The 57,671-nt window shown below is 36.8% G+C and carries 46 protein-coding genes and 1 pseudogene (1 of these 47 running past the window's edge); 32 read left to right on the top strand and 15 right to left on the bottom strand.

Annotated elements, in window-relative coordinates:
- A protein-coding gene (locus ABD792_RS13845; protein ID WP_345006930.1) for an ABC transporter substrate-binding protein crosses the window boundary here: on the bottom strand, positions 1-1,085 show its 5' portion. Its footprint begins 490 nt before the window's first position; 1,085 of the gene's 1,575 nt are visible here — the first part of the coding sequence; the start codon lies at positions 1,083-1,085; the stop codon falls past the left edge of the window.
- A gap of 205 nt (positions 1,086-1,290) precedes the next feature.
- On the opposite strand from ABD792_RS13845, the gene ABD792_RS13840 reads away from it, so the two are divergent.
- Positions 1,291-1,866, top strand: coding sequence for a T9SS type A sorting domain-containing protein (locus ABD792_RS13840; RefSeq protein WP_345006846.1), 576 nt, complete (start codon positions 1,291-1,293; stop codon positions 1,864-1,866).
- A gap of 93 nt (positions 1,867-1,959) precedes the next feature.
- Here ABD792_RS13840 and ABD792_RS13835 read toward each other — a convergent pair whose 3' ends face one another.
- From ABD792_RS13835 to ABD792_RS13820, 4 genes are all read right to left on the bottom strand, one after another.
- Entirely contained in the window at positions 1,960-2,688 is a 729-nt protein-coding gene (locus ABD792_RS13835) for a head GIN domain-containing protein (RefSeq protein WP_345006845.1), read from the bottom strand.
- A 124-nt stretch (positions 2,689-2,812) separates the two neighbouring features.
- Positions 2,813-4,654, bottom strand: coding sequence for a PspC domain-containing protein (locus ABD792_RS13830; RefSeq protein ID WP_345006843.1), 1,842 nt, complete (start codon positions 4,652-4,654; stop codon positions 2,813-2,815).
- On the bottom strand, positions 4,647-4,991 hold the full coding sequence (locus ABD792_RS13825) for a PadR family transcriptional regulator (protein ID WP_345006842.1): 345 nt from the start codon (positions 4,989-4,991) through the stop codon (positions 4,647-4,649). Before ABD792_RS13825 ends, ABD792_RS13830 begins: the two co-directional genes overlap by 8 nt.
- A 93-nt stretch (positions 4,992-5,084) precedes the next feature.
- The gene (locus tag ABD792_RS13820; protein WP_345006841.1) at positions 5,085-5,531 is read right to left on the bottom strand and encodes a DUF4870 domain-containing protein; all 447 of its coding nucleotides are present in this window, start codon (positions 5,529-5,531) and stop codon (positions 5,085-5,087) included.
- 144 nt (positions 5,532-5,675) lie between these two features.
- Between ABD792_RS13820 and ABD792_RS13815 the strand changes: the two genes are divergently transcribed.
- The 3 genes from ABD792_RS13815 to ABD792_RS13805 all read left to right on the top strand — a co-directional run bounded on the left by ABD792_RS13815 (position 5,676) and on the right by ABD792_RS13805 (position 7,322).
- Positions 5,676-6,131, top strand: a complete 456-nt coding sequence (locus ABD792_RS13815) for a DUF4442 domain-containing protein (RefSeq protein WP_345006840.1) — start codon at positions 5,676-5,678, stop codon at positions 6,129-6,131.
- 67 nt (positions 6,132-6,198) lie between these two features.
- A complete protein-coding gene (locus ABD792_RS13810; RefSeq protein WP_345006839.1) occupies positions 6,199-6,999 on the top strand; it encodes a TIGR00266 family protein in 801 nt (266 codons plus the stop codon).
- 125 nt (positions 7,000-7,124) lie between these two features.
- A complete protein-coding gene (locus tag ABD792_RS13805) occupies positions 7,125-7,322 on the top strand; it encodes a hypothetical protein (protein ID WP_345006838.1) in 198 nt (65 codons plus the stop codon).
- Positions 7,323-7,357: 35 nt separating this feature from the next.
- Here the strand turns inward: ABD792_RS13805 and ABD792_RS13800 are convergent, their stop codons facing one another.
- A complete protein-coding gene (locus tag ABD792_RS13800; RefSeq protein ID WP_345006837.1) occupies positions 7,358-8,299 on the bottom strand; it encodes a hydrogen peroxide-inducible genes activator in 942 nt (313 codons plus the stop codon).
- Between the two features lie 104 nt (positions 8,300-8,403).
- On the opposite strand from ABD792_RS13800, the gene ABD792_RS13795 reads away from it, so the two are divergent.
- Positions 8,404-8,883: a Dps family protein gene (locus tag ABD792_RS13795; RefSeq protein WP_345006836.1), complete on the top strand. Its 480-nt coding sequence runs from the start codon at positions 8,404-8,406 to the stop codon at positions 8,881-8,883.
- Positions 8,884-8,941: 58 nt separating this feature from the next.
- Here ABD792_RS13795 and ABD792_RS13790 read toward each other — a convergent pair whose 3' ends face one another.
- From ABD792_RS13790 to ABD792_RS13765, 6 genes are read right to left on the bottom strand one after another with little or no spacing between them, the layout of a single operon-like run.
- Positions 8,942-10,273: a DUF58 domain-containing protein gene (locus ABD792_RS13790; RefSeq protein ID WP_345006835.1), complete on the bottom strand. Its 1,332-nt coding sequence runs from the start codon at positions 10,271-10,273 to the stop codon at positions 8,942-8,944.
- A 35-nt stretch (positions 10,274-10,308) separates the two neighbouring features.
- Complete coding sequence (locus ABD792_RS13785; RefSeq protein WP_345006833.1) at positions 10,309-11,292, bottom strand: AAA family ATPase; 984 nt, start codon at positions 11,290-11,292, stop codon at positions 10,309-10,311.
- Complete coding sequence (locus ABD792_RS13780) at positions 11,274-12,497, bottom strand: DUF4350 domain-containing protein (RefSeq protein WP_345006832.1); 1,224 nt, start codon at positions 12,495-12,497, stop codon at positions 11,274-11,276. Before ABD792_RS13780 ends, ABD792_RS13785 begins: the two co-directional genes overlap by 19 nt.
- 3 nt (positions 12,498-12,500) lie before the next feature.
- Complete coding sequence (locus ABD792_RS13775; RefSeq protein ID WP_345006831.1) at positions 12,501-13,226, bottom strand: DUF4129 domain-containing protein; 726 nt, start codon at positions 13,224-13,226, stop codon at positions 12,501-12,503.
- The gene (locus ABD792_RS13770; protein ID WP_345006830.1) at positions 13,227-14,099 is read right to left on the bottom strand and encodes a hypothetical protein; all 873 of its coding nucleotides are present in this window, start codon (positions 14,097-14,099) and stop codon (positions 13,227-13,229) included.
- Positions 14,083-15,069: a stage II sporulation protein M gene (locus tag ABD792_RS13765; protein WP_345006829.1), complete on the bottom strand. Its 987-nt coding sequence runs from the start codon at positions 15,067-15,069 to the stop codon at positions 14,083-14,085. The genes ABD792_RS13770 and ABD792_RS13765 overlap by 17 nt, the downstream gene beginning before the upstream one ends.
- Before the next feature lie 34 nt (positions 15,070-15,103).
- Here ABD792_RS13765 and ABD792_RS13760 point away from each other — a divergent pair, with 34 nt between their 5' ends.
- Both ABD792_RS13760 and ABD792_RS13755 read left to right on the top strand, forming a co-directional pair.
- Positions 15,104-15,820 (top strand): RDD family protein, encoded by a 717-nt coding sequence (locus ABD792_RS13760; RefSeq protein WP_345006828.1) that lies wholly within the window; start codon positions 15,104-15,106, stop codon positions 15,818-15,820.
- Positions 15,820-16,437, top strand: coding sequence for a trimeric intracellular cation channel family protein (locus ABD792_RS13755; RefSeq protein ID WP_345006827.1), 618 nt, complete (start codon positions 15,820-15,822; stop codon positions 16,435-16,437). Before ABD792_RS13760 ends, ABD792_RS13755 begins: the two co-directional genes overlap by 1 nt.
- Positions 16,438-16,686: 249 nt before the next feature.
- Here ABD792_RS13755 and ABD792_RS13750 read toward each other — a convergent pair whose 3' ends face one another.
- Positions 16,687-17,400, bottom strand: a complete 714-nt coding sequence (locus tag ABD792_RS13750; RefSeq protein WP_345006826.1) for a peptidylprolyl isomerase — start codon at positions 17,398-17,400, stop codon at positions 16,687-16,689.
- 47 nt (positions 17,401-17,447) lie between these two features.
- Here ABD792_RS13750 and ABD792_RS13745 point away from each other — a divergent pair, with 47 nt between their 5' ends.
- The 25 genes and pseudogenes from ABD792_RS13745 (at position 17,448) to ABD792_RS13620 (ending at position 56,716) form a co-directional block, all read left to right on the top strand.
- Positions 17,448-18,089 (top strand): NUDIX hydrolase, encoded by a 642-nt coding sequence (locus tag ABD792_RS13745; protein ID WP_345006825.1) that lies wholly within the window; start codon positions 17,448-17,450, stop codon positions 18,087-18,089.
- Between the two features lie 51 nt (positions 18,090-18,140).
- Positions 18,141-18,938, top strand: a complete 798-nt coding sequence (locus ABD792_RS13740) for a lysophospholipid acyltransferase family protein (protein ID WP_345006824.1) — start codon at positions 18,141-18,143, stop codon at positions 18,936-18,938.
- Positions 18,939-18,965: 27 nt separating this feature from the next.
- The gene (gene recQ, locus ABD792_RS13735; protein WP_345006823.1) at positions 18,966-21,080 is read left to right on the top strand and encodes a DNA helicase RecQ; all 2,115 of its coding nucleotides are present in this window, start codon (positions 18,966-18,968) and stop codon (positions 21,078-21,080) included.
- A 105-nt stretch (positions 21,081-21,185) separates the two neighbouring features.
- The gene (locus ABD792_RS13730; RefSeq protein WP_345006822.1) at positions 21,186-22,082 is read left to right on the top strand and encodes an endonuclease/exonuclease/phosphatase family protein; all 897 of its coding nucleotides are present in this window, start codon (positions 21,186-21,188) and stop codon (positions 22,080-22,082) included.
- Between the two features lie 134 nt (positions 22,083-22,216).
- Positions 22,217-23,607 (top strand): annotated as a pseudogene (locus tag ABD792_RS19215) (DUF1800 domain-containing protein).
- A gap of 10 nt (positions 23,608-23,617) precedes the next feature.
- Entirely contained in the window at positions 23,618-24,808 is a 1,191-nt protein-coding gene (locus ABD792_RS13715) for a DUF1501 domain-containing protein (RefSeq protein ID WP_345006820.1), read from the top strand.
- A gap of 279 nt (positions 24,809-25,087) precedes the next feature.
- Positions 25,088-29,005: a hybrid sensor histidine kinase/response regulator transcription factor gene (locus ABD792_RS13710; RefSeq protein WP_345006819.1), complete on the top strand. Its 3,918-nt coding sequence runs from the start codon at positions 25,088-25,090 to the stop codon at positions 29,003-29,005.
- A gap of 214 nt (positions 29,006-29,219) precedes the next feature.
- On the top strand, positions 29,220-32,387 hold the full coding sequence (locus ABD792_RS13705) for a SusC/RagA family TonB-linked outer membrane protein (RefSeq protein ID WP_345006818.1): 3,168 nt from the start codon (positions 29,220-29,222) through the stop codon (positions 32,385-32,387).
- A gap of 12 nt (positions 32,388-32,399) precedes the next feature.
- Positions 32,400-34,082: a RagB/SusD family nutrient uptake outer membrane protein gene (locus tag ABD792_RS13700; protein ID WP_345006817.1), complete on the top strand. Its 1,683-nt coding sequence runs from the start codon at positions 32,400-32,402 to the stop codon at positions 34,080-34,082.
- An 8-nt stretch (positions 34,083-34,090) separates the two neighbouring features.
- Positions 34,091-36,463 (top strand): glycoside hydrolase family 3 N-terminal domain-containing protein, encoded by a 2,373-nt coding sequence (locus ABD792_RS13695; RefSeq protein WP_345006816.1) that lies wholly within the window; start codon positions 34,091-34,093, stop codon positions 36,461-36,463.
- Between the two features lie 4 nt (positions 36,464-36,467).
- Positions 36,468-38,123, top strand: coding sequence for a sulfatase family protein (locus ABD792_RS13690; protein WP_345006814.1), 1,656 nt, complete (start codon positions 36,468-36,470; stop codon positions 38,121-38,123).
- Positions 38,110-39,681 (top strand): sulfatase, encoded by a 1,572-nt coding sequence (locus ABD792_RS13685; protein ID WP_345006813.1) that lies wholly within the window; start codon positions 38,110-38,112, stop codon positions 39,679-39,681. The genes ABD792_RS13690 and ABD792_RS13685 overlap by 14 nt, the downstream gene beginning before the upstream one ends.
- Positions 39,682-39,724: 43 nt before the next feature.
- Positions 39,725-41,155, top strand: coding sequence for a sulfatase (locus ABD792_RS13680; protein WP_345006812.1), 1,431 nt, complete (start codon positions 39,725-39,727; stop codon positions 41,153-41,155).
- A gap of 1 nt (position 41,156) precedes the next feature.
- Complete coding sequence (locus ABD792_RS13675) at positions 41,157-42,257, top strand: endo-1,4-beta-xylanase (RefSeq protein ID WP_345006811.1); 1,101 nt, start codon at positions 41,157-41,159, stop codon at positions 42,255-42,257.
- Positions 42,254-43,678 (top strand): sulfatase, encoded by a 1,425-nt coding sequence (locus tag ABD792_RS13670; protein WP_345006810.1) that lies wholly within the window; start codon positions 42,254-42,256, stop codon positions 43,676-43,678. The genes ABD792_RS13675 and ABD792_RS13670 overlap by 4 nt, the downstream gene beginning before the upstream one ends.
- Positions 43,679-43,696: 18 nt before the next feature.
- On the top strand, positions 43,697-44,533 hold the full coding sequence (locus ABD792_RS13665) for an alpha/beta hydrolase (RefSeq protein WP_345006809.1): 837 nt from the start codon (positions 43,697-43,699) through the stop codon (positions 44,531-44,533).
- Between the two features lie 9 nt (positions 44,534-44,542).
- Positions 44,543-46,222 carry a sulfatase family protein gene (locus ABD792_RS13660; protein WP_345006808.1) on the top strand — a complete coding sequence of 560 codons (1,680 nt, stop codon included), beginning with the start codon at positions 44,543-44,545 and terminating at the stop codon, positions 46,220-46,222.
- Between the two features lie 27 nt (positions 46,223-46,249).
- Positions 46,250-47,719: a sulfatase gene (locus ABD792_RS13655; protein ID WP_345006807.1), complete on the top strand. Its 1,470-nt coding sequence runs from the start codon at positions 46,250-46,252 to the stop codon at positions 47,717-47,719.
- 84 nt (positions 47,720-47,803) lie between these two features.
- Positions 47,804-49,600 carry an alpha-L-fucosidase gene (locus tag ABD792_RS13650; RefSeq protein ID WP_345006805.1) on the top strand — a complete coding sequence of 599 codons (1,797 nt, stop codon included), beginning with the start codon at positions 47,804-47,806 and terminating at the stop codon, positions 49,598-49,600.
- Complete coding sequence (locus ABD792_RS13645) at positions 49,587-51,185, top strand: sulfatase family protein (RefSeq protein WP_345006804.1); 1,599 nt, start codon at positions 49,587-49,589, stop codon at positions 51,183-51,185. The genes ABD792_RS13650 and ABD792_RS13645 overlap by 14 nt, the downstream gene beginning before the upstream one ends.
- Complete coding sequence (locus tag ABD792_RS13640) at positions 51,182-52,615, top strand: sulfatase (RefSeq protein ID WP_345006803.1); 1,434 nt, start codon at positions 51,182-51,184, stop codon at positions 52,613-52,615. The genes ABD792_RS13645 and ABD792_RS13640 overlap by 4 nt, the downstream gene beginning before the upstream one ends.
- On the top strand, positions 52,602-53,495 hold the full coding sequence (locus tag ABD792_RS13635) for a sugar phosphate isomerase/epimerase family protein (RefSeq protein ID WP_345006801.1): 894 nt from the start codon (positions 52,602-52,604) through the stop codon (positions 53,493-53,495). The genes ABD792_RS13640 and ABD792_RS13635 overlap by 14 nt, the downstream gene beginning before the upstream one ends.
- A gap of 151 nt (positions 53,496-53,646) precedes the next feature.
- On the top strand, positions 53,647-53,991 hold the full coding sequence (locus ABD792_RS13630) for a hypothetical protein (protein ID WP_345006800.1): 345 nt from the start codon (positions 53,647-53,649) through the stop codon (positions 53,989-53,991).
- A gap of 15 nt (positions 53,992-54,006) precedes the next feature.
- Positions 54,007-55,440 (top strand): cellulase family glycosylhydrolase, encoded by a 1,434-nt coding sequence (locus ABD792_RS13625; protein ID WP_345006799.1) that lies wholly within the window; start codon positions 54,007-54,009, stop codon positions 55,438-55,440.
- A 10-nt stretch (positions 55,441-55,450) separates the two neighbouring features.
- A complete protein-coding gene (locus ABD792_RS13620; protein ID WP_345006797.1) occupies positions 55,451-56,716 on the top strand; it encodes a T9SS type A sorting domain-containing protein in 1,266 nt (421 codons plus the stop codon).
- 177 nt (positions 56,717-56,893) lie between these two features.
- Here the strand turns inward: ABD792_RS13620 and ABD792_RS13615 are convergent, their stop codons facing one another.
- Both ABD792_RS13615 and ABD792_RS13610 read right to left on the bottom strand, forming a co-directional pair.
- Positions 56,894-57,205, bottom strand: a complete 312-nt coding sequence (locus ABD792_RS13615) for a monooxygenase (RefSeq protein ID WP_345006796.1) — start codon at positions 57,203-57,205, stop codon at positions 56,894-56,896.
- 6 nt (positions 57,206-57,211) lie between these two features.
- Complete coding sequence (locus ABD792_RS13610) at positions 57,212-57,589, bottom strand: hypothetical protein (protein ID WP_345006795.1); 378 nt, start codon at positions 57,587-57,589, stop codon at positions 57,212-57,214.
- Between the last annotated feature and the right edge of the window lie 82 nt (positions 57,590-57,671).

The raw sequence follows: 57,671 nt of genomic DNA, 5'->3' as shown, positions 1-57,671 counted from the left end.
TCATTTTTAAATTGTTTCACCAGTTGCCTTGCTTTTTCAGGTTGGTACGTAAAACCAATGGATGCATTATACCCAGGTAAGCCTTTGGGTATAAAACCACCATTGGCAGGAATGCCTACACCATTACGTAAATAAATCATCATTTTTTTGCGATCAAAACCATAGTTTGTGGCCTTTCTCAATAATTCAGATTGAATTTCAGGGACTTCAGAATCCATATAAAAGGCTAGGTATTCGGTATTTAAATACGGACCACGCGTCATATTAACATTATCTTTGTAGCGTTTCTGAAGGTTGCCGTCTGCAGTTAATATTTCGTCTTTGTAGGAGGCGTCCAGAGCACAAACAAAATCAATGTTTCCTTGCGTAAATTGCAAAAACTCACTTTGCTTATCGGGTAAAAAAGTTATTGCGATAGCCTCTAGATAAGGAAGAGGAATACCTTTGCTATCCGTTTCAAAATAATTGTGATGTTTTCTAAAAACCAATTTAATATTTTCTTCCCATCGTTTAAATTTAAAGGGACCTGTGCCAATTGGGTGCGATCTAAAATCGTTACCGTAGTGTTCAACAACTTCTTTAGGTACTACCGAACAGTATTTCATGGTTAGAAGCCCCAAAAAAGCAGGGAATGGTTGTTTAAGTGTGATTTTAAAGACGGAGTCGTTTATGGCATTAAATGAATGGACCTTGTTTAAAACCCAACCTCCAGGTGAGGCTACCTGTTTATCTCGCAATCTGTTAAAGCTATATTCAAAGTCGGCAGGTTTTACTGTCCGGGTCGAATCGCTTCCAAATAATTTGTGTTTATGAAAATATACATCGTCTCGGAGCACAAAAGCATAGGTGAGTGCGTCTTCAGATATTGTCCAAGATTTGGCAATACAAGGTAGTACATTTAAATTTTCGTCCATTTGTACCAGGCCATTGAACAATTGGTTTGTGGCCCATATATCTGCTATGTCTTTAGAAAACGCTGGGTCAAGTGAGCCAATGTTTTTATGCTCGTTATATCTAAAAACTGATGAGTTGGATAACTTGTTTTTGGAATTGTCGCATGACAATATCGAGAGGGCAAGGAGCATATAAACTACTTTGTTAGAAAGTAAAGCGTAGGTTTTTCGAGAGGTTTTTATGTTCAATTTAAGCGTTTTGTTGTCCTTTTTTCAAAAATAGGGTTTATTAAACAATTTAAGGGGTAAAGATTTAAAATTAAATTTTTTGTGACCAGTTGGTGCCTTATGTGTCCTATTATATAATTGCTATTAACTACATAAATCTCTCAAATCAATGAAAACTTACTTGTCAGCAACTCTCATGCTGCTATGTGTGTGTTTGCACGCTCAAATTTGCCCATCCTTTATTAAAGTATCTGGACGAAGTACCACTTCTACACCAATTTTTGGTTTGCCTAATGGACATAATAGTTGTTTAGAACCTTGGCCAGATACTATCGTGATCAATGATGAAATCATTTATGATTTTTTAAGTTGTAATGGAGGTAATTTACAATACACCATTCGTTCTGGGCAAACACCTCCAGACAGCTTTGAAATGACTGTGAATTTTGGTGATGAATTTGAATGCTTCTACGATAAGAATGGGAATTTAAAAACCTTATCCTCTAAAAGAACCCCTGTTTCTAAAGCTTTAGTGTATCCCAATCCAACTCATGGAAAGTTGACGATTGATTTAAAATCGCTTGAGCATGTAATTCATGTTGCAATCTATACCTTATCTGGAAGGTTAGTATTTATGGCGAACAATGTCAAAACACTACATATAGGTCATTTTAGATCTGGAGTTTATGCGTTGAAGATTAAAACCAACAGCGGCATACTAAACCATAGGATAGTTAAGCTTTAGGTACCTTTTGTTTACATGCTATTGAGAAAAGTTAAGCCGAAGAAATTTATCTTCGGCTTAAAGGTATAGGCCAGGTACAATAATGGCTGATGCTTAGTACTTCTTTATATCGCCAGATACACTGTTGTTTTTGTCAACTTTTTCAGGATTGCCATAATATTTAATGCTCCCACCACTAGTAGCCTTTGCAACTAACTCTTTGGATGTATTTACAGAAACATCAGCTCCGCTAGATGCTTTAACCTGACAGGAAATTGCAATAAGGTTTTTCCCTTTTACAGTGCTACCACTATTTGCTTCAGCAATAAGCTTATTAGTTTTTCCTGATATTTTAAGACTACTGCCACTGGTTGATTTACAGTTTAAATGAGACGTGTTTACCTCTATTTTCATATTGCTACCACTACTGGTTTTTATGGTTAGCTCTTCGGATTTCACAATATTGGTGGCAAAAACAGAGGAGCCACTAGTAGATGAGATGCTAGAAACGTTAGTAAAGTTTACTTTTACTTTTTTTGAAGTGGCACTGCCTATATTCTGTTTACAATGAATATGTAAAGCTCCATCGACAACTTCGGTTATGATAAGGTCGTGCAGGTTTTCATCTGCTTCAACCGTTATCCCTACATTGTCATCTTGTGTTAGGTAAACTTGTAAACCTTCGGATGCTTTAATGGCAGTAAAGTCTTTATCTAAAGTGCGTTTTTCAGTCGATACGTTTCCATTTCCAGAAACACCAGAGTTGAAATTAAGGTCAAAATTGCATGAAAACAAGCTCATGCTTAAAAGGGTAGATACAATAATTTTTACTAGAGTTGTCATAATAACTGTTCGTTTTTTGATACTGAAATAAATCCATGTCTCATGGTTGAATTCCGATATTAGTTGATGATTTTTTAGTTTGTTTTTAGGTTAGTGATTAAGTAACCTCAGCCATACGATAGAATTAGGTTTCGGATTTTATTTCAATTCCATCGGAATCAATGTTTACTTTTATGTCTTCATTTTTAGCGTTTACGCCCGTATTGTTTATTTTTAAACTGGAACTATCCACTTTTACTTCAACACCTTTATTGTTGATCTTTAAGGAGCCTTCTTCGCCTTTCACGTCTACATCTATTTTTACTTCTTTTTTAGGCTCTTCAACTGGACAATCTAAGCATTCAACACTGTCCTCCTTTACTTTTAAATAGTGATTTACATCATTATAAGTAATAATGGTCCCATCATAATTACTGTAGTAAAAGAATGTCTTAGTGTTATCGTGGCAGTTAACTATTGTACCTTCGGGTAAGTATAGTACAAGTACTATTTCTTGGTCGCTAAACTTATTTATAGGATCTGTTGTAAGGTATGAATCCAGAAGCAAGTTGCCATTTTTAAGTTCATAGTTATAGTTAATGTTTTGTGCACGTTCTCTGGCCTTTTCGTAACTCCTGCCATCTGCACTTTTTTCAATACTTAAAGAAGCTAAAGAATCAGAGGTTGATTTTACAAGAATGATGATATCAGATGAGTATATGTTTTTTTCACCGTTATCATTATGTAAAACTTTAAAATTACCGTTATTTCTAAATATATTTCTCTGAAAGGCATCATAGCCCACCATTTTTAGATTTAAAGTATCTCCGGCTGTAATGTTTAGTTCATGTTTTTCAATTATGCTTTCGTCGTATGCATGTTCACTGGCTTGTCGTATGCCAACAATTATTAATCCGATGATGGATATTAACCAAACTCCCAATAAGGTGAACTTAGCGATACTTCCTATTGATTTTAAGTTGTTTACAAGTATTTTTAAGCCTAAGTAAAAAACAAAAAAGAAAGGAATCCCAATAGCAAAGAAAACAAGTAGTGACACAAGCCATACAGGTGTGTTTCCTGCATTAACAACATCAACTAGATCGAGGCCGGGGATAATACCACCAACGCCAACTGAGATTAATGCAACTATTAATGCTATGAGTGTTGAAGCCCCAATGAAAATCAAGAAAATACCTATGAACTTGGCGAAGATTTTAAAGAAAAACATAAAAATATCGCCTATGGCATCAAAAAAGGTTTTTGAGGATGATTTTATGGAGTTAGTTTGCTTCTTAAAATCTACATTTTTGGTAGCTTTTGAAACAGAATCAGATACGTTTTTGGCTGCATTGCCGACTGAATCTGATACATTTTTGGCAACATCGGTTACAGTCTCCGAAACATTTTCGAATCCGTCCTTTATTTTTTTCTCGATATTGCTAATGTTAACTGGGGCTCCAGTCATCATTAATTTCTCTGCCGTTGTTTTCGCTTCAGGTACTAATATCCAGAGTAGGATATATAATAAGATACCAGTTCCAGCTCCTAATATTAATATCACCCAGGCTAAGCGAATCCAAATGGCATCGATACCAAAATAGTGACCTAATCCAGACGAAACGCCTCCTATATAGGAATTGTCGGTGTCCCTAAATAATTTTTTGGACGTTTTTGATTTGCTTTTATATGAAGGTTGTGGTTCGTCTTCAAAAATTTCATCATCAACTAGATAGTCTTCGGGTTGCCCCATAATTGAAATGATTTCATCAACCTCTTTAATTCGTATAACTTGTTTGTTATTTTGTATGCGTTCATTGAAAAGCTCTGCAATACGAGCTTCAATATCAGCTATAATTTCTGATCGCCCTTGAGAATCTGTAAACGAACGTTTTATAGCCTCAAGATATCGTTGTAGCTTTAAGTAGGCATCTTCATCGATATGAAAAAATAAACCTGCTAAATTTATGTTGACTGTTTTATTCATTTTTGTTGTTTTTTTGGCTTGTTACTATGTTTACTGCGTTTTGTAATTCGTTCCAAGTGGTATTTAATTCGTTTAAAAAGAGCTTGCCTGTTTCGGTCAAACCATAATATTTTCTTGGAGGACCAGAAGTAGATTCTTCCCATCTGTAATTTAAAAGTCCTGCATTTTTAAGCCTTGTAAGAAGTGGGTAAATTGTACCTTCTACTACAAGTAACTTAGCGTCTTTTAGTGTTTCTAAAATTTCTGCAACATAAGCGTCGTCATCTTTTAAGACCGAAAGTATACAGTATTCTAAAACACCTTTGCGCATTTGTGCTTTTGTGTTTTCTATCTTCATGTTCTAAAGCTTTTTAATATTATGAAACTGTTCATTTTTTGATTGATGATTGATGATGAAAATTTTATTTATTTTAATTAGGTTACATATAGATTATTTTAAAAAATCAATGGTTAATGGATAGTGATATAGTTCTCCCTCTTTTGCTTTTAGGCTTGCTCTTATAATTAGAGCTAATTCAATAATAAAGGCAACGATCATAAAACCTCCAAGGGCACCTCCTATATATAAGAGAGGGGAGGGCTTACCAATGTTTATATGAAAATTATGAAAACCATTAAAGTCAATAAAGTCTATCATGTGAAAGAGTTTGAAAATGAACAACGGAACGGTTAAAATTCCCAAAATAACGACATATAAGAGGATGCTAAATTGAAAATTAATTACTTGTTTGCCATGTTGATCTATAAAATCTGATTTGTCCTTGTTTGCTATCCATAAAACAAAAGGGCCAATTAGGTTTCCAAATGGTATAAAAAAACGGCAAAAGGTCGATAAATGGATAAATGTTGCGATGTTTTTTTGATGATTGTCAAGCATGATTTTAAAACGTATAATAGTTTCTTATGCAAATATATGTCTAAAAGAAGGTATTATGTTATGCATAGTACTTAAAATTAACATTTTTTTAACATATTTAGTTTTAGAATATTTTCTATACTTTAGAGAAAATAAAGTAATGTTATGAATATAACACCAAGGAAACTTAACATCTTTACACTCTTTAAGTTACCGTCGGCATATCTTTGTGGCGTTCGCACCAAATATATAGATGGTGATAAGAGTATTATCATTGTGAGGCATCGATGGATCAATCAAAATCCTTTTAAATCTATGTTTTGGGCAGTGCAGGGTATGGCAGCAGAATTTGCTACTGGAGCATTAATGATGTTAAAGATTAAAGCATCAGGTAGGCGGGTGTCCATGTTAGTAACCAGCAATAATGCAACATTTACAAAAAAGGCTACAGGTATCATTACATTTGAGTGTAAGGATGGTATGTTAATAGATAAAGTTGTAGAGAAGGCTATTACTACTGGAGAAGGGCAAACAGTTTGGATGCAGTCCGTAGGAAAGGATAAAACTGGAGATATTGTATCTACTTTCAATTTTGAATGGTCAATAAAACTAAAAAGTTAATTATACCTGTAACAAATAAATGTTTGAGACAACATATAGCCGAATTAACGATTAAACTTATATTGAAATGACAGCACACGAAATAGATTATAGCATTTATGGTGAAGAAATGCAGTATGTAGAAATAGAACTGGATCCACAAGAAGGTGTTATTGCAGAGGCTGGAAGTTTTATGATGATGGATGATGGTATTAAAATGGAAACCATTTTTGGGGATGGCTCACAAAAAGACTCGGGGTTTTTGGGAAAAATATGGGGTGCTGGTAAGCGTATTCTAACAGGAGAAAGTTTATTTATGACTGCTTTTTACAATAATTTGGTTGGAAAACGTAGCGTATCGTTTGCGTCCCCATACCCTGGTAAAATTTTACCAATAGATTTAGGTGCGTTTGGAGGTAAGTTTATTTGTCAGAAAGATGCCTTTCTCTGTGCAGCTAAGGGGGTTAGTGTTGGTATTGAGTTTTCTAAAAGATTAGGTCGAGGCCTTTTTGGAGGAGAAGGGTTTATTATGCAAAAATTGGAAGGTGATGGTATGGCGTTTGTGCATGCAGGGGGCACTATGGCTAAGAAAGAACTTTTGGCAGGAGAAGTGTTACGTGTAGACACAGGGTGTATAGTTGGGTTTACCCAAGATGTAGATTATGATATAGAGTTTGTTGGAGGTATTAAAAATACCATTTTTGGTGGCGAGGGATTATTTTTTGCAAAATTACAAGGTCCGGGAACCGTTTATGTCCAATCATTACCTTTTAGCCGTTTAGCTGGTCGCGTCTTGGCGTCTGCCCCAAGAGCAGGTGGTAAAGACAAGGGAGAAGGGAGTATACTAGGAGGTTTAGGAGATCTGTTGGATGGTGATAATAGGTTTTAAAAATGTTAAAATTTAGTATATTTTGTATTGAGCATTTATTTTTTTACTAAATTTAGATGTTCAATATTAAAACTACATAAGCCTATAAAACAAATCTACTTTAACCAAAACCTTAACATAACATTATGGCAAGAGCAATGCTTGAGTATACAAAGACTGTACTTAAAAAAGTAAGTTTTGATGCTAACTTGTTTTGCAGAGAAGTACAAAAGGCATTAGAACGTTTGTTGCCTTATGAGATTGAAGAATTAAAAGGGTTCATTCATTCTCTAGTACAGCAAAACCCAGAATTAAATCAATGTTTGATTTATTTAAAAACCTAATAATAAAAAGAGCGACCAATATTCGGTCGCTCTTTTTATTTTTTAGTTAATGGACTAATTATATTAACGTTTTGAAAGGCTATAGCCCCTCTAATAATGCCAGATATAATATCTTGCAGAGCTTCAATAATCTGCATTTTTAATTCGCTTTTGTGATAAATAATGCTGACTTCCCTGGCAGGGCTGGGTTCATTAAAGTAATGTAAGCTCTCTTTCTCATTTTCATTAATATCCAATGTATGCAAAAAAGGTAATAAGGTCATGCCTAAACCTTCATTAGATAATTTTATAAGTGTTTCTATACTGCCACTTTCCAGTTGAAATGTTTCATCGGTATTGTTCTTAAGAGCTTTGCACAGATTAATGACACCATCCCTAAAGCAATGACCATCTTCTAAAAGTAGCATATCGTTAATATCCAAATCGGAAACATTTATTTTGTTATTTGAGTAAAGTCTATGGTTTTTGGGGATGTAACAAACAAAAGGTTCGTAGTAGAGTACGCGCTCTTTTATATTTTCATCTTCAAGAGGTGTTGCAGCAATAGCAGCATCGAGATGCCCTTCCTTAATTCTGGAAATAATCTCTTCAGTTGTCAGTTCTTCTATTTTTAATTTTACTTTAGGATGCTTCTTTATGAAGGTCTTCAAAAACATAGGCAGTAGAGTAGGCATAACAGTAGGAATGATTCCTAGTTTAAACTCGCCTCCTATAAAACCTTTTTGTTGGTCAACGATATCTTGTATTCTGTACGATTCGTTAACAATATTTCTGGCTTGTGTTACAATCTTTTTACCTACATCCGTAAGTTCTATGGGTTTTTTGGTTCTATCAAAAATTTGGACGTCCAATTGTTCTTCAAGCTTTTGAATTTGCATACTTAAAGTAGGTTGTGTAACAAAACATTTTTCGGCTGCCTTTGTGAAATTTTTATTTTCTGCTACTGCCAAAACATAATATAACTGTGTGATTGTCATGTGTCATCAATTTAGGCTATAAAAATATAAAAACTATCAATAAAACTTATAGTTTAAGCCGCTAATTATAAATTAAATTTGTAAGAAATAAAAACAATTGTAATATGACATTAAATAGTATTGGCTTAGATGCCCAAAAAGCAAAAGAATTGGCTAACGACTTAAATCATCTTTTAGCAAATTTTCAAATATATTATCAGAATTTAAGAGGTATTCATTGGAACATTAAAGGGAAACGGTTCTTTGATTTGCACGTAAAGTTTGAAGAATTGTATACTGATGCCAATATGAAGGTTGATGAAATAGCCGAGCGTATTTTAACATTAGGACTAACACCTTTACATACTTTTGAAGATTATATTGAAAAGGGGCAAGTACCCGTTGGAAAAGAAATTTCGCAAGATGAAAAGGCTGTAAGGTTGATTGTGGATTCGTTAACAGAATTATTAAAGATAGAAAGAGTGATTTTGGATAAATCTGGAGATGCAAACGACGAAGGAACCAATGCAATGATGAGTGATTTTATAACCGAACAGGAAAAAACTGTTTGGATGATGAAAGCTTGGTTGGGCGAAACAGTGTAAAGGTTGGTTAATAGCAACGAAAAAAGGTCTTTAAATCTAGGTTTAAAGGCCTTTTTGGTTATAATATGCCTCTTGATTTTATTTCGAGGTATTTATTAATAACATTAATCGTGAGGTTTTCGGGAGCGGTAATAATACTTTGGATGCCATAATTTTTAAGTTCTTTTACCATTAAACGCTTTTCGAATGCAAATTTTTCTGCGATCGTTTGGTGATATATACTCTGTAAGTCTTCAGCATTTGTATTTATAAGCTTGTCTAACTCTGTGTTTTCAAAGAAAATAATAACCAACATATGCTTTTTAGAAATAGCCTGTAAATATGGAAGTTGTCTCTTTAGGGCGCTAATATGCTCAAAATTGGTGTAAAGAAGTAGTAAGCTTCGGTGCGTTACCTTTCTTTTTAATTGGCCGTATAATAAGTTGTAATCACTATCATGAAATTGGGTAGAAATGTTATACAAACGTTCCAAAATGATATTTAATTGACTTAGCTTTTGGGTTGCGGGTATGAGACTTTCAATTGATTTTGAAAATGTTATTAAGCCAACCTTATCGTGCTTCTTTAAGCCCACATTACTAAAAGCAAGGGATGCATTGATGGCATAGTCCAATAACTTTAAACCGTTAAAGGGCATTTTCATAACACGTCCTGTGTCAATAATGGAATAAATAGGTTGCGATTTTTCATCTTGGTATTGGTTAACCATTAAATGACCGGTTTTGGCCGTAGCCTTCCAATTTATGGTTCTAAAATCATCACCCAGAACATAATCCTTTATTTGCTCAAATTCGGATGTATGTCCTATTCTGCGAATTTTCTTAACACCCAATTCGGTTAAATGGTTTCCAATGGCCAGAAAATCGTATTTCTGCATTTGAATAAACGAAGGGTATACAGCAACCATTTGCTTATTTTGAAATTGGTATTTGCGTTTTATGATTTTGATCTTGGTAGAAACAAAAATATTTAGATGCCCAAAAAAATATTCACCGCGTTCAACTGGCCTAACCTCATAACTAAAATCATGTATTTCATTTGGTTTTAAAGTGGTCGTATATAAAAAATCACGTTTTTGGAATTGAACGGGTAGCTCGTCAATTACATCCAACACTACCCGAAACGGATAGTTGTTTGTTATGGTTATGGGAACAGGGTTATTATCACTGTTAGAAAGCTTGTCGGGCAGTAAACGCCTTGCATCTATGGTATATTTAGACTTGTAAAGAAGTATTAAATCGGCACAGCATAGCATGAAGATAATGAGAATGCATATCCATGCAAATGAATATAACAAAGGTATCCAGTACGACAGTAAAAAACATGCCGATATGGTTGCCATATAAGAATAGAATCCTTTGTTTATGTATAATGATTTTATAAACTTCATTTTTAATGAGGTCTGTTAGGTGGTGTTTTTATTCATTATCTTGGTACTTCCACCGATTGCACTACCATGTTAATAACCGTAGCAGTATTCATGCCCTCCATTTCCCGTTCTGGAGTTAAAATAAGGCGGTGGTTTAGTACTGGGTATAATGCTTTTTTTACATCTTCAGGAATTACAAAGTCCCGTCCGTTAATAGCAGCGAAAGCCTTAGCGGCATTTAAAATAGCTATCGAGGCTCTGGGCGAAGCCCCTAGATATAAATGAGGATGGTTTCTTGTTTTTGAAACGATTTCCGCTATGTATTTGATGATTTTTTCTTCAACAGTAATGTCCTGTACTTTACTACGGTAATCACTAAGGTTTTCAGGGCTCAGTAACGGATTGATATAGGATTGTGGTGCTTCTCCTTTTCGTTTATGGTGGGTTTCAATAATTTTTATTTCATCTTCCAAAGCGGGGTAGTCAACCTTAATCTTAAATATAAAACGATCAAGTTGGGCCTCGGGCAAAGCGTACGTGCCTTCTTGTTCTATAGGGTTTTGAGTGGCCAGAACCATAAAGGGCGATTCAAATTCATAGGTAATACCGTCAATGGTAGCTTGGCGTTCTTCCATAGTTTCAAATAAGGCAGCCTGCGTTTTGGCGGGTGCTCTGTTTATTTCATCAATTAGAATGATATTTGAAAAAATAGGGCCTTTTTTGAATTCGAAATCAGAGGTTTTCATATTTAAAACCGAAGTGCCCAAGATATCACTAGGCATAAGATCTGGAGTAAATTGTATACGACTAAAATCGGTCTTTAATACTCTGGAAAATAGTTTAGCTGTAATAGTTTTTGCAATTCCAGGTACGCCTTCAATAAGCACATGTCCATCTGCTAAAAGTGCTACAATAAGTAACTCAACAAATTGTTCCTGACCAACAATTATTTTGCTTAATTCGGCTTTAATAGCTTCGGTTGTAAGCTTTAGGTCTTCCAAATGAATTCTATTGTTAAAATCTAAAATGTCTTCTTCCATGAGTTATTGGATTTAAATGATTCAATGAGTGTATTGAGGGCTTCTAATTCGCTTTTGGTTAGTGTTGTTTTATTGTTAATTTTTTCGATGTTGTTAAAAAGTTGCTGTGTGTCTTTTACGCTATTGTTGGTTCTGTTTGCCAGCTTTTTTATAAAAGAAGCGTCAACAACGTTGGTATCTAAATACAGTTGTGTACGAATATAGTCTAAAAACAACTGAATTTTATGCTGCGCTATCTCATAATGATTTTGCTTTTCATAATACATATTAGCTATGGTTCTTGTAAAATCCAGCGTTTGATTTTTTAAAGGTTTAATAATAGGAATGGCACGTTGTTTACGTTTGCCTTCAAAAACAATATATACTAAAACACTAACAAGCATTATGTAATAAGCCCATTTTAGTTCCTTAGCATTTAAGAAAACGTGCATAGGGGAACTATAAAATGTTTTTCCCGATTTGTAATAAGCGTCTACATAAATGGATTGGGCATGCGGGATATAAGATAGTAGGCCAGCAGTGTAATTTTGGTTTGGATTTGTAAGTAAAAAATAGTTGGTAAATGCTTGTGGTAACGTACTTAAAATAATATGTCCGTTTCCAAAAGGATGTTTTATTGTATTAATATGTTCTTTGGTATTTTGTGAATTCTTACTATCTACTACACTTATTATAGATGTATTTAAGGTGTCAATTTTATTAAAATAACTAATAATGTCAGCCTTATCGAAAGTATATGAATCATTTTTTATTAAAATGTTATTTTTAAGTTTAAACCGGTAGACATTGTCAAAATTATTCAAATTACTTATTACGGCATTATCGGCATTAATAGTATCTAATAAGGTTTTATTGATAGATTCTGAAGCGATAAAAAGTGTATTTCCCCTGGCTGTCCAATCTAATAATTGGTCAAGCTCAGCTTTATCGAAAGTAATACGGTTGTTAATAAAGAGGTAAGTTCCGGTAATGGAATCATTAGAGTTTAAGTATTCGTAAGGTGGACGATCTACATCTACTATGTTATTTTTGGAAAACAAACGTTCTAATTGCTCGTGCAAAATAAAAGTGCCAAACGGAATTTTATGATGTTTGGTGTAGCTAGGATACCAATTTAATGCCTGAGGCTTTGTGCTTTCAAATACCACAATACTTAATAAAGCGATTATGGTGAGTACGATGTATATTTTACCCTTCTTGTCCAATGCTTAAATGGATTTAATTAGGTTGGTGAATGCAGGTTGTAGTGTGCCAAACTTTAAGGCATCAACATTAAATTCTCCATACCACACATAATCATATATACGTGTAACAGTTATGAAATGATCTTTAACAATGGGCGCTTTTATTTCTTTTATGTAGTCTTCGTTGGTTTTTTGTTGTTCCCAAGATATTCGTTCACTTTCGTCAAGGTGTTTTAAAGCCAGTAAATATAAATAGCGAATGGCCAGGCGATAGTTGTTTTGTGCTATTGCTTGGTCTATAAGTGTTTGTATGTTGTTATGCTTTATGATGATTTCTTCTTCCGTAAATTGAATGTTTGCCTTTTTTGGGGTATTATGTACGATTCTCTTATAATTAACTTTTAAAAAGAATTTGATAAGAATAAAAATAAGTATGCCCAATAATAAGTAAGGTATAAGTTTAAGGATGAATTTAGCAATACCTGTAGCAGGTCCAACACCAAAAATGGCTTCCAGTATCTTAAGAAGCATATTATATAACCAATTATATAATTTATCGAGTACAGCCCCTCTGTTTTCAGTTTCGGTATAGTTAAAGGCCTTTTTACTTTTATAATCCTCTAGGTCTTTTGTACTTATTTCCTGTACTTTTAAATTTGAATCATCATATTTTAAAGCAAGAGAATCCTGTTGCGCAAAGCTACAAACGCTAAAAACAAAAAAGACTAAAAGAAAATAAAAGTTGCGCATTTAGTCTTCAGATTTTCCAATAGATTGTATGCGCTCCAAGGTGCCCGTAAAGTTTTTCCGTTCGTTTAGATTGAAATAAATAAAAGCTGCTCCTACAACCGAAATAAAGTTTAATATAAACTGAAATAAATAGCTAATCATGTTTAAAAGAATTAAAACGGGGTCTACAAAAGAGGAGGTCATTGTAGTAGGATCCATTTCTCCAGAAAACACGCCAAGTTTTATAAAACTGTAAATACTCGCAGGTAAACTAAAGGCGTAACCAGCAACCATAACAATTAATCCTAAGACAAAAATTGTCGCAAAAGTTATCCAGAATTCATCTTTTATGAGCTTAAAGCTATCGCTAAAAGAGCTGCCAATGTCCTTTTTTTCAAAGACAAACAGGCATAAAACCACGGTCATGGGTACCATAAAATAAAAGATAGGAAAGATGCAAATGAAAGCAGAACCTATCAATGTTAACCATTTTAAAACATTTAATCCAAGAAAACTCCAGATAGTATCATTTGTATTGTGCTTTACCTCTTCTTTATTAACATTACCATTATTGTTAATATAAGATTCAATATAATGTAACACAGCCGAAGTCGCAAACGTATATGCCAACATAGCTGAAACTATAAACAATATGATAACAAAAAAGAGCAGTAGAAGGTTATTGGTTTGGCCGTTAAAATTACTTAAGTTAAATATATCGCCAACAGTATAGGTGTAAGCGGCCATAGCCAGTAAAAAAATAGCAAGATAGGGACCAGATATTTTTAAAACTGTTTTTAAAAAAGGTTTCAGCTCCACTCTAATAAAACCAAATGTATCGGTAATAATATCAGCTAGTTCACGTTGTTTTTTAAATTCAATAAATGATTTCATCTGTTGGGGTGTTAAGTGTTTTTCTTTTATGTAGTTGAATTGGATAGATTACGTAATAAAACAGAATTAATACCAACGAGCCAACTATAATGAAAATAGCCAGCCAATCGGGCATTTCGGTATGTCTTGTAACAAAGCCTTCTAAAAAACCAGCGATTATAAAAAAGGGAATGGTACTCATTAAAATTTTTAACCCATTTTTTACACCGCGCTTAAACGCTTCCATTCGCGTATACGTACCCGTAAACAACAAACCGTTACCAAGCACTAACCCTGCGCATCCAGCAATAATGATAACCGATATTTCAATGGTTCCATGGATCCAAATGGTTCGGGCCGATTCCCAAAGCAAACCTTTTTCAAAGAAAAAATACTGGAAACTACCTAGCATAATGCCATTTTGAAGCATAATGTACAGTGAACCAACTCCCAGTAATATACCATAAGCAAAGGCCATTAGAGCCACTTTTATATTGTTAAGGGTTATACCCAAAAACATATTAAAGGCTCCTTGTTCTTTATAAACAGCCATAGGATCTCCCTTTTTAATGTTTTCAAGTGTCATATTTACATAACCATCTCCTAAAAAAGAGCGTACAAAATCGCCTTCGTTTGCTGCCGAAAACACACCTACAATTACAAAAAGAGAGAAAACTAAGAAGGCAATAAGCAATTCCCTATGATGGTGGTAAAACATGTTGGGAAACTCAAACTTAAAAAACGATAGTATTCTGTTTTTTGATTCTTTTTGGGTCTTATATATACTTTGATGTGCTTGCGATGCCAGTTGGTTTAGGTAAACCTGGGTATTACTGTTAGGGTAAAAGGTTTTGGCATAGCTTAAATGATCGGTTATTTCTATATATAAACTAGATAATTCGTCAGGAGTAACCTGTGTTTTATTTGAAAGAACATTTTCAAATATTAACCATTTGTCTTTATTTTGTTTCACGAAAGCTGCCTCACGCATCCAGAGTAGTATTTGCTTTCAAAGAAAAGAAAATATGAAAGAATTTCAAATAGAAACAGCGCAAAATGTAAGCATTCATCAAAACATAGCAAGTCTTGGTGATAGGATATTGGCATACATTATAGATAGCTTTGTTATTTATGCTTATTGGATAGGAATTATTATGCTGTTAATATTTATGGATCTGGACATGCGGGATGCATGGGCTATTTATTTGTTAGTGTCGTTGCCAGGTTTTTTATATTATGTTTTGTTGGAAACCTTTTTTAACGGACAGACTATTGGAAAAAAGCTAATGCAGTTAAGGGTTGTAAAACTCGACGGATCAAAACCCTCGTTTGCAAGTTATTTTGTAAGATGGATTATGCGTATTGTAGATGTAACCTTAACCAGTGGAGGAGTTGCTGTACTAACAATTTTAATTAGGGGCAATGGGCAGCGTGTTGGAGATATGGCAGCAGGTACTTCGGTAATAACCGAAAAGAAAAGACTAACTATTAACGATACTATTTTAAAGGAAATCCCAATTGATTATACCCCAACCTATAGTCAAGTAACCTTGTTAAAGGATTCTGAAATGCAAACCGTAAAATCCTTATACAGAACAGCAGTATTTAAAGGTCAGCACCATATTATACTATCTTTACACAAAAGACTTTTGGAGGTTATGCAGATTGAAACCCAAGAAAAGCCAATAGATTTTGTTAACACAGTAATTAAAGACTACAATTACTATACCCAACACATGTAATGCTATATACGATTGATATTTTAGGAACCATTGCTTTTGCTATTTCAGGTGTGTTGGTAGCATTTGACAAAAGAATGGATTTATTCGGAATTTTAATTATTGCCTTTGTTACATCGGTAGGAGGTGGTACCCTGCGGGATTTACTTATTGGTAATACACCGGTTAGCTGGATGAAGGATATCACATATACCTACGTGATAATCGTGTCGGCTGTTTTTGCTATTCTTTTTAGAAGTAAGCTGGATTATTTACGAACGTCTTTGCTCTTATTTGATACGATTGGAATTGGGCTGTATACCTTAATAGGTGTGGAGAAAGGAGTTAGTGTGGGGTTGCATCCTTTAATCTGTATCGCACTGGGAACTATGACTGCCAGTTTTGGAGGTGTTATACGTGATATTTTATGTAATGAAATCCCCGTCATTTTTAGAAGGGAAACCATTTACGCAACGGCCTGTATACTTGGAGGCGCTTCTTATTTCTTGCTTGGAGCATTACCGATAGAGCAAAATGTGGTTTTTGTGATTTCAGGATTGGTAACGATCATAATAAGGTTGTTGGCTGTTAGGTTTAAAATAGCCTTGCCCAATATATATAGAGAGATAGGGCGTAAGTAGGGATTGAGAATTTATTTGATATAAGAGCTATTAAATTTTTTACTATGAGAATTCTCATTTAGTGCTTCCAAACTCTTGCCTTAGTTTCTAAGAATTTTATATGCGTCATGAATACATCAATCAAAGCGGTCTGAATTAGAAAACTATTTGTGTATTCGTGGTAAAGCAAACTTTCAATTTGCGCCCAATCTATGACACTTTAATGCAAGGGAGTGATTTTTATAAGAAATAGATCGTTTGAAGAAATCCCTATTCTATGATCTCAACAGTTTTTATATAGACATTCTTTAAGGGCCAGTCGGCATCGTCTGTTTTAACAGCAGCTATCTTATCAACCACGTCCATGCCTCTGGTTACTTTCCCAAAAATAGTGTAGTCGCCATCTAAAAAGTGTGCGCCGCCTTTTTGTTGTACAATAAAAAACTCATAAGGCGATGCCAATTTATGGGGATTATCAATTTCACTACTAGGCATCGAAAGAACGCCTCGATCGTGTTTAAACCCTCTGTTAGTATCTGTTGGGAGTAAGTATTTTCCAATATGCGTGCGTTTAACCGAAGTCTTTTTATCGTCGCCATTACCAGCCTGAACAACAAAGTTGTTAATAACCCTGTAAAACTGTGTGCCGTTAAAGTACTTTTGCTTTGTTAAAAAGATAAAATTGGCACGGTGAAACTTTGTTTCGTTAAATAAAAGTATTTCTATAATACCAAAATCGGTGGTAAGGCGTACTTTGTTTTCTTTATTGTGTTTTTCATATTCCAAAAAGAACTCCATGGCATTTTTAGAGTCAAGGCGCGGAAACTCCCTGTTTGGCTCAGTAATAGAGTCATGAATAGGCTCTTTTTTTACAACTGTTGTTTTTGTTGGTGTTTTAGATTTTAGGTTTTTCTTTTTATTGGATTGTTTATCTTCACAGTTTAAAAACAGTATACAAAGGAAAAAAATGTATTTGAGTTGCATTAATTCAATAGTTTAATGATTAAAAGCCATAAAGAGTACTCACAAATATGGACTTCAATGAATTTTTAAAATCGTTACCAAAAATAAAAAATATACAGCTTCCCGGCGAAGTATCACACTATAAAATGGTTCCTCCGTTTCGAAGAGAGCTGCTTAAACATCATCAAAAGGAGACTCATAAAGCAAGGAGAGCAGGTGTTTTAGCGTTGTTTTATCCCGATTCTAATAAACAAACCAGATTTGTTCTGATACTTCGTAAAACTTATGAAGGCGTTCATTCTGCCCAAATTGGTTTTCCGGGAGGAAAATTGGAGGAACAGGATATTTCTATACAGGCAACAGCAGTTAGGGAAACGTATGAAGAAGTAGGTGTTCCAGAAAATCAAATTATGGTAATTAAGGAGCTTACAGAAGTTTATATCCCTCCAAGTAATTTTTTTGTATATCCATTTATGGGCATCTTAAAGGATGTCCCCCGATTTTTTAGACAAGAGGACGAAGTAGAAGCGGTTTTAGAAATACCATTAGAACATTTTTTGGAGCACGAACGCTTAATTACCAAACGTGTAAAAACTTCGTATAGTGTTGATGTAGAGGTGCCTGCATTTCATTTAAATGGACATGTGGTTTGGGGGGCGACAGCAATGATACTAAGTGAAATTAAAGACTTGTTAAAACAAGCCTTCTAGATTTTTCATATTTATTACATTTGTGGAACTAACCAAACAGCGGCGAGATTTATGGGATTATTTAAGAGAAATCCATTTGGGCATATACTATTCATTAAAAAATGGCTGATCAGAATTTTAGGAGGACTTACGCATCAGCGTTTTAGAGGATTTAATGAATTGCAAATTGATGGCTCGGAAATAATAAAAGATTTGCCAGATACCAATGTGCTTTTTATATCCAATCATCAAACCTATTTCGCAGATGTAGTGGCCATGTTTCATGTGTTCAATGCGAGTTTAAGTGGTCGTGTAGATTCTATTAAGAATGTTGGGTATTTATGGCATCCGAAGTTGAATATTTATTATGTAGCGGCAAAGGAAACCATGAAAGCCGGTTTGTTGCCAAAAATATTGGCTTATGTAGGATCTGTTAGTATTGAGCGCACTTGGCGATCCGATGGAAAAGACGTTAATAGACAGGTGCGAATGAGTGACATCTCCAATATAGGTAAAGCTCTTGACGACGGTTGGGTTATTACATTTCCACAAGGAACCACAACTCCTTTTAAACCAATCAGGAAAGGAACAGCGCATATTATTAAACGTTATAAGCCGATAGTTGTACCTATCGTTATTGATGGTTTTAGACGGTCGTTCGATAAAAAAGGGTTGCGAATTAAGAAAAAGAATATCCTGCAATCTTTTGAAATTAAAGAACCTTTGCAGATTGATTACGATAACGAGACTACGGAAGAGATCGTAAAAAAGATAGAGTTTGCCATAGAACAACACCCGTCCTTTTTAAAGGTTATTTCACAAAAAGAGCTTGAAGAACAAGAAGCCCTTAACAAGAAAAGGGAATGGTAGTTAGCATAATAGGTAACCAATAGTTTTATGACTCTAAAGCCCCATCAATCCTACTTAACTACCTTAAAAAAATATTTCGGTTACGATAGTTTTCGTGGCGATCAGCAGGACATCGTAGAAGCGGTTGTAAACAAGAACGACTGTTTGGTTGTCATGCCGACTGGTGGTGGTAAATCCATTTGCTACCAATTACCATCCTTATTGTTAGAAGGGGTAACTTTAGTTGTTTCTCCTCTTATAGCCTTAATGAAGGATCAGGTAGATGGTTTAAAAGCAAATGGGATCGCGGCAGCCTTTTTTAACAGCAGTCAAAGCAGTGGTACGCAACAAGACATTATCGAACAAGTTGCCACGGGCAAATTAAAGTTGCTATACGTAGCACCAGAAAGTTTACAAGGAGTACACTATGTTTTAAATGAAAAGAACATTAGCTGCATCGCCATCGACGAAGCACACTGTATTTCTTCCTGGGGACATGATTTTAGACCATCGTACCAACAATTGGGGTTTCTTAAAGCCTCTTTACCCAATACACCCGTAATAGCCTTGACTGCTACTGCAGATAAAGCAACACGAGAAGATATTCTACAGCAATTAAAAATACCACGGGCCAAGCAGTTTATAGCTTCTTTCGATAGAAAGAATATAGAGTTGGAAGTACGTCCGGCAAATAACAGGTTAACGCAAATAATAAGATTTATCAACAAAAGGCCTAACGAATCTGGTATCATTTATTGCTTAAGTAGAAAGGCTACGGAGCAAGTAGCAAAAAAGTTAAAGACCAACGGCGTTAATGCCGCTTCTTACCATGCAGGGTTAAATTACGAAGAGCGTAGCAAGGTACAAGAGGATTTTATTTTTGACAAAACACAAATTGTATGTGCGACTGTTGCGTTTGGAATGGGAATCGATAAGTCTAATGTGCGTTGGGTAATTCACTATAATTTACCCAAGAACATCGAAGGCTATTATCAGGAAATAGGGCGTTCTGGACGGGATGGTTTAAAGGCCAATGCCTTATTGTTTCATAGTTACGCCGATGTAATCCAACTGCGTAATTTTGCCAGAGGAGCCTCCAATGAAGCGGTTCAAATTGCCAAGTTGGAACGCATGCAGCAATTTACAGAAGCTACTACCTGTCGTCGTAAAATTTTGTTGGGCTACTTTGGCGAACTATTAGAAGCAAACTGTGGTAATTGTGATGTTTGTAAAAACCCGCCACAGTTCTTTGATGGTACCATTATCGCTCAAAAGATACTCTCGGCTATTTATCGCTTAAAAGGTTCTGAAGCTTCAGGGATGGTAATTGACGTATTAAGAGGCGCCCATAATGCTGCTGTTATGGAAAAAGGTTATACAGATTTAAAGACTTTTGGTATTGGAAGCGATATTGCTTGGAAAGATTGGCAGCAATACATTATTCAGCTTATAAACCAAGGCTATTGTGAAATTGCTTTTCATAAGCATAATGCCTTGCAGTTAACCGAATTTTCAAAAAAAGTCCTGTTCGAAGGGGCTAAAGTAGCTTTAACCAAACCAGTGGATTACAATGAGATCAAGAAAATAGCAGAAAAAGAAAAACAGCCAAAACGCACAAAAGTAAATACCCTGTTCGAGCGTTTGCGTCAGTTGCGCTATAATATAGCTTTAGAAGAAGGAATCCCTGCTTACTTGGTGTTTAGTGATGCAACCCTCAAGGAAATTGAGCGGGAGCGGCCAATGAGTGAAGCAGACTTTTTAAATATTAATGGAGTAGGGCAACGAAAGTTAGAGGTGTACGGCGATGTATTTATTGCCGAGATTTTAGATTTCATAGGGGCTAAGGTAAAGAAGCCTAAAAAAACAGATACCCACTTGGTCACTTACGAGCTTTATAAGCAGGGATTGAGTATCGATGAGATTTCATCCCAACGAAAATTAAAATCCCAAACCATCTATTCTCATATATCCAAATTATACAGTGATGGTAAAGCTATTAACATCTTCGATTTTATTTCCAAAAGTGAGGTAGAAGCCGTTAGAAAGGCAAAAATAGCTTTGGGATCACCTAATGCTTTGCGACCGTATTTCGAATATTTTAATGAATCGGTAGATTATTTTAAAATCCGTCTGGCTTTAGGGGTGATCGATAAAGAACAATAGATGCCCAATTCGTTAAACTTTTTCGTTTAGCTCTGTTCAAATTATATATAAATAGCTAACTTCGTTGGCAGGGACTTTTTATGAATCAATAACACCTTTGTATTAATGAATCACAAGTTTTATAGTTTATTGCTTGTTTTAATTTTTAATGTGTCATTTGGGTATTCCCAGAAAGACGTATCGACCTTAAAAGTAATGACCTATAATATTTGGAATGGATTTGATTGGGGGAAGGATACGGAACGAAAAGCGGCATGGACTGCTTGGATAAATGAAAAAGATCCAGATGTACTGGCCTTACAGGAGTTATGTGGATATGATGAAGAAAAACTTAAGGCCGATGCGAAAACATGGGGGCATCCGTATGTGAAAATATTGAAGTCGAAGGGATATCCAGTTGGGATTACCTCAAAGCAGCCAATTACCCTTAAACAGAGTATACTTGAAGGGTTTTGGCATGGCATGTTACATTGTGAAACCTTTGGTACAGACTTTTTTGTGGTGCATCTATCCCCAGCCGATAGTGACTTTAGACTCAAAGAGGCTTATAACATAGCCGATAGGATAACATTACATGGTGGCGATAATTATGTTATTCTAGGTGATTTTAACGCACATTCACCATTTGATGAATCATTATTAAAGCAAAATAAAACGTTATTGGAGCAATACCAGGATAGTAAAGATGCTAAGTATTCTAATTTACGTTTAGGAGCTTACGACTATGCAGTTATCTCACATTTTATTTCCTTACCAGCCATAGATGTGACCAAAGACTTTGTATCTATTGATGAACGATATACGTTCCCTACGCCTATTCTTGTAAGTCCCGATCGTAGTAGGGAGAAAATCGATCAGCAAAAACAACGCATCGATTATATTTTTACAAGTCCTATTTTATCAAAGTCATGCGTAAAGGTTGAGGTATTTAATTCCGGGGCTCCTGAGAAACTTTCAGATCACTATCCATTGATGGCTACGTTCCAAATGGAAAATCCATGATACTTTAAAATTCTAGAAGAAAAGAAAAATAATGCATCAAGTAGAGTTTGAGGGCCTTAATATCCTAAGGGTAGATTAAACTTTTATTACATTTTGAAGTCTCTATACTATAATTCGGTGGTAAACTGTAAAAGATGGAGGCAAGACACATTCAGCACCTTTATTTAAGAGTAGGGTTCGGAGCAGATGCTCAAACCCTGAAAAACCTATCTTTAAAATCAAAGGAAGAGGTAGTGAGTCAATTGATCGCTCATAGTAGTAATGTCAAGCCGTTAACGATCGATCTTTCTGAGTTTGAATCGCTGATGAATTTAGAATACCGTCAGCTTAAAAAGAAAGAAACAGCTGAATCGATAAAGGGGCTGGTATCCAAAAGTCGAAAGAAATTAGTTGACTTTAACGTAGCGTGGATACAAAGGCTAACCAAAACGAATACCTTACTAGCTGAAAAAATGACGCTGTTTTGGGCTAATGTCTTTGTTTGCAGAGATAACAACATATGGCATATGCAGCTCTATAACAATCTCTTGAGAGACAATGCCCTTGGAAACTTTAGGGATTTGGTAAAAGAGGTAGCGCAATCGGCTTCAATGAGTAAATATTTAAATAACAGGCAGAATGTAAAGGAAAGTCCTAATGAAAATTTTGCTCGTGAGTTAATGGAGTTGTTTACTCTGGGAGTGGGGAACTATACAGAAAAGGATATTAAGGAAGCTGCAAGAGCCTTTACCGGCTGGTCGTTTAGATTGAATGGTGATTTTTTCCTCCGACCATTTAAGCATGATAATGGAGAGAAAGTGTTTTTGGTAAGCGGGGAAACTTTAATGGCGATGATATTATAGATATTATTTTAGAGCAAAAACAATGTGCCCGATTTATTTGTGAAAAACTGTATAGGTATTTTGTAAACCCCGAAATCGATAAATCCCATGTTGAGGAGCTGGCCAATAGATTCTATGGGGACTATGATATTAAGAACCTTATGGAATACCTTTTTACTAGAGATTGGTTTTATGAAGAAAAGCACATCGGATCCAAGATCAAGTCTCCTGTAGAATTATTGGTAGGTATCCAAAGAGTAGTACCCGTTACCTATCTTCAAAATCGACAGCTTATCTATTTACAGAAACTTATGGGACAGGTATTACTGTACCCTCCAAATGTTGCGGGATGGAAAGGGAATAAGAGTTGGATCGACCCCAATACATTGATGTTAAGACTCAAATTAGCCTCCATCCTTTTGAATGATGCCATTATTGATATGGACATAAAAGGAGAGTTTGAAGATGATTTTGAAGCCTTTTATAAAGAAAAGTCAAATAGAAAGAGATTTATCAAGACTACAAAGTCCTGGGATGTTTTCGATTCCAAATGTGAGGAAGTTTCTTTTGAGGCATTAAAGGAGCTTTTAATTATAGCTCAAGTAGATAAAGATACGGAGCACTTCATGTCAGGTCTGGAAATTACGGATAAACGAGACTATTGTATCCAACTCATGTCTATACCTGAATATCAACTTTGTTAAATGTACAGTTATGAAAAGACGTGATTTTATTAAACATGGCACACTGGCAAGTAGTTTATGTTTAGTACCAAGTTTTGTTAAGGCTTTTGAGTCGGTAACAAATATGGCGATGGGGCATAAAAAGTTGGTTATTATTCAGTTGGCAGGAGGTAACGACGGATTAAATACCATTATTCCATACACCAATGATATCTATTATAAAAACCGACCACAAATAGCGATTCCCAAGCAACAGCTTATAAAAGTCACTGATGACTTGGGATTTCATAATAAACTATTGCCATTAAAAAAAATATACGATAAAGGCTTTCTTGCGGTTATAAATAATGTTGGATATCCTAACCCAAACCGTTCGCATTTTAGGTCGACAGATATTTGGCAAACTGCAAGCGATCATAATGAATACCTTTCTACAGGGTGGTTGGGACGCTATTTGGATCTTTACGCGAAGCATAGTTATGGAGGTGTTGAGATAGACGATAGCCTTTCATTTATTCTAAAAGGAGAAAAGCTTAACGGAATAGCCACTAAGAACCCAGCTATTTTATATAATAATACGAGAACCCCGTATTTCGAAAAAATACTGGCATCTCAAACAGATACCCATTTAAGCGAGCATAATCTGGGGTATTTGTACAAGACCATGATTGCGGCTAAATCCTCAGCCAAATATATCTATGAGACCTCAAAAACATATAACACCCATCAGGAATATCCCAATAACCCCTTTGGGAATCAGTTAAAAACAACTGCAGAGTTTATTAATTCAGGCTTGGAAAGTAAAGTCTATTATATTTCTATGGGAGGCTTTGATACCCATGCCGGTCAATTGAATAAGCAAAGCAGGTTGTTAGATGTGTTTAGCTCTGGTATAGAAGTATTCATAAAAGATCTGGAACAGGGCAATACTTTTAAGGACACTTTAATTTTAACCTTTTCGGAGTTTGGTCGCCGATTAAAACAAAATGCAGCTATTGGCACCGATCACGGTGCTGCCAATAATGTTTTTGTTATTGGGAAACACCTTAACAAGCCGGGATTCTATAATGAAGATCCCGACCTCTTACATTTGGATACTAACGGCGATTTACAGTATAGTGTTGATTTTAGATCCGTTTATGCCACCATTTTGGATAGGTGGTTGGAAGTTAACGACCGAAGCATACTTAACAAATCCTTCAGCAGGTTAGAATTCATTTAAAATACTGTTCCATTCTCCTATTTGACGATTTTTTACCCCAGAACAAACTATTAGCAAACCTTTTCTTCGATATTACAGCCTAGTTTTGTGTAAATGACCCTTTGGAGCTCAAATAACAAATTAAATTGAAAAGAAAGTAATTTAACTTATTTGTCGGATTTGTTATTACTGACAGACATACTGCATTTACTCAAATTCAAAAGTGAAAATTTAAAATTAGTGGGTAAGTGTATGCTGTTTTTATTAAATTTAACTTAAATCAAATTAATAATAGCAATATTGAAAGCTAGAATTTTTATATGGAGCTTCATTAGCGTCCTGATTTTTAAGGTCTCTTTTTCACAGACTAATGTTGTTTTTCAGCAACTAAAAGGTGAAAATGTGTCAACGCAAAGCATTACCTATGCAGTGGCTCAGGATACTATTGGTAATCTGTGGATTGCCTCCGAAGAAGGTGTCTTAAAGCACAATTCAAAGTTCTATAGAATTTATAATACTTACAACGGTTTACCGGAATTGTTCAATAATCGGACAACCGAAATATTTGTTGATTCAAAGCAGCAGGTTTGGATAGGACTTGAAAAGGGGGTATGTGTGTATGATGCCAACCTCGATGTGTTCAAATCCGTTAAAAGCGATGGAGACATAAACCCTTCTTTAATTAGTAGTATAGCAGAGGATAACCAAGGCAATATCTGGGTAGGAGGCTATAATGGGGTATGGAAATGTAAGGCAGATGGTGTTTCAAAAGAGCTGGTTAGAGTAATAAGTGTTACTAATATTCAGGCGGTAAAACCTTACGACGATAAGATCATTTTTGGAACCAACAAGGGACTGTTTGTGCATAGCCCTGATGAGGATACGTTACAGGAGATCAGTACTGATAAGGATCAGAGTAATATAAGTTTGATAACCAGTATAGACAACGAAGTTATTGTAGGAACCAAATCAGGTGGGCTATTTAAGTTGGACACGGATCTGAAAGAAGCTATCCCTTTACATTTAAACGTCAAGATCCAGTATCCTATAACAGATGTTATTAAAAATAAATCTCAAGGTATTTATATGGCTACCGATGGGAGTGGTTTGTATCAGATGGATAGATCTTATTCGGTTATTGGTCATTTTAAAGAAGATGCTAACAATCAGAATGCCTTATCAAGTAATGGGATTTATGATATTTTACTGGGAAAAGAAAATATTTTATGGATTGCAACCTATGGAGGAGGGATCAACTACTTTGATTCAAATCGGTTACCTTTTTTTAATATTCAACATCGCTTTAATGATAAGAATAGTATTGTTTCCAATTTCACAAGGGCGATAGCCGAAGATGCTAATAAAAACTTATGGTTTGGAACGAAAAAGGGAGTGAGTATATGGCATAGAAAAATCAATAAATGGTCTCATATTCCCAATTTATCAAAACAAAAAGAGGAAATTCAGGATATTGTCATGGCACTCGAGCCGGATAATGCATTTATGTGGGTGGGAACTTATAATAATGGGTTATTTAAGATAAATATTAATACGCTGCAAAGTGTGGATTTTAATCCTGATTTCGTCAAGGATGCCGATCTGGTTAAAAAAGTATATGTGATTCATAAGGATTCGAAGGGTAACATTTGGTTAGGAGGTATTGATGGGAATCTGGCCGTAATAAATCATACGAATACCTTAGAATCGTACCCCATTCAGTATGTGAGATCGATTTATGAAACGGAAGCTGGAGATATATTGGCCTCAGGACGTTTTGGTGTTTATAAGATTAATCATGAAACCAAAGTATTCGGGCTAATAGATCCCTTAAAACCGGGAGTTAATACATTGGCCTATTCTACTGTTAATGCTGTTTCAGAAACAAATACGAACCAGCTGGTACTTGCTACTAATGGAGAAGGCTTGGTATTCTATAATCCCAAAAACGAAACTGTTAGGAAACTAACCATGTACTCCGGAATGCCCTCAGATATTGTACAAGGTATTGTAGCGGCTTCCGACTCCAGCATTTGGGCGAGTACTACTAAGGGCTTAGTGAATGTGATATTCAACAAGAACGATACAATAATTAATGTTTTTGACAGTAAAGGAGATGGTCTGGCCAGTACGGAATTTAATTATGGTAGTTACAGAAAACTTAATGACAGCTTATTTACTTTTGGAGGGGTTAATGGGGTGACGATGTTTAATCCAAATGCTATAAAAGGGGATGATTACAGGCCTAAGATCGTTTTTGATGCTTTTAAATTGTTCAATAAATCCGTAAAACCTGGAGAAGGTCCCTTAAAAAAACATATTAATGTAACCGATGCCGTTGTTTTAAAGCATAGTGAAAATTCTGTGGAGATTGATTTTACAGGAATACAGCATAATGCTGCGTCCAAAATTAAATACGCCTATAAATTAGAAGGATTTGATAGCGATTGGTCAGAACCAGATTTCTCAAACTATGCCGCTTATACTAATTTGAATCCGGATACCTATACATTTAAAGTGAAAGCTTTCAATAAATATGGCATTCCGGGAGAAGAAAGACATATCGCCATAACAGTATTATCGCCCTGGTGGGCTACCAATACCGCTTTTGTACTTTATGCTATTGGATTGGTGTTTATTATATTGGCCATTGTGCATTTTACCAGTGTTATTGTAAAGAAAAAGAATGCGGATGAACAGATTGACTTCTTTAATAATATTACCCATGAAATTAAAACGCCTTTAACCATTTTAATTTCGTCTCTGGATAATATTACGGAAAATGTAGGGACCGGTGAAGACTCGAAGAAAAGAATAAAGACTACGGTTAAGCGTATTAATTCGCTTTTTGAACAGATGCTGAACTTTCAAAAAGTAACTTCCGAAGATAACTTATCCATAGACATTTCCGAGATCAACCTCGATAGGTATATCAAGAAACGTATTCATAATTTTCAGCCTTTAACCGGACAGCGAAACTTAAAAATTGTAGTAAATATTGAGTGGCATGATGCTTCATTTTATTTCGATAAGGACAGTCTGGATAAGATCATTCTAAACCTAATTTCCAATGCCATTAAATATTCTTTGGATAATGGGACCATTACCGTCAATTTGTCCAAAACAAATATGAGGGAACTAAAGATAGAGGTTATCGATGAAGGTATTGGTATTCCAAAAGATCAGCAAAAGTTTATACTTAAACGTTATTACCGGGCCAGAAACGTTATTAACAGTCAACGTCCGGGTACAGGCTTAGGCCTTATGATGATTAAAAAGCTTTTGGAAAAAACAGGAGGCTTCATAAGTTTTTCAAGTGAAGAGAATAAAGGAACCACATTTACAGTAGTATTAAAAAACTTAAAGTTTGAGTACGATAAAAAAATATTTTCTAAGGACGGCGCTGTTAAGGAATTAGAAGTAGAAAACGAAGATCGTTCAGAATTGGATGCATTTAGCGATAGTAAGATATTAATAGTAGAGGATAATGACGAATTACGGGAGGTATTGGTGAATACCTTAGGTGTGTATTTTCAGGTGTTCGAAGCCAGTAATGGTAAGGAAGGACTGGACATGGCATTACAGGTTTTTCCGGATATGATTTTAACGGACCTGATTATGCCCGAAATGGATGGTATGCAAATGGCCAGGAGGCTAAAGGAAGATATCAATCTTAACCATATCCCTGTATTCATGCTAACCGTATTGCAAAATTCAGCACAAAAACTAGAAAGCATTGAAACCGGCATATCCGAATACATTGAAAAACCAATAGATATTAAGTTTTTATTGGCTAAAATGATCAATACGTTAAAGTGGCAGAAACAACTTCGTGAAAAATATATTCATGACAATGAAGCCGATAATGCCTTGTTATTTCGAAATAAGAATGATCAGGAATTTCTCGAGAATTTGGAGAATACGGTTATAGAAAATATTGAGAACGAATCTTTTTCCGTGCACGACCTGTCCGGATGTTTCAGTATGAGCAGAACCTCTTTATATATGAAACTAAAAAACCTTGTCGATCTATCACCTCAGGATTTTATCATTCATACCAAACTAAAATTTGCTAAAAAACTTTTAATCGAAGGCGAGTGCAGTATTAAAGAAGTAGCCTATCGTTCCGGTTTTTCAAACCCCAAATATTTTAGTACCTCTTTTAAGAAGTTTTATAAAATGACCCCCAGTGGATTTTTAGATAGTCTTAAGCAAAATTAGACCTATTAAACGTATTGTTTTTGACTTCCGGATTGTGGATCGTAAAAAATGGTGTGTCATTTTTACATTAAATATAGTGGAGGTGCTTTGGTTAATTGGTTGGTTTTGAGTGTTTTGATGATTAACGAACCTTTTGTGATGTTTTTTGATACCCCTTGAGAATGGTTGTTAGATAACTTAGCAATAACTAATCAAAACTAATTTAAGCATTGACATGAAACAGATTAAATTTTTACTAATTCTATTTTTAACACCTGTTGTTCTATTAGCGCAACAAACAGTAAAGGGGACGGTCACCGACGATCAAAATCTGCCATTACCCGGAGCTTCAATTATTATTAAAGGAACGACTAAGGGGGCCGTTACAGATTTTGATGGGACTTTTACAATTGACGTGGATGCTACACCCGCAGTTTTAAAAGTTAGTTTTTTGGGGTTTGTGACCCAAGAGATCACCATAACAAATCAAACCACGGTCAATATCGTTTTAGAATCCGATCAGGAGACCCTGGATGAGGTAGTGGTTATCGGATACGGATCTGTTAATAAAAAGGACCTAACAGGCGCTGTAACCTCTATCAAACCGACTGCAGAAGTAGCAGAGCAATCCAATGGAATAGAAAACCTTATAAGAGGACGTGCAGCTGGGGTGCAGGTCAGTGCCAATGGCTCGGAACCAGGAGCATCGGTCTCTATAAAAATTCGTGGAACAAGTAGTTTAACAGGCAACTCAGAACCTTTATATGTGGTTGACGGTATTATAATGGATACGGCAACTGAAGATACCGACAATCCAATTAGTGGGTATGCGTCACAACAGGGAGGGATTTCCGGGGTTAACCCTCAGGATATTGAAAGTGTTGAGGTGTTGAAAGATGCTTCAGCAACCGCGATCTATGGATCCAGAGCAGCCAATGGCGTTATAATCATAACAACTAAAAAGGGTAAAACAGGTAAAGCTAAATTTAATTTTACCAGTTCCGTAAGTACAGGAAGTGTTGTTAGAGATATTGACGTGTTGGATACCGAAAGTTATGCCAACTATCAAAATGATGTAAGGGAGACCTTGGGTCAAGAGCCCCGTTATACGATCAATCCTAATGGGACGATTTTTACGACTGGTGATACACCGACGCAAATAGAGGGTATACATTGGGGAGAGGATACTTATAGAAACCCGATCACAAAAAGAAATAGATTATCCATCTCCGGTGGTGGGGACAAAGGAAATTATTATATCTCCGGAGGGATGCTTAGTAACCAGGGATCCTTTCCTAATGCTTTGGCCAAATCCATTGATTTTAATTTAAATGTAAATCAGGATCTTACAGACCGCATAACTTTAACAACTAAAATAGCAACAACTTATACAGAACTGAATTCATCCAAAGGAACAGATGAAAACGGAAGTACCAATACCAGCATGGTACGTCAGGTCTTGTTGGCTGCACCTATTTTAAACTTTTCGGATAATAATTTGGATAATGGTGATGTGGAAGATCTTTTGGATGGACCAAGGGCATGGGCAAGCGATTATGACGATGATGCTACAGAAATACGATTACTGGGGTCATTGAATCTGGATTACAAAATATCTAAATCACTTACCTACCGCTTCCGTTTTGGAGGAGATTACAGAAAGAAGGAACGTAGTTTTTGGTACGGGACAGCACTATTTAAAGGAGCAGCACCAAACGGAATTGCTGGTATTGGAACCTTAAACAGGTTCCGTTATAACATTGATAATACTTTAATGTATAGAAAGACCTTTAACAAGAATCATAAAGTGAATGCTACCGTTGGTTATCTTATAGATAAGACCAGCATACAAAAGACACGCTATTCTGCTTCCGATTTCGCGGACAAATCATTGCGAGCAGATGGTATATCATTTGCAGGAGTAAATACACCTTTGATCCTTGATAGTGAATATCCAACGATCTTGTCTTACATAGGCCGTCTAAATTATACATTGTTCAACCGATATTTGTTTACAGGAACCTTTAGAGCAGATGGTAGTAGTAAGTTTGCCGAAGGTAACCGGTGGGGATATTTTCCGGCCTTTTCTTTTGCCTGGCAGGCAATAAATGAACCGTTCCTACGGAATCAAAAAACCATTTCAAATCTAAAACTTAGATTAGGATACGGTGAGGTAGGTAATCAAAATATACCTTCTTACAGCTTTTTAACACCATTTGGAAGAACAGAAGAGGCCTTGGCTGATGCCGATGGTAACGGATCATTAATCGCTGTTGTACCACAAAACCTGGCCAATCCCGATTTGGTATGGGAGTCGGCCGTGCAATACAATGCCGGTCTGGATTTCGGATTCTTTAATGAACGATTAACAGGTACGGTTGATACTTATTTAAAAACCAGCTCAGATCTGTTGCTACGCGTTCCGGTTGGACCTACATCTGGTTTTAGCTTCATAACGGCCAATCAGGGAGATATCGAGAATAGAGGGGTAGAAGTTTCTTTAAGCGGCGACATCATTAGGAATGCTAATACCAAATGGAATATTTTTGGAAATATCTCTTTAAACAAGAGTAAGGTTGTAACTATTGGCACACCGCCACAAAGCTATGGTGCCCTGGGGGATGTAGTGGCCTTTGTGGGGAACAATGTTTCCGGGGGGACACACTTTAAGCAACCGGCCAATATTTTTATTGAAGGTGAAGAAATCGGACTTTTTTACGGGCTCGAAACCAGGGGCATTATTAGATCTGATGCAGATTTGACTAATACGCCAAATGGAGAACCTTTAAAATATGGAGGGACGGACCTTAGAGTGGGTGATGTGTATTTTGTGGATCAGAATGGTGATGGCGATATCACCGATGCCGATAAGACCATTATTGGAAATCCGAATCCCGATTTTACTTATGCTTTTGGCTCTTCATTTGAATACAAGAACCTTTCTTTAAGCTTTCTCTTTAATGGGGTATACGGAAATAATATTGCCAATGCGAACTTATTTGAGTTAGGTTACGCCAATCATTTAACGAAAAATGTACAAGCCATTGCTTATACCGATGTATTCGATCCGGTTACCAATCCTAATGGTAATTATCCCTACGTGGGCGTAGGCGGTTTAGGGGTTAATTATACGACAGACTTTAATGATAGAATGGTAGAAGATGGTAGCTTTTTAAGATTAAGCTATGTAACCTTAGGCTATAATATTCCTGTTAAAGATATCAGCTTTATAGATAGTATGAAGTTGACGGTTTCAGGGCAAAATTTATGGTTACTAACAGATTACTCCGGTTTTGACCCCGAGGTAAACAGTTTTGCTTACGACCCGTTGCGTGTTGGAATTGATTCAGGATCCTTTCCTAACCAAAGAACATTCACTGTCGGTTTAAATGTTACATTTTAAAAATTAAGAACTATGAAAAACTATAATAAAATAATAGGATTATTTGTACTGTTTGTAACGGCATCTTTTATGAGTTGTGAAGATCAGTTGGTCGATGTTCCCGAAAATAAATTTTCCGAAGTGCAGGTATTCTCTACGGAAGAAGGTGTTGAAACAGCTATTAACGGAATGTATGCGCAATTACAGGGCTATGATTATTATGGCGCCCGAATGCGGTTACTATTATGGCCGCACTCCGGAAAATACCAGTCAAAGCAAGGAGCTAATGACGATGCTAATAAACTGGATGTAACCAATACAAACATCAATCTGGATAAGCTTTGGGCCGGTATGTGGCAAACCATTAACCAGATCAATTTGGTAATTATTAATGTTGAAGGTAGCGGGTTAAAGAATGAGGCAACAAGTCTCGGACAGGCATATTTCATGAGAGCCGTGGTGTATTTCGATCTGGTTAGAATGTTTGAGGAAGTTCCTATCCGATTAGCGCCAACTACCAAAGATGATATTCACATAGCCAAAAGCAGTAAAGAGGAACTGTATAATCTTATTATAGAGGACTTAAAAAAGGCGACTGCGCTTTTACCCGATCGGGGCGAGTATATGTCAGGCAGACCATTGAAATATGCTGCGAATGCCTATTTGGCTAAAGTGTATATAACGCTGGCTGGAGAGAATGACGCTTCTGTACAGCCCATAGGATTTAATACCGTAACGGAATCTGAAATTTCAGTGGCTAATATTCCTGATTTCTGGCAAGAAGCAAAAACTGAATTGGATTATGTAATTGCTAATGGAGGGTACGAACTTACCAATACCTATGCAGACTTGTTTAAGGAAGGGGTGAGTAGCAGAAATACCTCAGAATCTATTTTTGAATTACAATATGGAAATACGGGAGCAACGAGAACAAACGATATCATTAGGGATGTGGTGCTTGCCAGTCATCCAATAGTTGCTGAAGGAACCACCACATTTGGTCGTATCCGTCCAAACAAGGAGATGTTCAGCGATCATGTCATTCAGTATTCTGGAATTGATTTTTCTGGAGATGACTTTATTCCAGCAGGGAAAGCATCTAACATAATAACCTTGGATGACGCCATTGCAGACCCAAGGATAAATGAGACTTACATTTATAATAATTACACCAGAACGAATAATAACCGTAATGTAAACATATTTCCCCGTGTTAATAAGGGTAATAACGCTTATGCACATCTTAATAAGTATAAGGACCTAACATACAATGGAACTACTACCATTAAGAACCACATCATGATGCGTTATGCAGATGTGTTACTATTAAGAGCAGAGGTTGAAAATGAGATTAATGGGCCATCTACAGCATATGCTTTCGTTAACCAGGTATTGTCTAGAGCTAGGAATACAAGTACAGGTACTACACAAGAGCCAGCCGATTGGGATGCTACCTCAGTATCCGATCAGGAGACTTTTAGAGAGCGTATCATGAAAGAACGCGAATATGAGTTGAATGGTGAAGGACATGAATGGTTTGATATGAGAAGACGTGGTTTAGTGCGTTTTCAAGAGCAAGTCGATCATCATAATGCAGCAGTAAATTTTTATACTTCGGAAGGCAATAGAGATTTTATTTTCGAGAATATTGAGTCTGAGATGCTCTTACCTATACCGTTGTCTGAACTATCTGGGAATAATTTAATAAACGAATAGTCGGCTTTATGAAGTATATGAATCGTGTACTTGTTTCAGGATTATTGTTGTTTACATTTTCCTGCAAGGAAGGTATTAAAGAGGTGTCTGATAATGAACATCCTATTTATTTGGATGCTTCAGTTTCTGTAGAAAAAAGAATAGAAGACCTGATGTCACGTATGACCTTAGAAGATAAGGTGTATCAGATGTGTCAGTATGTAGGATTGGAGCACATGAAGCATGCAGAAAACAATATTACTGCGGCCGATTTGGAGAAGAATGATGCCTTAGGATTTTATCCGGGAATGCTTAGTAAAGATGTTGCAGAACTTACGAAAGAAGGGAAAATTGGCTCCTTTTTACATGTGGTAACGTCCGAAGAAGCAAATGCATTGCAAAAGCTGGCTAAAGAAGCTCCTTTAAAAATACCCTTGTTAATAGGTATTGATGCTATTCATGGTAATGGTTTGGTAAGTGGATTAACTATTTACCCGTCACCTATAAGTCAGGCAGCTACGTTTGACGATAAACTGATAAAGGAAGGGAGTAGGCAAACCGCTTTGGAGATGCGAGCTAATGGTATGCATTGGTCGTTTACTCCAAATATAGATGTGCTAAGAGATCCGCGTTGGGGAAGAACAGGGGAGACTTTTGGAGAAGACCCTTATTTGGTGGGTAACATGGGAGTTGCCACGATTAAAGGGATGCAATCCGATGATTTTACAGGTGATGATACAGTGATTACCTGTGCCAAGCATCTTATTGCAGGAAGCTCTTCAATAAACGGGTTGAATGCATCACCAACCGACGTATCTAAACGTACCTTATTTGAGATTTTCTTACCACCTTATCGTAGAGCGGTACAAGAAGCTAATGTGTTTTCCATCATGGCAGCGCACAATGAAGTGGCCGGTACGCCGGGCCACATGGATAAGTTTATGATGAATGATCTGATGCGTGACCGTTGGGGATTCCAAGGATTTTACGTAAGTGACTGGAACGATATATCCAGAATCGCTATTTGGCATCATGTGGCAAAAGATTTCAAGCAGGCCATCGAGTTTTCAGTAAATGCAGGCATGGATATGAATATGCATGGGCCAGTTTTCGACAAGCTTTTAATTGAACTGGTTAACGAAGGCAAAGTAGATAAATCTCGCGTGGAATATGCATGTCGTAAGATTTTAGAAGCTAAATTCAAGTTGGGCCTGTTTGAAAACCCCTTTGTGGATGTGGAAAAAGCGAAAGCGATTAATTTTTCGGAAACCCATCAAAAAACAGCACTGGAACAGGCAAGACGCTCCATTGTACTACAAACGAACAAAGACCATTTCCTGCCTTTATCAGCGAATGGAAAAGGTAAGACCATTTTTATAACAGGACCTAACGCCAATAACCAAACTACTTTGGGAGACTGGGTTTCGCCACAACCCGAAGATAATATTATAACTATGCTTGAAGGCATTACGGCTTTGGGTGAAGAAAAGGGTTATAAAATAGATTATTTCGATTCAGGGGATAGATCCAAGGAAATTACCGAGGCTAATATCGAAAAAGCGGCCCAAATGGCAAATCAGGCAGATCTGTGTATTTTGGTGTTAGGAGAAAATTCGTTTCGACATGACTGGAGACGAAAAACAACCGGAGAAAATATAGACAGGGCTACATTGAAGCTGTCCGGTAATCAAATGAAGCTGGCCGATAAGATCCTAGAACAAGGAAAACCGGTTATTGTGGTGTATGTAAGTGGGAGTCCCATTGCCGAACCCTGGTTGGAACAACGTGTTTCTGCCGTAGTCAATACATGGGAGAGCGGTGCTTTTGCAGGGCAGGCTACAGCAGAGGTTATTTTTGGTGAGGTGAACCCATCAGGTAAATTGCCGTTAACCATTCCTCGCAGTGTGGGCCAGTTACAGATGGTTTATAATCATAAACCAACAGCCTATATTCATAAGTACAATACCGAAAAGAAAGTGCCTTTACATCCCTTTGGTTTTGGTTTGAGTTATACCACGTTTGACCTTTCAGAACCGGGGCTTTCTAAGAAAACCTTTTCAGGAATTGATGATAAGATCACAGTAACTGTAAATGTGACTAACACTGGTAAGGTTGCGGGAGAAGAAGTGGTGCAACTGTATATAAGGGACAATATTAGTTCGTTTACCAGACCAGTAAAGGAGTTGAAGGGATATAAACGTGTGGCACTGGAACCAGGAGAATCCAAAACCGTAACTATAGATATAATTGCTGAAAGCCTGGCGATGTATGACCGTGATTACAATTTTGTTGTAGAACCCGGAGACTTTACCATTATGACAGGAAACTCTTCAAGAGATAAAGACCTTAAAACCGCTATCGTTTCTGTTAAAGAGACTATTGTTATTGATAAAAACAAATAAGAGAATGAAGAAGACAATAAATATTGTTTTAGCCTGTGTGTTGCTCGTATTTGGGTGCAAGGAATCAAATAAAATTGCTGAGAAAAAAAGTACTGAAGGGCTTAGTGCAGAACGTCCTAATGTTATCTATATCATGGCAGACGATCTAACCACGCAAGCCATTAGTGCCTACGGAGGGATATATAAGGATATTGCGCCTACACCCAATATCGATAAACTTGCTCAAGATGGAATGCTGTTTCAGGATGTGTTATGTACTAACGCTATCTGTGGTCCGAGCAGAGCGGCTATTTTAACAGGGAATTACAGTAATAAAAATGGGTATTATAAAAATGAAAGTGGTGGGAAGTTTGATGATAGTCAATGGACTTTTCCTCAGGAATTTCAAAAGCAAGGATACCAGACAAGCTTGTTTGGTAAGTGGCACTTGGGAACCGAACCCAAAGGTTTTAACGTCTTTAAATATCATAATTCGGCGGGTCAGCAAGGACATTATTGGGATCCTGTTTATAATGAGAATGGCGTGGATGTCAAAGAAAAAGGTTATGCTACTAATTTAAGTACTGACTTTGCACTTAATTGGCTTGACAAGGAAAGAAAAAAAGAAGCGCCTTTCATGATGGTCTTACAGTATAAAGCACCCCATCGTCCCTGGGAGCCCGATAAAAAATATGAAGACCTTTGGGAAGATGTGGAGATGCCTTATCCATCGACTTTTAACGACGACTATGCCGGCAGGGAGTTAACCGCCGGTGATACCGAAATGACCATGGATTACTTTTCCCGTCGTGATATGAAGTTTAAAGAGCCTGAAAACTTAACCGGAAGAGAAAAAATTGTCTGGGCGTTCTACGGCGCAAAACCCGGAGAAGTGGTGCAACCGCAAGGGATGAGTGATGAAGAAGGTAAAAAATGGCGATACCAAACCTATATTAAAGATTATCTGGCATGTGTGAAGTCGGTTGATGATAACATAGGACGTGTTTTAAAGTATCTTGAAGCTAATAATTTGGAAGATAATACCATGGTTGTACTCACCTCCGATCAAGGATTTTATCTGGGAGATCATGGCTTTTTTGATAAGCGGTTTATTTATGAGGAATCGTTGCGTATGCCTTTTATAATGAAATACCCCGGGGTTATTAAGCCCGGAAGCGTAAATAGCGATATCATCACAAATATTGATTTTGCGCCCACATTACTTGACCTTGCCAATCTAAAAACAGAGCAACATATGCAGGGCCGAAGCTTTAAGCCTGTATTGGAAGGGAATACACCGGACGACTGGCAACAGGGCATGTACTATCATTATTATGAATTTCCGTATTGGCACCATGTGCAACCACATTATGGTATCCGAACGAAGAAGTATACTTTGGCACATTTTTATTATAATATTGATGTTTGGGAACTATACGATCTGGAAAAAGATCCGCATCAAATGCATAATATAATTAATGATCCGCAGTATGCCAACGTGATAGGTTCACTAAAAGAAGAACTGAAAGCCTTAATGATAAAGTATGAAAATAATAAGTCTTTAGCCGATTTTAGAACCATTACGGATGCCGATTTTGGGTCTATAGTAGATAAAAAAGATGATGAAACCTCAGTGCAGGATGTATTAACAAACAGAAACGGTAATAATGAGAATAACTAAATACCTGGCAATTATAATGTGCTTGACGCTTTATACCTGTAAGGCGCAACAAGCAAATGCCACATCAGACGCTAAGTCAGCTAAGGATAAAAAGAACATTCTTTTTATTGCCGTCGATGATCTAAAACCACTCCTGTCTAATTATGGGCATTCGGAAATGATCACGCCCAATTTCGATCGACTAGCTAAAATGGGTGTTAGTTTTACAAATGCACATGTACAATATGCGGTATGCGGGCCATCGCGGGCCAGTGTTATGACAGGAACCAATCCCGATCGCACAAGAGTTTGGGATTTACATACCGATTTTAGAGAATCGGCTCCCGATTTGATCTCCATGCCCGAGTACCTGATATCACAGGGGTATGAAACAACAGCAGTTGGTAAGATCTATCACAAAGGTTCCTCTTCGCCAGGTCATGATGGTAAAAGCTGGAGTCAGCCTCATCAGTTACCTAAAAATTACGATCCTAAATATGGGGACGCCGCATTCGAGTATTATCAGGATCCGGAAACCAAAAAACAAATGGCTGCATTAAAGGCTGAGGGGGAAGCCAAAGGTTTAAAAGCCGGTAAGCTTCGTACCTACGTATTTAAACGCTTAAAGCCTAGTACCGAGCATGCTCATGTTAGCGATGAAGCCTATCAGGACGGACTTTATACACAAACGGCACTCAAGCAGTTGGATGATTTAGAGTCTACCGGAAAACCATGGTTCTTGGGTGTGGGGTATCAAAAACCACACTTACCGTTCGTGGCCCCCAAGAAATACTGGGACTTATACGACAGGGATAAAATAGAGCTGGCCAAATTTCAGGAGTTGGCAGAGGGGACTCCTAAGTTAGCTTACCATTCGTTTGGTGAACTAAGAGCCTTTAGCGATATCGATAACAATTTGAATGTTGGGGATAAATTACCCGAAGCAAAACAGCGGGAGCTTATTCACGGGTATATGGCTTGTACCTCCTATATAGATGCCCAAATAGGGAAACTTCTGGATGCTTTAGAAACCAAAGGTATTTTGGATGATACGATCATTGTACTTTGGGGCGATCATGGTTGGCATTTGGGCGATCACACCGAATGGTGTAAACATTCCAACTTTGAACAGGCCACACGTATTCCGTTCATGTTCGCAGGTTCGGGAGTAGCAAAGAATATAAAAGACCAACACCCGGTAAACTTAGTGGATTTATTTCCTACTGTCTTTGAATTGGCTAATGTGCCTCAAAGTAACCAAACCGAGGGTAAATCACTAGTGCCGTTAATGGACGGTGATCCGGCTACTACAGTAAGCGTGGATTATGCCTACCATCAATACGCTAGAGGAAAACGCATGGGATATAGTATTAGAACTGACCGGTATCGCTATACCGAATGGCATGATAACGATTACAGAAGTTTTAAGGCTTATAGCGATGAAAATATTATTGGCAGGGAACTTTACGACTATGAGGTCGATCCTTTAGAGACGAAAAATCATGTAAAGGAGCAAGCCTATAAAACCATTGTTAGAGAGTTGAAGTCAAAACTTAAATGGCATTTAACCAAGCAATAAGCTCTAAAAGTATTAAGATATAGATATTAAATTAAGATTCTAGATGAAATACCCTTTATTACTCCTTGCTTTTAGCATCTCGTTTTTTGTTTTTTCACAAAACAAACCCAATATCCTCATTATCCATACAGACGATTTGGGATATCATGATCTAAGCTGCACGGGATCCGTACTGTATAATACGCCTAATATAGATAAGTTGGCAGGAGCCTCGGTAGCCTTTACCAACGCCTACAGTAGTTATCCCCGTTGTACCCCATCTCGATATGGTATGATGACAGGTACTTATCCTGTAAACGAAAATAAAGGGCATTTGGGAGGGCTTCCGGAGGAAAAGAACTTTATAAAGCAATTTGTTAGTGCAGGCTATAATACCTCTTATGTAGGGAAATGGCATTTAGGAAAAGGGGATAGTAACCCGGACAAGTTTGGTTTTTCATACATATATGCTGCGGGTGAAGCCGGGGGGCTGGGGTCACGATTCTATCCGTTTAATACCCAAAAAAATGGAAAACCAGCAAAATACCATGTGCCTAACATTGAAGAAGAGGGACATACCGGTGATTATGCCTCCGATATGTTAACCGATGCTACGATAGATTTTATAAAGAAAAACCCTAAAAACCAACCTTTTTTAGCCGTTCTGGCATATTATGCCGTACATACTCCGATTGAAGCGAAAGCAGAAGACGAAGCCCGAAATAAGGCCCAATTAAAAACTATTAATTTTGGTGATACACCAGAATACATTAAAGAAGGAGAGGGGCGTAGAAAAATGCGGCAAGATGATCCTGCCTATGCCGGTATGGTTGAAAATGTAGATGAGAATGTTGGACGTTTATTAAAAACCTTAAAGGATCTGGGGATTGATGATAACACCATTATTGTATTTTCTTCAGATCATGGTGGGCTTTCTAATGATGGCAACAAAGGGTTCCGTCATTTAGCAACTACAAACTTGCCTTTAAAAGCCGGGAAAGGACATTTGTACGAAGGAGGAATAAGAGTGCCCTTATTCATTAAATGGTCAGGGAAATTAAAACCTCGACAGGAAAAGGAATCTATCGTTTTAGGAATGGATGTGTTTCCAACACTATTAGATTTAGCTATCCATAGAGAAATTAATGGTGTAGACGGAAAAAGTTATGCATCGGTTTTGGAAGGTAAAGACACATGGTCGGACAGGACAGTATTTTGGATATCCCGTAAAGCCAGGCCATATAGTACAGGAGATAGTAAAGCAGCAGCTGTACGCTCTGGAGACTATAAGTTGATACAGTTTTTAGACGATAAAGCAATTGAACTTTACAATCTTAAAGAGGATGTATCCGAAGTCCATAATCTGGTCGATGAGGAACCAGAAAAAGCAGCACAGATGCTTACTTTACTTAAAGACTGGAAAAAAAACTATTTGGTTCCAGAACGATTAAATGTTTTAAATAAAACAAATAAAAAATCAAAACAAAAGGATTAAAATGAGGGGATTTGGGAAATATATTTTTTATGTGCTTTTTGTTTTGGTTGTAAATAGTACGAATCAATTTTATGCACAATCTTCTAGAGGAGTAACAAAGCGAAACAAATTGCTTGTTGGAGCTACCTTAAATTATGAAGAACTAAACACTATAAAAGAAGAACTATTTCTTAAGGATTTTAAATACTTAACCCCAGCCAATGCAGCCAAGCAAAGTGCTATACATCCAGAGCCTGGTAAATGGAATTGGAAAAAAATTAACGAATTTATTGATTTTGCCAATAAGAACAATTTGATAGTTCGTATGCATTCACCCGTGAGTCCACAAGCATCAAAATGGGCAAAGGCCGATGACAGAACCGCAGAAGAACTTACAAAAAATATGGAAGAGTATATATTGGCTGTTTCCAAAAGATTTAATGCAGAAAAGTGTATTAAATACATGGATGTTGTTAACGAAACTATTTTGGCTAATGGTGATTGGTTTGGGCCCAAAGATGGAGTGGACCAATGGGAAAACCCTTGGTTAAAAATGGGATTTGATGAAAATGATTATCCGCTTTATATCTCGAAGGCTTTTGCACTAGCTACCAAATATGCTCCAAATGTTAAATTGGTTTACAATCAAAATGCGGGGATGGAAGATGCATTATGGGATAAAGTTAAAGAAACCGTATTGTATTTACGCTCCAAAGGGTATCGTGTAGATGGCATAGGTTGGCAAGGGCATATTCAGTTAGGAGCTAAAAAACAGGACTTTATTGATAAAATGGATGTAACCATCCAAAAAATGGCTAATTTGATTGATTGGGCACATGCAAACGATTTGGGGTTTCATGTTACAGAGTTGGATTATCTTGTAAAGGACAAATTCAAAAAAGAATTAGAGACCGAACGGGAAAATCAAAAAAAATTATATGATAAAATAGTTGATTTGCTTATTGAGAAAAGTGAACAAGGAGAAGTTACCCTTAACCTTTGGGATTTGGGAGTAAGACATAAGAAAGGAACAGGTGATTTCCAGTCTATCTATAATAAAAAGTTTCAAACTACTGCAGCGTATTTTAGTATCCAAAAAGCATTAAAGGCCAGTAATCCATGAAAATTTTAAAACAAATAATGCACTATTATGTGTTTGGTTTTATATTACCAGTAATTTTTTTTTCCTGTAAAACAAATAAACCTGTAAACAAACAAAGCAATATCCAAAAGCCAAATATCTTAATCATTCATGTAGATGATTTAGGATATCACGATTTAAGTCTTAATGGTTCAAAAATCTACCAAACGCCTCATATCGATGCATTAGCAAACCAATCCGTTAGGTTTACAAATGCCTATGCCAACTATCCACGTTGCGTACCATCCCGTTTTGCTATGATGACAGGTAATTATCCCGTTCAAAATGGAGACGTTCCCGATGATGGATTTGAAATGACCAATATACCCGATAATAAAAACTTCATTAAACACATTAATGCGGCTGGCTATCAAACGGCTTTCTTTGGTAAGTGGCATTTAGGAGAAGATCCAAAAGACTTAGGGTTTAACACCAGTATTGCGGCAGGACATGCGGGCTCTCCAATTAGTTTTATTTACCCATTTAACACACCAAAACACAAAGGGATTAACAAAAAAGCACCTATCAAGGATTTAGAAGAGATTAGTAAAGAAGGTGATTATCTCACAGATGTACTAACAGATCAAGTTATTAGATATATACAGGAAAGGGATGAAAGCAAACCTTTTATGGCAATGTTAGCATTTTATGCCGTACATCAGCCATTAGAAGCCAAAGAAGACGATATTAAACGCAACAGACAAGAAATCAACACCTTCGATTATGGCGATCATCCTGAATACATTTTGGAAGGAACCGGTCGAACCAAAATGCGTCAGGATAATGCCACTTATGCTGCTATGGTGGAAAATATGGATGCTAATGTAGGGCGGTTACTTCAGCTCCTAAAAACATTGGGTTTAGAAGATAATACCATGGTGGTACTGTCATCCGATCATGGCGGTTTATCAAACGATGGTACTAACAAGCGTCAATTAGCAACATCTAATTATCCGCTTCGGGCTGGTAAGGGGTGGTTGTACGACGGCGGCATTAAAGTGCCCTTGTTTGTAAAATGGAGGGATCACTTTCGGCCGGGAATAGACAATAAATCAATTGTCATGCTAATGGATGTATTCCCTACTTTACTCGATGTGATTTCAGGGAAATCTTTACAAACAGATGGTAAAAGTTTTCTTCCTGTACTCAAGAATAAAGCGCAATGGAATAACAGAACTGTATTTTGGCACTCCTCAAAAGCACGCCCGATCAATACAGGAGACACAAAGTCTTCTGCGATAAGAGTAGGGGATTACAAATTAATTAATTGGTATGAAGAAGGGAAAACAGAGTTATATAACATAACTGAAGATCCTTCTGAACAGTATAATTTAATTAACAAAAAACCAAAATTAGTCCAAGCTTTGCTAAAAAAGCTAGATAATTGGAAAGCTAATTTTTAATAAACATAAATAATGAGAGTGTTCTTGATAATTTGGATAAACTTTTTGGGATGCATTTCATATGCACAAACTTCCATACCAGAGATACAACCAGAAGCCATAGTATACAAATCGGTTGATACGATAAAATTGCATTTACATATTTATAGACCTCAAAATTTCAATAAAAACAAAATATATAATTGCATTGTGTTTTTTCATGGTGGCGGATGGAATGGAGGTAATTATAAAGCCTTTCAACGGCAGTCGAGGTACCTGGCTTCTAGGGGTATGATCGCCATTTCTGTGGAATATAGGCTTAGAAATGTTCATGGAACAACGCCTTTTGATGCTGTTGAAGATGCCAAGTCGGCTATTCGATATGTTAGAAAACATGCCAAGGACTTATCCATAAACCCAGATATGATAGCTTCAGGTGGCGGATCGGCTGGAGGGCACTTGGCAGCCGCATGTGGAAATATAGACGGTTTGGAAAGTAGAAATGAGGATTTAAGTATAAGTTCGAAGCCTAATGCCTTAGTTTTATTTAATCCCGTATACGATAATAGCAAAAATGGGTACGGCTATGCAAGAATGAATGGCCGTTATCAAAAGATTTCACCATTACATAATATTACCAAAGGTGCTCCTCCAACCATCGTGTTTTTTGGAACCAACGACAAAACCACTCCAGTGGCATCATCTAAACTCTATGAAAAGAAGATGAAAGCTATAGGAAGCAGATGCGATCTATTTTTGTACGAAGGAGCAGAACATTCATTCTTTAACAAGGGAGAGTACTTTATTGATACATTGAGGAAAACAGATGCTTTTTTGATGTCATTGGGATACTTAAAAGGAGAACCAACAATTTAATTGTATAAAATGATAAAGCATATATATCTATTGGTTAGCTTAATGACCTTAATATCCTGTCAATCCCAGGAGAAAAAAGTAGAATTAAAAAAACAACCGAACATACTATGGATCGTTACAGAGGATATTAGTCCGACACTGTCATTTTATGGCGATCAAACAGCTAAAACCCCTAATCTGGATAAGCTGGCTACGGAAAGTCTTGTCTTTGATAATGCCTTTGCCGTTGTTGGTGTATGTGCGCCAACCCGTTCTTCTATAATTACAGGTATGTATCCAACCAGTATTGGTACCATGCATATGCGAACTGGGCAGGATGTCATGTCTTGGGGAAAGCGTTCTTATGCAGACCATGTAGATAGAAATGATATTTCAGGAAATCCGATTCGACAGTATGCCGCGGTTATTCCTGAATATGTGAAGTGTTTTACCGAATATATGCGCGCTGCAGGCTACTACTGTACGAATAATCAAAAGACCGATTATCAGTTCGCAGCTCCTGTCACGGCTTGGGACGAAAATAATAGTAAATCACATTGGAGGCACGCACCAAAGGATAAACCATTCTTTTCGGTTTTTAACATTGGCACCACGCACGAAAGTCAACTATGGAAAAAAAGCGATTTACCATTAACTGTTGACCCGAAAACCGTTCCTGTACCGCCGTATTTTCCGGATAATGACGCTACTCGCGAAACTATAGCGAGGCATTACAGTAATATTGAGTTGATGGATGCCGAAGTAGGTGCTTTTATCAAACAATTGAAAGAGGACGGGCTGTACGATAATACCATTATTTTCTTTTATAGTGATCATGGTGGACCCTTGCCAAGACAGAAACGCGAAATTTATGATTCCGGGCTAAAAGTACCGTTTATGGTTAAAGGGATTAAAACCAATAGCGGGCGTACGGATCGTATGATCTCTTTTGTGGATTTAGCGCCAACGGTGTTGAGTCTGGCAGGCGTTGAGCCTCCCCTGTATATGGAAGGGAAAGCATTTTTAGGGGCTTATCAAACAGATAAAAGAGATTATGTTTTAGGAACATCAGACCGTTTTGATGAGTATACAGACAGGATAAGAGCCATCAGGAATAAACAATTTTTATACCTTAGAAATGATTTTCCCGAATTAACCAAATACAAGGATGTTGGGTATAGAAAGCAGGTGCCGATGATGCCAACTTTCTTAAGATTGAGAGATGAAGGGAAGTTAGATGCTATCCAACATATGTGGTTTGAAACAAAAACAAATGAAGAACTGTACGATTGCGTCAACGATCCATATAACATCAAAAATTTGGCTGATGATCCAGCCTATGGCCCCATACTTAAAAACATGCGTCAGGCACTGAAGGACCAGATGGCTAACCGGCCGGATCTTGGATTGATACCCGAATCACAGCTTATCAATACGATGTGGCCCGATTTTGAACAACCTATTACAAAGTCTGTAACGTTTAACGTAATTGAAATGTCTCAGGGTAAAACCGTATCACTTTCATGTGCAACCAGAGGCGCATCCATAGCTTATATTGTTTCAGACAATCCTAATGAACATTTTGATTTCAATAGTAAATGGAAACTATATACAGAGCCGTTTTCTGTTGAAAAAGGGCAAACGGTTTATACTGTGGCTCAGCGTATTGGGTATATGGAGAGTAAAATTGATGTATTTCAAATGCAATAAAATAACCCCTTAAATTACAAACATAATATGTTTCGACCAGGTTTGGCCTTACTTGTGTTGTTCTGCGTGGCTTGTGCTAATATTATCCGCTCTAATAAGATTCCGGAAAAAATAAAACCGAATGTTTTATTGCTGTTTATGGATGATCTGCGTCCGGAGTTAGGAACCTATGGAAAGGTTAAGATCCATTCACCTAATATGGATAAGTTGGCTTCAATGGGCATACAGTTTGACAATGCGTATTGCAATGTGCCTGTTTGCGGGGCTTCAAGAGCCAGTATGTTAACGGGGATGTTACCCACAAAAAATAGATTTCTTGACTATAATACATTTGTTGAAAAGGAAACACCACAGGCCATTACGTTACCGCAATTGTTTAGACAGCACGGTTATACAACTATTTCAAATGGCAAAATTTACCATCACTTAGACGACAGAGAAACCGACTGGGATGAAGTCTGGCGTCCTTATGCCTTTGATAGCAATAATCGGGGCCTATCACCGACCGATTACTGGCAATTATTATGGAAAGACTATCAGGAGCCTGTCAATAAAGATATATATATAAAGACCAATACAGGTCCGGCCTATGAAAATGCAGAGGTGGCTGATTCGGTTTATATTGATGGACGGCTGGCCCAAAAGGTAATTCGAGATATTAGGAGGTTGAGGGGAAGTGAAAAACCATTCTTTTTGACAGCTGGTTTTATTAGTAACCACTTACCGTTTAATGCCCCTAGAACATATTGGGATTATTATTATAGGGATAGTATTAAACAACCCTATAATAATTACGTTCCGAAAAATGCTCCTAAAATATCTATTAGCAATTGGCCGGAAATGAGAGCCTATTCCAACATTCCGAAAACGGGACAGGTGAGCGATTCGCTGGCCATAGACCTTATTCACGGTTACTATGCAACGGTGAGTTATGTAGATGCTCTTATTGGAAATATCCTGGAAGAATTAAAAGTGCAGGAGCTTGATACTAATACCATCGTGGTATTGGTAGCGGATCATGGCTATAATTTACAGGAACATACCCAATGGGCTAAGTTTACTAATTATACCACTTCAACGCGGGTGCCACTAATAATATATGATCCAAGATCTAAGATAAAAGGGGGCGTTACGCATGCCTTAACCGAACTGGTTGATATCTATCCAACCTTATCCGAGCTTTGCGGTTTAGAGCCTCCAAAAGAGCAATTGTCTGGTCAAAGTTTGGTGCCCGTATTAAACCATCCCGAACAACGGGGTAAGGATCATATTTTAATTAAGAAAGGGAACGGTTTTACCATAAAAACAAAAGATTATTGTTATACAGAGTACATCAATAGCAAGGATGATAGCGTTATTGACTCGATGTTGTATGACCATAGAAAAGATGTGGATGAAAACGAAAATGTGGTGCGTTATCCCGAATATAAGTCGGTGGTCACGCGATTACATAGCATTTTACATACAAATTACAAAAGCAACATCACAGGCGATTAAACTAATTGTGAGATGATTGTAATGTTTTGAGCTTTACGATAAAATAGTATGTGTTTATAAGGAACCTAATAAAACCAATTTAAAATGAAGATAAAATTAGCAGCTTTGTCACTATTAATTACTTGTTGTGTTCATGCACAGGAATCAAAAAAAGGTTATTATAAAGACCAATGGCAGTTTCCTCCAAAAGACGGCAGTATGCTGGTAACAGCAGATCAACAGAAGAGCCTCTATGCCACCGAAGCGGAAATGAAATGGTTCAAAGATGCCAAACTCGGGATTTTTGTGCATTGGGGGCCTGCCTTACTTAAAACAAATGTGTTAAGCTGGGGGCGAAACGGTGAGCGACCGGGAGCAGGAAAGCCCGCTGATGGAGGGGTGGCGTCTGATGTATACGATAATCTTTATAAAGAATTTAACCCTGTTGATTTTGATGCTGATATCTGGATGCGACAGGTAAAATCATGGGGGGCCGAATATATTGTATTTACGGCTAAACATCATGATGGGTTTTGTTTCTTTGATGCAAAAAATACCGATCATAATATTATGAATACCCCTTTTGGCAGGGATATATGTAAAGAATTGGCTGATGCGGCACACAGATCGGGAGTGAAGTTATTCTGGTATTACTCCCAGCCCGATTGGTCGCATCCGGATTGTTTAAGAGAAAAACACTATGAGAACTATTTACCTTATATGAAAGCACATATAAAGCAACTCTTTAGTAGTTATGGTAAGATTGAAGGTGTTTTTTGGGATCACCTGGCAACCAAATACTGGCAATGGAATAGCTATCATTTATATAAACAGATGAAGACATGGCAGCCTGGTATATTAACCAACTCGAGGATGGGGTTTGGATGGCCGCTTGAAAATAGGGGGGATTGGGATGATCCCGAGCAATCTTTGGGTCCTGTTAATCATCATCGATATTGGCAAGCCAATTTAACTATGACGGATAAATGGCTGTATAGTCCAAAAGGGCCTGTTAAAACTGCAGAAACCGTTTTAGGAATGTTGATTCAGGTGGCGGGAAATGGAGGGAATCTATTACTCAATTTGGGCCCTGATGGTAAAGGAGTATTTGTAGCAAAGGAGGTGGAACAAGTGGATAAAATAGGAGAATGGATGAAGTTATATGGGCATACGATAAAAAATACCAGGCGAGGGATATATATAGGAGGTGATTATGGAGCTACAACACAAACAGGTAACACCCTGTACATTCATGTTTTGGAAAAGTTTAGTGAAAACACAGAACCTGTGATTGTATTACCGGAGTTACCAATAAAAATAAGTGCAGCGAAGGGAGTAACAGAAGGGTTTAAAACTGCAGACGTAAAGCAAGGAAAGCTTATGCTTTATTTCGAAAAGGAGGCGTTTAATAAGAACCTTGATAATATTGTAGTTTTAACTTTGGAGGAAGATCCTTCCTTGTTTGAACGAATAGAAACCTGGAAAGCCATACCGGTTAGTAAAAAAGAGTTTAAAGTACTTCAGTCATCATCTCTTAAACCAAAGCATAATGCAGAGATCATATATACTACCAAGGGCAACGTATTTAGTGAAGGTATTCATTTAAAATCTTGGTGGGAACCGGCAAAAGGAGACGAGACACAAACTATCTCATTGGAGTTTAAAACGCCTAAGCACATACAGACGGTACTGTTAAGTGAAAATATGCGGTCGCATTCGGTTAGGGATTTCGATCTTCAAACCAAAGATGTTAATGGGATTTGGAAAACCGTTTATAACGGTAAAACCATAGGGGAAGGGTTGCGTATCAAATGCAACGGCGATTTGATAAATGGTATTAGATTAAAAGTAAATAAATCTGAATATAGTACACAAATAACAGCATTCAATGTATACGAATAGAATAGGAGCCATGTTTAGAATTTATATGTTAATCCCTTTGCTGGTTTGTTTTTGTAAGGTTGAAGGGCAGGGGGGGCAAAAGCCTAATATTGTATATATCCTTGCAGACGACCTGGGAATTGGAGATGTATCGGGTTTAAATCCTGAATCTAAGATCAGAACCCCGCATATAGATACCCTTATTAAAAACGGATTGACCTTTACCGATGCGCATACAACATCATCAGTATGTACACCATCTCGCTATAGTATAATGACAGGCGAATATGCATGGCGTACACAGTTGAAAAGACGTGTTTTAGATGGGTATTCCAAAGCGATGATAGCTCCTGATAAGGATACGGCTCCTAAACTATTGTTGCGTAATGGTTACAATACGGCAATGATTGGTAAATGGCATTTGGGGTGGAATTGGGTGATCGAAAATGAGGGTGATCTTGAAAGAGATCCACAAGTGCCCTATAAGTTTAAAGAAGATATCAGTTCACATGTTAGCTATTCTAAGCCGTTTACCGGAGGCCCAGTAGATTGTGGTTTCAACTATTTTTTTGGGTTGAATGCTTCTCTCGATTTTCCTCCTTATGTCTTTTCTGAAAATGACAGGCTCATTACGGAGCCTACAGAAACGATGCCTTCCCGGGGAAAACGCTCGGATTTTCCCGGAGGCAAGAAAAATGATCTGGAAGGTGGACAGCTTTTGATGCGTAGCGGTGATAAAGCAACGAATTTTACCGTTAAAGATGTAATGCCCGAGCTTACCGCACGTTCTGTACAGTATATTCGGGAATACAATTCTAAAGCCCCTTTCTTTTTATATATCCCATTAACCGCACCACATACCCCTGTTGTACCTGGAGAGATATTTATTGGTAGCAGTGAAGCGGGTATTTATGGTGATTTTGTCTCTGAATTGGATTGGACAGTAGGGCAGATTGTAGACGCAGTAAAAGAACGTGGTTTGGAAGATAATACCATAATAATCTTTACAGCCGATAATGGTGCTTCCAAAGCGTCATTTCCAATTGAATATGAAAAAAAATACGGGCATAAACCAAGCTGGGAGTTACGCGGACGAAAAGCAACCTTACATCAGGGAGGACATACCGTACCTTTTATTGTGCAGTGGAAGCGTGTAATACAACCGAATACCAGGAATAATACAACCATATCGCTGGGAGATCTGTATGCTACCTGTGCCGATTTGGTTAATGAAAGGACAGATCCGAATCAAGGAGTGGATAGCTATAGTATTTTATCACTTCTAAAAGGGAAGCAGGACTATGGTCGAAAAGCATCTGTGTATTCAAATTTCGCAGGACGCTTTTCTATTAGAAAAGGAGATTGGAAAATGGATCTTAACGAGAAAAAGGGGCAATCCTATTTATTTAATATAAAAGAAGATCCCTCAGAGAAGAATAATCTGTTTTATAATGCATCATTTGATCATATAAGGGAAATGCTTGCAAAAGCATTAAATGATATCATTTTAAACGGAAGAAGTACCGATGGTAAAAAATTAGATAATCAAGGCGATAAAATTTGGAGAGAACTGTTTTGGCTGAAACCTCAAAAACAACAACCATGAAAAGAATCGTATTTATAATCACCTCCTTTGTAATAATGCAATCCTCTTTGGTTTTGGGGCAAGATTTGATAGAAAACAATAAACAACCGAATATATTATTCATTCTAGCGGACGATTTAGGGATTAATGCCCTGAATTGTTATGGTAATTCTTTTGTAGAATCCCCTAACATAGACCAATTGTATGCGGAAGGTATGCATTTTACAAATGGCTACGCTTCCGATCCTACCTGTGCTCCTTCGAGAGCTACTATTCTGTCCGGTCAGTATATGCCCAGGCACAGAGTATACAGGGTGGCCGATCGATACATAAATGATAGAAAAACCCTGGTTGCTATGAAATATCTGCCTCCCGCTATCAATGAGGTAAAAGGGAGTGGAAAAGGTTTGGAGCTTGATAAGTTCACTATCGCCGAAGCACTGAAAGCCAATGGTTATGCAACGGCTGCTTTTGGAAAGTGGCATTTAGGTAAAAAGCAATTACAAATTAAGAATCAGGGGTTTGATGAAGGCTTTGAGATCTTAGGGCATTATAATTTTAAAACCTCACCCGAACAGAAGAATTTAGATTACTCATTATACGCGTCAGATCTGGTAACAGAAAGAACGATCGATTTTATAAAGCGTTCAGTAGCAAAAGATCAATCGTTCTTTACTTATGTGCCCTACTATCTGGTGCATAAACCCCTGGAACCAAAACCGGAAGATTTGGAATATGTCAAAGCCCGATATAAAGGGAATAACCAAATAGGAAAGGACGAAATCAGGGTATTGGCAATGATAAAAGCATTGGATGACAACGTAGGGAAATTGATGAACGCGCTAAAAGAACTAAATATTGAAGATAATACCATAGTAGTGTTCACTTCCGATAACGGGCATTATAAAACGGAGAGCAATATTTTTACTAAACCCTATCGCGGTGTAAAAGGACAAACACTTGAAGGAGGTATCCGTGTACCTTATATTTTTAAATGGAATCATAAAATTAAACCAGGCTCCGTATCCAAAGAACCAATTATTAACGTGGATCTGTATCCTACATTTTTAGGATTGGTAAATGCTGAAGCACCAAAAAATTATATTTTAGATGGAGAAGATATTAGTCCGGTGCTTTTGGGTAATACAACCACTACCAGTCGGGACGCTTTAATATGGGAATACACCAATTATGCGAATTACAATGTAAAACAAAAGACGTTTGCTTCCAAATGGGTAAATGTGATCCAAATGAAGGGGTATAAGTTAACAGAAGATGTCGATACCGGTACTTATACACTTTACAATTTAAATAAAGACCCATATGAAACCAAAAACATTGCGACTGAAGCACCCGAAATCCTTCAGGTATTGGTAAAAAGACTGGAACGATGGAAACGAGAAACCGAATATGAAGGCCCAAGACCGAATCCGGATTATGAAAAGCGCTAAAATGAAGTGTGTTTATGTCATAATATGCTTGTGTTTGGGGTGTATTGGCTGTAAAGCACCTGTAGATCATTTTGTCGAAGACAAACATGTTTTTAGGAAAGACAATCTTATACCCTGGTCTATTGTTGGTTTTGATGTAAAAGAGAGAACGCCGGACGAGCGTATAGCTATGTTGGAACGTTTAGGGTATGATCAGTATGCTTATGGGAACAGGCCTAAACACATTCCTACGATGGCCTACGAATGGAAACTTGCTAAATCACATAATATCACTATCAGGGCAGTTTGGCTCTATGTTAACTTAAATAAGGATCGCCCCAATGCGCTTAAACCCGAAAGCGAGGCTGTTTTTGAAAACCTGGTAAAGGTGGGGTTAAAAACGCAAATATGGGTCGGCTTCGAACCTACCTATTTTGAAAGTCTAACAAAAGAGGTTAGCTTAAAGCAAGTCGTTGATATGATTTCCTATTTATCCGCAAGAGCCTCAAAGATTGGTTGCAAAATTGCACTTTATAATCATGGTGGATGGTTTGGAAACCCGGTAAATCAATTAAAGATCATTAGGGCGCTCCCTGATGAGGATATAGGAGTTGTTTTTAATTTTCACCATGCACATGATCAATTGGATGCGTATTCCGAAAATATAAAAATGCTATTGCCCTATTTATGGTGTGTAAATCTAAACGGTATGAAAAAAGAGGGGCCTAAAATTATCACGATAGGAGCGGGCAATAGAGAAAAGGAAATGATAAAGCAACTTCTGGATCTTAATTATTCAGGGCCTTTTGGGATTTTAGGTCACGTAAAAGGGAGTGACCCGGAAATTATTTTGGAACAGAACCAGGAGGGGCTTTACAGATTATTTAACCTTAAGAATTGATTTAGCTACTTTTTTTACGATAAGCAAACTTTATTTGACAGATATTAAACCTTAATCCGTATTCCTTTTTTCAACTTTACCATATCAAAAGCCGTGTTATTTACCGTAAAACGGGTTGGAGCTTTTGTATCACTAACAAAACTAAATGAATATGAGAAAAATTGGAATACTATGTGTATTGTGTTTCGGGCTTACCTTTACATCATCTGCGCAGTCAGATAAACTAGACGAAAAGGTCGGTGTTTTGGTGGAAAAATTAAACAAAGACATTGCTTCTGTAAATCAATCCTTAGCCTTAACAAACAATCAAAAATCTCAAATTAAGGACATTCATATTGAACGTTTGAAAGCCTTGAGAGTAGCTAAAAAGGAAGGCTTCAATAAGGAAAAAAATCAAGAAATCAATAAGAAATATTACCAACAAATCTTTGCTAATGTATTGACAAAGGAGCAGAAAAAAGCGCTAAGAGAGTTAAAAGGAAAGGAGAAAAAATAGATTAATAGCGACCAGATGAAGCATTTAACATTTCTCAGGCATGCAATAGTTACTGTATTTTCTTTACAGTATGGTATGTCACAGATAACACCACAACAAATGGTAAGTGATATGGGGAGAGGTATAAACTTGGGAAATGTTTTAAGTGCTCCTGTTGAGGGTAATTGGGCGCCAGCACTTACCCAAACCTATATCAAGGATGTTTCTGATGCAGGATTTACTACCATAAGGATTCCTATAGACTTTTTAGGTACAAGAACCAGTGGTAATACTTCTAGTTATTCAAAAGCGGCAGGGACTTCTGGAGATTATTCTGGAACGCTAGCCGATTACATGGTGAGTTCAAGTTACTTGGATAGAGTAGAGGAAGTTATTAATTGGGGGTTAAACGAAGGACTCGTTGTAGTTTTAGATTTTCATGGAAAAACTCTTAAAGAAGAGTTTTTATACACTTTTAGTCCAAAAGATAAATGGGCAGCGTATTATACTGAACCAACTTCAGCCAAGCGTATAGCGGATAATGAGAAATTTAGGGCTATTTGGATGCAAATTGCAGAACGATTTAAGGACTACTCTTATAATTTGCTTTTTGAAATTGTCAATGAGCCGTATTTTTTCCTGACCGATGTAGAAATGGATGTGTTAAATGCGGATGTTATAAATATTATCCGAAATTCTGGCAGTAATAATGTCGATAGAAATATTATCATTACTGGAGGAAGTAAAAATGCTTATGAAGCACCTTTGCAAATAGGTGATGCTGTTATAAACAGTGATAGTCATTTAATAGCAACATTTCACTATTATTGGCCTAGAGCTTTCACAGCATCTTCTGGTGAAAATGATAATGATTTCGATTGGGGGAATACTTCAGATAAATCTGAAATAGACTCAAATTTTGGAGCCGTACAATCTTGGTCACAGTCTAAAAACATTCCAGTATTTCTTGGAGAATTTGGAGCCGATAACGAAGGCGGTTATAACTATGTAACCATGACCTATGGAAGCTTTGGTGGGCCAGAAAATGCTTCACGTGTAGCATACCATGAGTATCTCGCCGAAAAAGCAATCAGTTTAGGTTTTGCCTTTACCGCTTGGGATGCTGGTGATGAGGCAAATAAAACCATTTATAAAGTAAGTGACGGAACTTGGGTAGTAGATGTTAAGGATGCTTTATTGGGAAACAGTTTAAGTACACCTCGTTTTAAAACTAGCAAAGGGTTTAGACTTTTTCCCAATCCAGCTTCCACTTTTATAAAGCTACAAACTGGAAAACCTATAGATCATATAGCTTTGGTTGATATTAACGGAAGAATCTTTCCTTTAGATTACAATAATAACGATCCCTCAATTAAACTCCCTAAAGTAAATAACGGGGTGTATATATTAAAAACCATTTTTAAAAATGGACAACACAAGAATTCTAAACTATTAATTAATAATCTTTAAACTTTAAGTTATGAAAAAAAATACATTGTTATTTGCATTTATTGCATTTGCTTTTATTGGAAACGCACAGAAAGTGTATGATTTTACAGGGTCTGCAAATCCAGGTAGTTGGGTTGCAGCTGGGAGTGGTACATCCTTAGCACCTTCTGCCGAAGGTTTGGTTTTAGAGTTTAATGCAGGTGTCCCGAGGGTAGACATTACCCGAGCAGCAGATCCTTTTGTGGTGTCTGATGGTACACATATGGTTGTAACACTTATAAACAATAGTACGGAGGTGGGAAGTTTTTCAGGTTTTTTCGATAAAAATAATGGAAATACGGGGACACAATTCTTGGGTTATCAAACAGGTATGATTCAAGCTAATTCACCTGGTTCTGGAGTTGAGGTAACCTATGTGTTCAAATTACAATCGAACAATTACACTAATGACCCTGGAGATGGTACCCTAAATGATACAGACAATATTGCCAATATGGAATATGTTGGTATTCGTTTTAGACAAGCTGATGGATCAACTAACTTGTCAGGCGATAGTGCTACAAATGGTAATGTAATAATTAAAAAAATTGAGATCGTTAATGCTGGTATACTTTCTAAAACCAGTTATGATTTTTCAAGCGATAATGCTAGTGGTTTTGATGGGCTTAATGGAGGGAGTGTCTCTTATACTGGATCAGAACTATCTTTTACCGGGGATGATACAAATACTGCACCTAAGTTTGCTCAACAATTTTTTAGTATTGATGCTTCAAGTTATCAATATGTGCATGTTGTAGTAGATAACAATACTTCAAATGCAGATCAAATAAAATTTCAATTTGTTGATGGTGCTTCAGCTACTCAAACCTATGGAAATCAATCCTTAGCATTAGGAGCTTCAACTATAGATATGGATTTAAGTGGAAAAGCAGAATGGACGGGAGACATTACAGATTGGAGAATAGTATTCTCTAATAGTGGAAGTGCAGCTGTAGATTCGAATCCAATTACCATTTCTAGAATAGTTTTTGATAATTCACCAGTCTTAAACATAAAAAAGTTAGATCAGTTGACGTTTTCATTATATCCTAATCCAGCTAGTGAGATATTAAATATTAAAGCTGTAGACAGAATTACCAAAATAAAATTATTTGATATTTCAGGCAAACAAGTTTTAGAAACAGTAAAATTTAATAATGGTCAGCTAAATGTTAGCAGCGTTAAGAAAGGTGTGTATTTATTGCATGTTGAAGATGAGAACCATAGTATAGCAGTAAAAAAACTTATAATATACTAGTTGTTTTAAATCTGTGGATTAGAGAAAAATAACCATCAATTATCCTTTAACGGTGGTGTTTAATCAAAAAGAATTCTTGGGAACTTTTCTTCGTAAAAGAAAATCCTGATTTTTTGAGAAGCGTACAGCCTTGGGTATAAGTGATTTCGCTTCTCCAAGGCTGTATTAATAAAAGCTTTAGGACAAAGGAGCATTGTTGATTTTGCTCAAGTTTTCAAATATATCAAAGACATGATCTGTTATATCGGTTATGCCAATGGCATGGAGTCTTTTAATATGCATTTTCTTGTATTTTTCTAAATATTCAATGTTTTTGAATAAATATGTTGAACCATAATGGTTGGTATCTTTTTCATAGGTCCATATTTTCCAGATAACACCTTCTTCTTTGGCAATACTTTTAGCAAGGTTGCTTTTTCCTTCCATGAATTCTTTTGTAACGGGACCGTCATATTTTAAATGAAGATCCCAAATCTTTAATTGGCTCATTTCTTATTATTGGTTATGTTTTAATTTTATATAGCTGAAGATGGATAATAGTGTGAAAAAAGCAGGATCAGACCAACCAAATCCATAAAAGACACCTTTGTAAATGGCGTAAAGTGTTATAACTACCCCTAAAATGTTGGTATACAATAAACCCTTTAAGATTTTTATGGTAGATATGCTTTTCTCTTCTACATCTTTGAATAAAATACTAATGGCAGCAATGCCTCCAAGAAAAATAGTTGTATGCTGGGATAAAAAAACCGCATAATCGTCATTTAATTCTAAACCATAGCTTGGCCACAGTATTTTGGGAATAAAAAACAATCCTAAGCCAAAGGCAGCATATACTGCGCCATGGATTGTTAAAAAGGTTTTAGTGCTCATTTTTTTTCAGTTTTTATTGGTTTCAAATTAGGGTCTAAAACCCTGCAATTTCATTGCAGCACTTTAGTTATATTAAAAATTA

This window comes from Snuella lapsa, from assembly GCF_039539345.1.
Taxonomy (GTDB): domain Bacteria; phylum Bacteroidota; class Bacteroidia; order Flavobacteriales; family Flavobacteriaceae; genus Snuella; species Snuella lapsa.
Note: the sequence above shows the minus strand (reverse complement) of the source record. Positions and strands in the feature narration are given on the sequence as shown.

Bases quoted from the DNA above. Each gene is read 5' to 3' on its own strand.
- ABD792_RS13840 (WP_345006846.1), top strand. From the start codon at position 1,291: ATGAAAACTTACTTGTCAGCAACTCTCATGCTGCTATGTGTGTGTTTG.
- ABD792_RS13835 (WP_345006845.1), bottom strand. From the start codon at position 2,688: ATGACAACTCTAGTAAAAATTATTGTATCTACCCTTTTAAGCATGAGC.
- ABD792_RS13830 (WP_345006843.1), bottom strand. From the start codon at position 4,654: ATGAATAAAACAGTCAACATAAATTTAGCAGGTTTATTTTTTCATATC.
- ABD792_RS13825 (WP_345006842.1), bottom strand. From the start codon at position 4,991: ATGAAGATAGAAAACACAAAAGCACAAATGCGCAAAGGTGTTTTAGAA.
- ABD792_RS13820 (WP_345006841.1), bottom strand. From the start codon at position 5,531: ATGCTTGACAATCATCAAAAAAACATCGCAACATTTATCCATTTATCG.
- ABD792_RS13815 (WP_345006840.1), top strand. From the start codon at position 5,676: ATGAATATAACACCAAGGAAACTTAACATCTTTACACTCTTTAAGTTA.
- ABD792_RS13810 (WP_345006839.1), top strand. From the start codon at position 6,199: ATGACAGCACACGAAATAGATTATAGCATTTATGGTGAAGAAATGCAG.
- ABD792_RS13805 (WP_345006838.1), top strand. From the start codon at position 7,125: ATGGCAAGAGCAATGCTTGAGTATACAAAGACTGTACTTAAAAAAGTA.
- ABD792_RS13800 (WP_345006837.1), bottom strand. From the start codon at position 8,299: ATGACAATCACACAGTTATATTATGTTTTGGCAGTAGCAGAAAATAAA.
- ABD792_RS13795 (WP_345006836.1), top strand. From the start codon at position 8,404: ATGACATTAAATAGTATTGGCTTAGATGCCCAAAAAGCAAAAGAATTG.
- ABD792_RS13790 (WP_345006835.1), bottom strand. From the start codon at position 10,273: ATGAAGTTTATAAAATCATTATACATAAACAAAGGATTCTATTCTTAT.
- ABD792_RS13785 (WP_345006833.1), bottom strand. From the start codon at position 11,292: ATGGAAGAAGACATTTTAGATTTTAACAATAGAATTCATTTGGAAGAC.
- ABD792_RS13775 (WP_345006831.1), bottom strand. From the start codon at position 13,226: ATGCGCAACTTTTATTTTCTTTTAGTCTTTTTTGTTTTTAGCGTTTGT.
- ABD792_RS13770 (WP_345006830.1), bottom strand. From the start codon at position 14,099: ATGAAATCATTTATTGAATTTAAAAAACAACGTGAACTAGCTGATATT.
- ABD792_RS13765 (WP_345006829.1), bottom strand. From the start codon at position 15,069: ATGCGTGAGGCAGCTTTCGTGAAACAAAATAAAGACAAATGGTTAATA.
- ABD792_RS13760 (WP_345006828.1), top strand. From the start codon at position 15,104: ATGAAAGAATTTCAAATAGAAACAGCGCAAAATGTAAGCATTCATCAA.
- ABD792_RS13755 (WP_345006827.1), top strand. From the start codon at position 15,820: ATGCTATATACGATTGATATTTTAGGAACCATTGCTTTTGCTATTTCA.
- ABD792_RS13750 (WP_345006826.1), bottom strand. From the start codon at position 17,400: ATGCAACTCAAATACATTTTTTTCCTTTGTATACTGTTTTTAAACTGT.
- ABD792_RS13745 (WP_345006825.1), top strand. From the start codon at position 17,448: ATGGACTTCAATGAATTTTTAAAATCGTTACCAAAAATAAAAAATATA.
- ABD792_RS13740 (WP_345006824.1), top strand. From the start codon at position 18,141: ATGGGATTATTTAAGAGAAATCCATTTGGGCATATACTATTCATTAAA.
- recQ (WP_345006823.1), top strand. From the start codon at position 18,966: ATGACTCTAAAGCCCCATCAATCCTACTTAACTACCTTAAAAAAATAT.
- ABD792_RS13730 (WP_345006822.1), top strand. From the start codon at position 21,186: ATGAATCACAAGTTTTATAGTTTATTGCTTGTTTTAATTTTTAATGTG.
- ABD792_RS13715 (WP_345006820.1), top strand. From the start codon at position 23,618: ATGAAAAGACGTGATTTTATTAAACATGGCACACTGGCAAGTAGTTTA.
- ABD792_RS13705 (WP_345006818.1), top strand. From the start codon at position 29,220: ATGAAACAGATTAAATTTTTACTAATTCTATTTTTAACACCTGTTGTT.
- ABD792_RS13700 (WP_345006817.1), top strand. From the start codon at position 32,400: ATGAAAAACTATAATAAAATAATAGGATTATTTGTACTGTTTGTAACG.
- ABD792_RS13695 (WP_345006816.1), top strand. From the start codon at position 34,091: ATGAAGTATATGAATCGTGTACTTGTTTCAGGATTATTGTTGTTTACA.
- ABD792_RS13690 (WP_345006814.1), top strand. From the start codon at position 36,468: ATGAAGAAGACAATAAATATTGTTTTAGCCTGTGTGTTGCTCGTATTT.
- ABD792_RS13685 (WP_345006813.1), top strand. From the start codon at position 38,110: ATGAGAATAACTAAATACCTGGCAATTATAATGTGCTTGACGCTTTAT.
- ABD792_RS13680 (WP_345006812.1), top strand. From the start codon at position 39,725: ATGAAATACCCTTTATTACTCCTTGCTTTTAGCATCTCGTTTTTTGTT.
- ABD792_RS13675 (WP_345006811.1), top strand. From the start codon at position 41,157: ATGAGGGGATTTGGGAAATATATTTTTTATGTGCTTTTTGTTTTGGTT.
- ABD792_RS13670 (WP_345006810.1), top strand. From the start codon at position 42,254: ATGAAAATTTTAAAACAAATAATGCACTATTATGTGTTTGGTTTTATA.
- ABD792_RS13660 (WP_345006808.1), top strand. From the start codon at position 44,543: ATGATAAAGCATATATATCTATTGGTTAGCTTAATGACCTTAATATCC.
- ABD792_RS13655 (WP_345006807.1), top strand. From the start codon at position 46,250: ATGTTTCGACCAGGTTTGGCCTTACTTGTGTTGTTCTGCGTGGCTTGT.
- ABD792_RS13650 (WP_345006805.1), top strand. From the start codon at position 47,804: ATGAAGATAAAATTAGCAGCTTTGTCACTATTAATTACTTGTTGTGTT.
- ABD792_RS13645 (WP_345006804.1), top strand. From the start codon at position 49,587: ATGTATACGAATAGAATAGGAGCCATGTTTAGAATTTATATGTTAATC.
- ABD792_RS13640 (WP_345006803.1), top strand. From the start codon at position 51,182: ATGAAAAGAATCGTATTTATAATCACCTCCTTTGTAATAATGCAATCC.
- ABD792_RS13635 (WP_345006801.1), top strand. From the start codon at position 52,602: ATGAAAAGCGCTAAAATGAAGTGTGTTTATGTCATAATATGCTTGTGT.
- ABD792_RS13630 (WP_345006800.1), top strand. From the start codon at position 53,647: ATGAGAAAAATTGGAATACTATGTGTATTGTGTTTCGGGCTTACCTTT.
- ABD792_RS13625 (WP_345006799.1), top strand. From the start codon at position 54,007: ATGAAGCATTTAACATTTCTCAGGCATGCAATAGTTACTGTATTTTCT.
- ABD792_RS13620 (WP_345006797.1), top strand. From the start codon at position 55,451: ATGAAAAAAAATACATTGTTATTTGCATTTATTGCATTTGCTTTTATT.
- ABD792_RS13615 (WP_345006796.1), bottom strand. From the start codon at position 57,205: ATGAGCCAATTAAAGATTTGGGATCTTCATTTAAAATATGACGGTCCC.
- ABD792_RS13610 (WP_345006795.1), bottom strand. From the start codon at position 57,589: ATGAGCACTAAAACCTTTTTAACAATCCATGGCGCAGTATATGCTGCC.